The following is a 57,671-nucleotide window of genomic DNA, read 5'->3' on the forward strand; positions in this document are numbered from 1 at the left end:
AGGCAAAACTCCATTAAATTGCGAGTTTTTTCAGCATTGGAAAGCCATAACCCTGTAAAACGGGCAATAAAGCATCAGTATCCGCATCTAACGCCATGCAATAAGCCACATTATCTTCCTGAGTAGAAATGACATTCTCTTGTGAAGAAATCAGCCAGGCAGTTCTGCGGGCAATCGCAGCACCGGAATCAACCATTCGCGTCCCCTCTGGCAACACCTGCGCCAGCTCTTCAGCTAATAGAGGGAAATGAGTACAGCCTAATACCACGGTGTCCGGCGGCTCACGCATACTCAGCCACGGATTAAGGATTTTCTTTAATGCAGAAAGAGGCACTTCCCCACCGTGTAATTTGGTTTCCGCCAGTTCCACCAGCTCAGATGAACCCAACAGCTCGATTTTGCAATCAGTCGCAAAGCGCGCGATCAGATCCAGAGTATATGAACGGTGCACAGTTGCCCGAGTTGCCAATAGCCCAACGACACCATTGCGGGTTAACCGCGCCGCAGGCTTGATTGCGGGTACGACACCAACAACAGGGAAAGAGAAGCGCTCACGTAAAGCTGGGAGGGAAACGGTGCTGGCGGTATTACAGGCGATGACGACAATGGCAAGGGGATGTTGTTGCTGAACCGCAGTGACGATCTCTACTACACGCTCGACAATAAACTCTTCGGACTTCTCTCCATAAGGAAAGGCGACGTTATCGAAAGCATATATATAGTGAAGATCCGGCAGAAGCTGCCGAATCTCTTGGTACACAGACAGCCCGCCGACGCCGGAATCAAAAATCAGCGCCGTCGGACGAATGGAAGTGTCTGCCTTAGAAGTTATAGCTTCCAGTGAAGTAGTATTCGCGTCCTGGGGTTTGGTAGCCATAAACCGTCTCATAATCTTTATCAAACAGGTTGGCGATTCTACCACGAACCGTAAGATGAGAGGTGACTGGATATGACACAGCAAGATCCCACAAGCTTACACCACCGAGTTTTACCGTTCTTTCAGGGTAAACACTGTAGTCTTTGTCATAACGCTGCCCAAGATACTGATAGGTTATAGACCAATCCAAATCAGCAACTTGCCAGTCCAACTGGTATTTAACCTGTTGTTTAGCACGACGAGTCAGAACTTCATTAGTTTCCGCATTGCGTGGATCCAGATATTCCAAAGTAAGCTGATGCGATAACGGTCCGGTATCGAATGAACCTGTCCATTCCACGCCCTTAATGGTGGCTTGATTGACGTTGAAATAGCTACTGGTCAGATTGCTGTAATCAATAAGTTGTTCAATATCATTACGGTAAGCGGACAAGCGCCAGTTTAACGCCCCGGTCAGCCCTTCGATACCCCCTTCCCATTGCTTGCTTTCTTCTGGCTTGAGATTGGCATTACCACCGAAAGCACTATATAGCTGCATCAGGTTAGGGGCTTTATAGGCCGTTCCATAGGAACCGATAAGCCGATAGCCCTCAACAAACTCCCAACCAGCACTGGTTTGCCATGTGGAATGCCAGCCAAATTGGGAATTATCGTCGCTTCGCACTGAGCCTTCCAAGGTAACGTCACTAACTTGCTGCTGCCCTGTCAGATAAATACCGGTATTACGCTGTGTAAAATCAGAGGTGGTATTCGAATTGCTACTCTTACGCTCGGTTTTCTGCTCCTGCCAATCAGCTCCAGCGGCGATCGTGCCATTCGCCACCTGGAAAGTATTACCCCACTGTAGGTTATATTGCTCAGCATCGTCTAAAGAGGCGGTAATATCATGGGGGCCAAAGAGTGGGCTGTAATTATAATCTTTGGTGCGGTTATAGCTGGCTATCAGCTGAGAGGCATAAATACCGTTTTTATAGCGTAGCCCCGTATCATAGGTGCGACTAGACAATTTACGCGTATCTATCAGTGCTAATGGGTTACTGAAATTAGCATAGCCGTCATAGTCACTGCGGTTATCGAAACCGTATACACGGGCAAAACCATTAAACTGCTCGTTAAATTGATGCTCTAATCCTGCCCACAGCATTTTTCCCATAAAACCATCGCGGTCAGGCTGACGTGGGCCACCAGCTTCCGGCATCCCCGCTACAATGTCATATCCTTTGGTGTAGGTATAATTACCAGCCAAAGTGATTGTAGTGTCTTCACCCAACTTTTGCTGTGTTGAACCATCGTAGGTTTGATAACCGTGAGAACCCAGCCCTGCAGATAAAGTTGTGCCCGGGTTCTCACGCGCGGTAAGAATGTTAACAACCCCGCCAATCGCATCAGAGCCATATACCGCAGAGCGTGGCCCACGAATATATTCAATACGTTGTACCAACGAAATCGGAATTTGGCTGAGATCCGATGCGCCAGTGATCCCGGCCTGATTTAATCGAACACCGTCGATCAAAACCAGCACATGCCGGGATTCGGTGCCACGGATAAACAACGAGCTACGCTGCCCCATACCACCGTCTTGCGCAATATCAACACCCGGTAAACGGCGTAAAACATCATTAATACTGGTCGCCTGCCAGCGCACAATATCCTCACGGGTTACGATATTCATTGGCGCTAATACGCTGGATATTGGCTGAGGGAAGCGGTTTGCAGTGACCACCATTTGGTCTCTAGTGTCAGAAGAGGTGTTGGAACTGTCTTGCGCCCAGCCAGAAAAGGCTGTCACAGATAGAGCCGTGAACAGCGTATATTTTTTAATTGTCATGAAAAGCATCCAAACTTAATTGGCGGATGCCGCAGAACCATGGCCGGTAGCACGCGACGGCCACAAATATTGCGACGTAATACCGGCAGGTTTTCGGGCTTGGGATTTATTGCCTCAACCTCCTTATTAAAGTGCGAACTCTTAATAGATGAGGTAAAGCAATACCGGGCGATGACTTCCCATCCGCTATGGACAGTGTCTGTTAATAAACTATCGCCGTGACTTCCCCTTACCGCTGCGCGTCAGCTCTGGATTCACACCAGATTCCCATTTCACTCTCAGCTGGAGGCCGGACGGCAATGCTACGATCAACATAAATAGATGTCTAGACTGCTATGATTGTAACGAGGAATAAACACGACAAAACTGGACTTCATAGTCACATCCCCTACAATCCCGCAGGAATAACCATCCTTTTTACTGCCAGACGAGACGAAACATGACCCCCGACATCCTGCCTACTGAAAATTACGATCACCAATTGGCGGAGAAAATTGCCTCTCTCAAAGAGATGATGTCGCCGTTCAAGGCACCTGAACCGGAGGTTTTTCGTTCTCCGGCAGAACATTACCGTATGAGAGCCGAGTTTCGCGTTTGGCATGATGAAGATGAGCTGTACCACATCATGTTTGATCAGCACACCAAGCAGCGTATTCGCGTTGAACAATTCCCTGTCGCCAGCGTACTGATCAACCGTCTGATGAGCGCGCTAATGACCGCTATCCGCGCGCAGCCTATTTTGCGTCGCAAACTGTTCCAGATTGATTACCTATCAACACGCAGCGGCAAAATCATTGCTTCTTTACTGTATCACCGTCAATTGGACGAAGAATGGCAACAGCACGCCATGGCATTGCGGGATCAGCTGCGTGCTGAAGGCTTTGATTTACAATTGATTGGTCGCGCCGCTAAAACCAAAATCATGTTAGATCATGACTATGTCGATGAAATTCTACCGGTCGCTGGCCGCGATATGATTTATCGTCAGGTAGAAAACAGCTTTACCCAACCAAACGCCGCGGTAAATATTCACATGCTGGAGTGGGCGCTGGACGTCACTCAAGGTGCTAGCGGCGATCTGTTAGAGCTGTATTGCGGTAACGGTAATTTCTCTTTGGCATTGGCGCGAAATTTTGATCGGGTACTGGCTACCGAGATTGCTAAACCTTCCGTTGCAGCGGCACAATTTAATATTGCGGCTAACCATATTGATAACGTGCAGATTATTCGTATGTCGGCGGAAGAGTTTACTCAGGCCATGCAGGGCGTACGTGAGTTCAATCGCCTGAAAGGTATTGATCTGAAAAGCTATAACTGCGAAACCATTTTTGTCGATCCTCCACGCAGTGGCCTGGATGACGAAACCATCAAGATGGTGCAAGAATATCCACGTATTCTCTATATTTCCTGTAACCCGGAAACGCTGCGAGCTAATCTAGAACAACTACAACACACTCATAAAATCAGTCGGCTGGCGCTATTCGACCAATTCCCTTATACCCATCATATGGAATGCGGTGTGTGGCTGGAAAAACGCGACTAATCAGACAGCAAAAAGGGCAACATAGCGTTGCCCTTCTGATTTCAGCCTAATGGATTCCCACTCAATATTTCATGCCATAAGCGGGTATATCACTGTGATTCTGTTGCTGCTGCTTTACGCGCCTTCAGTTTGAAGAAAATCCAGAATACCAATATCACACACAGGATAGACGGCAAAAAATTCGAGCCTATCTGCGGATACTCGACCCGAATAATGGCACTGTAGGCCAGAATACCCAGCAGGAAACACGCCGAAGCCAGTTTAGGCAGCCCCAACGGCATTGGGTAGTTAAGATAACGCTGATGCAGACAGTAAACGGCCAGAACCAAAGCCAGCAACGGGAATAGCGAAAAAGAAACGAATGAGCTAAACAATGCGGCAAAAGAACCGTTTACTGCAAGCCCGGCAATCAACGCCAATATAAGGGTGCCATTTTCACGGCGAGGTTGTTCCATCATCTTCTTCCTTACTTTACTTTTCTTCAACACGGGATACAGCAAGCCTTTCCTGTTCACGGCGATACCAATAATAAGCGCCCTTGGAAATCATCCGTAACTGCAAGACTAACCGCTCCTCTAACTGTCGCCGTTGTTCAATATCAACGTCCAGCACTTCCGCACCGGCACTGAACACAATTGTGACCATGGCCTCAGCCTGCGCTTCGGTGAAGCTGCGCGGCATATGATTTTCCAATTCGAGATAGTCGGCCAGTTCTGCAATAAAATGCTGAATTTCGCGGGCTACAGCGGCACGGAAAGCCGCCGAGGTACCGGAACGCTCCCGTAGTAGCAAACGGAAGGCATTCGGATTGTTTCCAATAAACTCCATAAAGGTTGAGACCGAGGTGCGGATAACGCTACCGCCTTTGGCTATGCGTTGGCGAGCCTGGCGCATCAGTTGACGCAACATCAGGCCACTTTCATCCACCATAGTCAGGCCCAGTTCATCTACATCGCGGAAGTGGCGGTAAAATGAAGTAGGCGCAATACCGGCTTCGCGGGAAACTTCCCGCAGACTCAAGCTAGCGAAACTCCGCTCCGCACTCAGTTGGCTGAACGCCGCTTCGATCAGGGAACGACGCGTTCGCTCTTTTTGTTGTGCTCTGACGCCCATAATCGTACCCAAAAGATATCCATTTTCTTTAGCTAAGCCATATAGTAAGCAATATACCAAACTTTATAGTAACAACGACTATACAAACACATCATCCTTATCCGCGTAAGAACGAATTTACAGCAGGAGCCAAAGCCAACTGCCTAATGATGATTGGGTTATTTATAGGATGATGTTAATGTATCGTTGTAATTTTGTATAAAAATAGGTCTCTCCTACATGCAACAGCACTTCCATTTTGATGCCATCGTTATTGGCTCGGGCCCTGGCGGTGAAGGTGCCGCTATGGGATTGGTGAAACAAGGGGCTCGCGTTGCCGTGATTGAACGGTATAACAATGTGGGCGGTGGATGTACCCACTGGGGTACCATTCCTTCCAAAGCCCTGCGCCATGCCGTTAGCCGTATTATTGAATTCAACCAGAACCCACTTTACAGCGACAACTCGCGTGCCATCAGCTCCTCTTTCTCCGATATTTTGCGCCACGCCGATCGGGTCATTAACCAGCAAACCCGCATGCGACAAGGTTTTTACGATCGTAACCATTGTCAGATGTTTTCCGGTGATGCCAGCTTTGTCGACGCCAAAACCCTTAACGTACGTTACGCCGACGGCACGTCCGATCGCCTGACGGCCGATAACATCGTTATCGCGACCGGTTCGCGGCCTTATCGCCCGGAGAACGTTGATTTTACCCACGAGCGTATTTACGACAGCGACACTATTTTGCAGCTCAGCCACGAGCCACAGCACGTCATTATTTACGGTGCGGGAGTGATTGGCTGTGAATATGCATCGATCTTCCGGGGATTGAGCGTCAAAGTTGATTTAATCAACACCCGTGATCGTCTGCTGGCATTTCTCGATCAGGAAATGTCCGATGCGCTCTCCTATCACTTCTGGAATAACGGCGTGGTTATCCGCCACAACGAAGAGTTTGAGCAGATTGAAGGCACTCCTGATGGCGTTATCGTCCACCTGAAGTCCGGCAAGAAAGTGAAAGCCGATTGCCTGCTGTATGCCAACGGGCGTACCGGCAACACCAGCGGACTCGGTTTGGAAAATATCGGTCTGGAAGCGGACAGTCGTGGTCTGCTGAAGGTCAATAGCATGTACCAAACCGCGTTGCCTCATGTCTATGCCGTAGGAGATGTGATTGGCTATCCAAGTCTGGCATCCGCCGCTTACGATCAGGGCCGAATTGCTGCGCAGGCCATGATTCAAGGGGAAGCGCAGGTTCATCTGATTGATGATATTCCTACCGGAATTTATACCATTCCTGAAATCAGCTCCGTCGGGAAAACTGAGCAGGAACTGACAGCGATGAAAGTGCCTTATGAAGTTGGCCGGGCGCAGTTTAAGCATTTGGCTCGGGCGCAGATCGTCGGTATGGATGTTGGTAGCCTGAAAATTTTATTCCATCGGGAAACCAAACAGATTTTGGGTATTCATTGCTTTGGCGAACGCGCCGCAGAGATTATTCATATCGGTCAGGCCATTATGGAACAAAAAGGTGAAGGTAATACCCTGGAGTATTTCGTGAATACTACCTTCAACTATCCAACCATGGCCGAAGCCTATCGCGTTGCGGCTCTCAATGGCTTAAACCGCCTGTTCTAACGGCGCGCTCATGCGAATTTGCATGTGATCGCGTATCGCCTCGGCTAGTTGCTCATAGCGGCCACGCAATGGGGAGCCGGGGCGATAAACCAGAGCAATAGTGCGCTTCGGCTCCGGTTTGTAGCATTCCAGATAGCAGACACCGTCGCGCTCTTTTTCTTTTGGTACCGCCAGTGATGGCAATAAGGTGATGCCGCTGCCCGCCGCGACCATATTGCGCAGAGTTTCTAAACTGGTCGCGCGAAAATGGGTATCTTCCTCAGCACCCGCCTGGAAGCAAAAACCCATTGCCTGATCGCGCAAGCAGTGACCATCTTCCAGCATCAATAATTTTTCTCCTGCTAATTCATGCATTTGCACGCGGTCACGCTTCGCCCATGGATGGTCGGAATAAACCGCCAGATTCATTGGCTCATCAAATAACGGCACTTCGATAAAAGCTTCGGTCTCTTTGACCAACGCTAAAATAGCGCAATCCAGTTTACCGCTGTCCAGCTGTGCCAACAGATTATGAGTCTGCGCCTCGTGTAGATACATCTCCAGCTTTGGAAAAGCCTGATGCAGCATCGGAATAATTTGAGGTAATAAATATGGCCCGACAGTGGGAATCAAACCAATATGTAGCGGCCCGGACATACTCTCGCCCTGCAAACTGGCCATCTCTTTGAGCACTTTTACTTCCCGCAATACGGTTCTGGCCTGATCCACCAACAGCAAGCCAGCCTGGGTAAACAGCACCTTACGGCTGGTTCGCTCCAGCAGCATCACACCCAGTTCATCTTCCAACTTACGAATCTGGCCGCTTAAGGTCGGCTGGCTGACATGGCAGGAATCCGCAGCACGTCGGAAATGACGAAACTCGGCCAAAGCCACCAGATACTCGAGATCGCGAATGTTCATCTGCTCTCCACTTTATGATAGTCAATAACGATAGGTAAGATAGCAACCAGTGATTAGATCTATCAAGAGATAAAGTAAATAATGTGTCTCAAGAAAGAAAAGCCTAACTAAATGAAAAATTATGTTTTCTAATTAAGGAGTTACACATGTTTACCAGCCAAGAAGGTAAAAAAGTCCCACAGGTTACTTTCCATACCCGTCAGGGCGACCAGTGGGTTGACGTAACGACTGATGACCTGTTTAAAGATAAAACCGTTATCGTATTTTCACTGCCGGGCGCGTTCACCCCGACCTGTTCTTCCAGCCATTTACCGCGCTACAACGAGTTATCCGGCGTGTTCAAACAGCATGGCGTAGACAGCATTCTGTGCATTTCGGTCAACGACACTTTCGTAATGAACGCCTGGAAAGCCGACCAACATGCCGAAAATATTACTTTCGTGCCAGACGGCAACGGTGAATTCACCAAAGGCATGAACATGCTGGTAGAGAAGGCCGACCTTGGCTTTGGCCCACGCTCATGGCGTTACTCCATGCTGGTACGCAACGGCGTGGTAGAAAAAATGTTCGTTGAACCAAACAAACCGGGCGATCCGTTTGAAGTGTCCGACGCTGACACCATGCTGAAATATTTAGCGCCAGAATACAAAGTGCAGGAATCCGTGGCTATTTTCACCAAACCGGGCTGCCCATTCTGTGCTAAAGCGAAACAAATGTTGCAGGATCGCGGTATACAATATGAAGAAATCGTACTGGGTAAAGACGCAACTACCGTGAGTCTGCGCGCCGTCAGCGGCCGTTCAACTGTACCGCAAGTGTTTATCGGTGGCCGTCATATTGGTGGCAGCGACGATTTAGAAACCTATCTGCCAGCCTGATTACATCAATAAAAAAGAAGCCAACGTGAAGTATTTTGGTAGGCCTCGGCCTACCCTTTTTTCCTGTTAGGAGCGGATATGAAAACCTTAAACGTAGATGTCGCCGTAATCGGTGGCGGCACCGCCGGTCTGGGCGCTTATCGCGCAGCTAAACTTTCCACCCCCAGCGTGGTAATGATTGAAGGCGGCGAATACGGCACAACCTGTGCCCGCGTAGGCTGTATGCCTTCCAAGTTATTGATTGCAGCCGCCGAAGCGGTGCATGAAATTGAAAAGGCGCCCGGCTTTGGGATCTATCCGCAGGGAAAAACGCTGATTAATGGACGCGAAGTCATGGATCGCGTGAAACGTGAACGTGACCGTTTCGTAGGCTTCGTATTGGAAGGTGTCGAGAGCATCCCTGCCGTGGATAAAATTCAGGGCTACGCTCGCTTTATTGATGACAACACCCTGCAAGTGGACGATCACACCCGTATCGTAGCGCAACGTATTGTTATCGCAACGGGTTCTCGTCCGAGCTGGCCTGCACCCTGGAACGATTTGGGCGATCGCCTTATCGTGAACGACGATGTATTCAGCTGGGATGACTTACCTGAATCCGTCGCCGTGTTCGGCCCTGGCGTGATTGGCCTCGAATTAGGCCAAGCCCTACACCGCTTGGGCGTAAAAGTAAAAATGTTTGGCGTGGGTGGAGCCGTTGGCCCGCTAACTGATAGCGTAGTACGCGAATACGCCGCCAACACGCTAGGCGATGAGTTCTATCTCGATCCTGATGTAAAAGTCGAATTGATTCAGCGAGAAGGCGATAAAGTCTTTATTCGCTATCAAAATCTGGATGGAGAAATGCAGGAAATCATGGTGGACTACGTATTGGCCGCCACCGGTCGCCGTCCGAACGTCGATAAATTAGGGCTGGAAAATACCGGTCTGGAGCTAGATGAGCGCGGTGTACCTAAAGCCGACCGATTAACCATGCAAACCAGCGTACCGCATATTTTTATCGCCGGCGATGCCAGTAATCAGCTTCCTTTATTACATGAAGCCAGCGATCAGGCACGCATTGCCGGTGCAAATGCCGGTAGTTTCCCGGAAGTGTTGCCCGGTTTACGCCGAAGCCCGATTTCCGTCGTATTTTCCGATCCGCAAATCGCAATGGTAGGTTCGACTTTCCGTCAATTGAGCCAGAAATTCAGCGTCTGCGGCTGTTTTGAAATCGGTGAAGTTTCTTTCGAGAATCAGGGGCGTTCACGAGTTATGCTGCGTAATAAAGGCATACTGCGGGTTTACGGCGAGCAGGGTACAGGGCGCTTCCTCGGAGCCGAAATGATAGGACCAAGCGCTGAGCATATTGCTCACTTGCTGGCTTGGGCACATCAGCAGCAAATGACCATCGACCAGATGCTGGATATGCCGTTCTATCACCCGGTGATTGAAGAGGGTTTACGTACCGCACTGCGTGACCTGCAATCCAAGCTGAAACTTGGAACCGACGAGGCAGAACGCTGCCTACGTTGTCCGGGCGAGTAATTCGCCTCTCTATTACCTTTCTCTCAGCAAAACCGGGGTCTTGCCCGGTTTTTGCTTTCTACATTCTTTTTCTCCGCGCCGAATTTAAATTATTTCTGCGGGACGCCTCCCTGAAAAGCTCCGCCCTGATTGCCCCGCTGCAAAAAATTCCCCACTGTACTTTTCTCACCGCGAATAACAGAGATGTACTTGAAACAGTATCAATAACAGTACTGCATTGGAATTGGAGGCGTAATGAAAGGCATGGAAAGCCGGATTGCTCGTATCAAAGCGAACCCATCGGGAGTGAAGTTCAGTGAACTGGCAAAAATTTGCAGTTATTACTTAGGACCACCTCGACACAACTCAGGCAATCATCATGTCTACAGCATGCCTTGGCAAGGCGACCCACGAATTAACATTCAACTCGGCAATAACGGAATGTCGAAGTTTTATCAAGTGAAACAAGTAATTACATCTCTAGGAAAGTTAGAGGAGATGATCCATGGTTAATATTGAACACTACACCTACCGCATTACCTGGTCGGCAGAGGACGCGGAATTTATTGGTTTATGCGCCGAATTCCCCAGCGTGTCATGGTTAGCGCCTACCAGAGTACAGGCGCTGGATGGAATAACGGTAGTAGTGGCAGATATTCTGGCCAAAATGGTTCGCTCCGGTGAAACACCGCCGATACCGTTATCAGAGAAGCACTTCAGCGGGAAATTAGTGCTGCGTATGCCTCCCGACCAACATCGGCGTTTAGCCATCAATGCGACAGGAGAAGGGATTAGCTTAAATCGTTATTTATGCTCACGTTTGGCCTGTTAGTCACAGAAATCGTCTCGTTAGAGTCTGCTCGCCAATGGGCTTGCTGTGTGCAACAAAACTAACCGACTGAGCTTGTATTCGCAAAGCTGGAAACTCGTTTAGGCAGTTGGTGAATGCGTGATGAGCGCCGAAAGTACATATTTATCTGGCGGCTTCGGCTCTCTGTTTTATCTCGAAATCTACCGGCAGCGAGATAATCACCTGCCCACCAGATAACAATTCAGTCGGCGGAAAAGGTAGGGGCTGGGCACGTTTTAAAATAGCTAATGCCTCACGATCTAATAAAAGAGTGCCGCTGCTACTGGTCAAAGTAGCGGATAGCACTCGCCCTTTGCTATCAACGATAAATTTAACGATCGCGGTGCCCTGCCGCTTTTGCTTTCTGGCTCCGGGAGGGTAGCGCTTGAAGTTAGCTAAATGGCTTTGTAAAACGCCAGCCCAGTTTGCTCGTGCCTGAACATGTTGTAATGAGTGACTATTATTAGGTGCCGATACGCGCTGGGCTGTCCCTGATAACGGCGAACTCTTGCTCATCACAGTCGACAGTCTTTCATTATTTTCTTGATTTATAACGGTTTTAGATTTAAGCGCGTTAGCCTTTTCACTTGGCTTTTTTGCTATTTTCGGTTTTAGTTTCAAGGCGGGTAATACGGAATCAAGGGAAGGCTCTTCTGCCAAAAAGTTATTATTTTCAATATGTTGTTCTGTCTGCGATTCACCGACGGGTAAAGTTGGCTCTTGTTCAACGCCTACCTGAATTTTTTCAAGGCTTGGTGCAAATTCTGCTTCCGCTGACAGCGTTAGCACTACGGCGGACAGGGAATCTGGCGGTAACGGAGAAACAGATCGCTCTGCCAAAAACCACAGCCCGGTCAAATGCAACGCAAAAGATAACAACCCGCCGCACCACAAAGATATCGCCGAGGAGCCACGACAAACTGAAGAGTGAGTATTTTCCACGGATAAAATCATCACATTCCTTTGTTATTCAATTAATAGCGTAACTTTCATTAGGTAAGAGCAGCCGTTTACTCTTCTGCCAACGCGGCATACAGACGATCGGCCAAGGGTTTCAGTAAATAGCTCAGTAGTGAACGCTCTCCGGTGCGAATAAAAATATCGACGGACATACCTGACTGGATTTTTTCTGTGTGAGTTTGCTGTGCTTCATCCGTATTGATCGACACAGTTAATGGATAATAGGGCTGTAAGCTGCTTGGGTTATTCAATCGGTCAGCGCCTATATGCAGAACGCTTCCCTGCAATCGAGGAGAATGGCTTTGGTTGAAAGCGGAAAAAATAAGTTCTACAGGTAAATCTACCGCAACTTTATCGATCAATTCGATGGGTAGCTGAGCTTCAATCAACAGTGGGCGCCCGCTAGGAACAATTTCCATCAGTTGCTGCCCAAAGCCGATAACGCCCCCCACGGTGTGCTGTGCCAAGGCGATAATGATGCCGCTTTCTGGTGCATAAATGCGCATATTGGCCAGATCATATTCCGCTACGCGAATTTGCTGATCTAAATCCTGCAACCGTCGCTGAGTTTTAGCTAACTGCTCATGAATATCTGCCTGATATTGCTCAACCTGCTGTAATAATCGTTGCTCATTCGCCTTAATTTGCTGACAAGTTTCACTAATATGGCCACGGTGCTGATCCACCAAAGCCTTCAATGCAATAGCCTGGCTTTCCATATCAAGCTGGTGTTTAAGCGCCACATAGCCGCTTTTTGCCAGCGTACGCACACCTTTTAACTGTTGCTGAATTAAATCGGACTGAAGTTGGTTATTTGCTCGTTGTCTATGCAACCCGGCATGGCGAGCGCGTAAAAGAGCTATTTCCGCTGACAAACGCGCTATTTCCGCTTGTTGAGCCTGATATCGGTGGTAGAAAAGTTGCTGTTGTAAAACCATGAGCTCAGCAATATGGGGCTTCTCACGCTGCGTTAATAATGCGACTGGAAAGCGGATCTCCGCCTCATGATTTTTCTCAGCAATTAAACGCGCCTCTAGCGAGAGTAAGGAAAAATACTGCTGCTGTAGATTATCTCGCTGACTCCGTTCCGTTGTATCATCCAGCGAAATCAGCAATTGTCCCTTTTCTACCCATTTACCTTCGGCAATATGTAGCTGACTGATTCGCCCGCTTTGCGAAGACTGAACCACCTTTCTATTTTCTGTGACCACCACAACTCCGGCGACAGCGACGCCTTTATCTAGTGGCGCAAAACCGGCCCAAATAAAAAAACCAATAAACCAAATCAACACCAGCAGCCCGCCAATATAAAGATAGCGTCCGCTATTAATTTGCAGCGGTTCCTGAGCGGTGGCAAACGGCATGATTTCGCCCCTTTCCGTGGCTTTTGGATTAGTCACCTTGTGATGTTCTCCCGGCGGGAACAAACCGATAATTCGCCACGTTACCCCAGACATTTTTTTTATCTGCTTTTCGCGTCGAAGCGATATTATCTTTGGCGTAAAAACTGCTGAGCACTGCCGCAGTGCGATCAAACAGCTGTTGTTGCCCGTTTTTTAGAAGCAATAAAAAATCACTGCCAGACAATAATTCAGGCTTATGAGTGATCATAACCACCGTACTACCCTGCCGTTTTAGCTGTTCAATGCTCGCTAATAACGCCTTTTCTCCGCCTTCATCTAGGCTGGCATTCGGTTCATCCAACACAATCAGCCGCGGCATCCCGTACATAGCCCGCGCCAGCGCAATTCTCTGGCTCTGTCCTCCGGACAGTCCTTCCCCACCATCACCCAGCTGAGTGTCATAACCCTTTGGCAAATGTAGAATCAAATCATGCACATCCGCCATCTTTGCAGCAGCCACAATCTGGGATGAATCCAGCACGCCAAAACGAGCAATATTTTCAGCCACCGACCCTTGGAATAACTGCACATCTTGTGGCAGATAGCCGATGAATTTTCCCAGTAAGGATTTGTTCCAATGAGAAATTTCTGCTCCATCTAGTCGTATTGATCCACTGAATGCTGTCTGACTAGCAACCAGTAACCTCGCCAGCGTGGATTTACCGCTTCCTGATGGCCCCAAAACGCCAAGAACCTCCCCCGGTTGCAGGGTAAAATTGACGGAATGCAGGATAGGAACCGAAGTGCCAGCTCGGCAGGCGAGTAATTGAGTGACGGTTAACTGACCCAGAGGGTCAGGCAAAACTATTTCTGTCGTCAATGAGGATTGCTGATTAGCCAGCAAATCAGTTAAACGCTGATAAGCCAGACGGGCATGGCTCCAGTGTTTCCAGACTGCAATCAATTGATCGATCGGCCCCAATACTCGCCCGATCAATATTGATCCCGCAATCATCACTCCAGCCGTAATTTCTCCTCGAATAACCAGCAATGATCCTAATCCCAGCATCATTGATTGCAGCGTTAACTTGCTGGACTTGGCTAACGCACTAATGCGGCTGCTTCTGTCACTGGCAATATTTTGCAGATAAAGGAAGCGGCAATGCTGAGTTAGCCATCGTTCCCGCAAAGCTTTTAGCATCCCCATCGCCGCGATGGTATCGGCATTACGTAAATGGGCGTTTGCCTGCAAAGTTGCCCGCGAAGTGATTTCAGAGGCCTGTTTTAATGGTTTTTTACATGCCCAGTGATTAGTGCAAGCCAGTAGAATCAGCACGCCTGCCCCAATGGTTGCCATCGCTCCAAGCCAAGGGTGCAGCAGATAAATCACCAATAAATAGAAGGGAAACCAGGGCGCATCAAAAATGGCAAACAACGCATTGCCGGTGGCGAACTGGCGTAGCGTCGTCAGATCGTTAAGTGCCTGCGCGGCCTGAATTTTGTTACCTTGCAAAATTGATTGGAAGGTCGAGTTAAACACCTGCTGATTCAACTGCATATCGGCTCTGGTGCCTAAACGAATAACGACGGCTCCTCTCACCCATTCTAATAAGCCAATCAAAGCAAAAGCGCCCAAAACTAATAAAGTCAGCATCAGTAACGTCATGGTGTTTGCTGAGGCCAAGACGCGCTCGTAGACCTGTAACATATATATTGCGGGAGCCAACATCAGCAAATTGATAATTGCGGTGAATATCCCTATTCCCCATAGACTGGTTTTATCACAGATTAAAACCGCTAAAATCGGAGGTAAGGTCGTTTGAGAGGTATTAGCTAATGGCATGGGTCCGTTTCCACACTGTAATCACACTTTTAATTCGCACCGCAGCTACCATTCCAAAAGAGCAGTACAACTCGTAAAAATGCTTGAACAATGTATATCAAAATCACCACCGCACCTTATTTCCCTATTGGCACGGCGGTGACATTTTCATTCAGTCAAAGGGGTATTTCCCAGCAGCGCTTTATCAGGCGGCTAACAACATTTCGTTGTACTCTGCCACACCAATTGCTTCGATAAATGGTGCGTCATCCATCACGTCGCCAGAATTATACTGGCTAGCTATAGATAACGTGTTGAAGGCGCTGTCAACATCCACCCCACTCGTTTTGAGAATTTCCAGCATCGGATCAGGGTCTCCTTTCATTAAACCGTATAACGTTTTGTGCAAATCGCTCTGATGATTTTGTTCCTCAGTGAGCGCAGGATCATATTGCCCAGTGATAGCCAGACCACTAAAGGTGACCTCCGTTTTTACGATGTGTCTTCCCCCGCCGACGCTAGGTTCTAGCCCTTCACCAAACTGCACCTCATCAATATTGCCATGGAGCGTATGCTGAGGATAAAAGGTGTAATGTAAGTTACCCTTCGCTATCAGGCTGGTTTCCGTATTATGCGAACTGCCAATAGTAAATTGATGGCCATTAAAACCATCCGATCCCCCGTAAAATTGCCCACGATCTTTAACCGGAGCCAGTTCGATATTACCGAACCCCGCAGCCCACGCTTTTAGGTAAGATGAAACACTAAATTCGGCAAATTCTTCTTGGTATTTAATTGTTATACTCATAAATAATTTCCTTTTAGTAAATGGGATATAACTTAGAATATGATTATTAATATAACCATACATACCAACAGGGGTTAATTAACACACCTGAAGACTTTAAAATTTGTATTCAAATCCACCCTGAATAGTTCGGCCACGGCTAGCAGAAAATGACAGTGAATCGCCATAATTAACCAGATAAGCACGATTACTGATATTTTCTATTGAAGTACGTAATATCAAATTATTTGTTATTTTATAGCTGGCATATAAATCAAACACTATGTATTTCGGCCAGTCAGCAACATAAGCCGTACCTGGATAGCCATAACCATTAAGCACTGATAAATCTTGATACCCACGGTTATAACGGATTACGGTACCAAAATCTAACAGTTTATTTAATGCTCTTCCCCCCAACGTTAAACTGCCACGATCGCCCGGTAAATAAGCTGATGATCCGAATACCGCCCCATGTCTACAGAGAATGAAATCATTAAGATGGTTACCATCGACACCATACATTCCTATCCCTTTTGTATTTTTAACCGATTGAATACCGCCCAACCAGGCTGGTTTTGAGCAAGTATCGTTATGACCTATCATTCGGGTATAATTCAGACTGGTATAAAAAAAACCGGCATCGTAACTTAATTGATATTCCAATCCGCGAAAGCGACTTTTAAGTAAATTATTAACGTAAGCAGCATAGGCAAATGATTGGCTTCCGCGCAGAGGTAATGCTCGCTCTAATTCCAAGTTGATATAGTTCGTCACCCGGGTATCAAAGTAGGCCATTTTTGCGCCAAATTTATCGCCGCTAATGAATAAATCTTCCTGTTGAATATTCAACCCAGATTCCCAGGTGCGGGAGCGCTCTATGGCCAGATTAGGATTTGGGAACAAAAAACCCGAACCGTGGGCACTGCCGGTAGCCAGAGTTTCTGTTATACCCGGTGGCCGCCATGATTGACCGTAGTTGCCAAAAAACTCCAGCCATTGCACTCCTGGCTTCACCCCAATGCCCAAGGTTGGCAATATTTGCTGCTCATGGCGATCAACATCCCAGGTCATTGTCACAGGGACTTTTTTACAGGTATTTCTTTTTCCCCCGCCATGTTGGGGGTTACATGGGTTTTGCCGTGTATAAGGCATTTTTGATGTGTATAGCCAGGTATGCCCTTGTAATCGAGAATGTTCGAAACGCAGCCCGCCATCCAGCCGTAACCAGTCATCGTAGTGGTAATCAAACTGAGTGAAAACGCTAGTCAGACTGCGCTGGCCAGACGGAGTCACACCCTGCATGAGATCTTTGTTCGTGTGGCCGCTGGAACGATCGCTAAACCAATCCATACCATATTGAAGGCTCAATAAATGGTTATCCGGCAGCATGAAACGTTGAGTATTTTGTAGCTGGAGACCGCGCGTAGTTAAACGCGTGCGAGTGGTATATTTCCGACAGAAAATAGGATCAGAACACAAAGTATTGGTTTTATCATCGGTATCAACGTAATAGGCTTTTGCCTTGGCATCCAACCAGGGTAGATGCTCGGGCTGTAAGCTGTAATCCAATCCGAAATTCTGCGTTATGACATCGCTAATACTGCTGGTTTTCCAGCCGACGCCGCTTTTATTCGGTGAGTTTTTTACACTTACCAGAAAGCCGCCGTTAGGGCTGCTTACCTGAGTTTGCAGGTAACTGGCAACCAAACGCTGCTCCGCAGGCAAGTTCCAGCCCACTTTAGCCAGTCGGGTATGCATTTGGTAGCCGGAATTGAGCACTTTCATGTGCTTTAACTCATCACCGATTGAGTTTTTCCCCTTATTTCCATATCCAAAACGTAGCTCGCCCAGACTACCGATGTTTCCCGGCCAATAATCACCAAAGTTCCGCTCACTTATGGCTATCAATAAATCTCCGGTTTCATGACCAAATGCCAATGTTCCGCCACCTATAAATCGGGTACCGTTATCGCCCGTTGTGGCTCGCAGATTACCGCCAAGCTCTTTTCCTGGCTCAAGAAAATCCGCCGCGTTTATCGTATTAAAAGTAGCAATACCGCCAATTACGCCGGCGCTACCGATACCGCTGGTCGGCCCTTTTTCAATCACCACATTGCTAAGAATATCCGGATCAATAAACATCACGCCGTTACGTCCGCCGTGGCCACTTTTCATAAAGTTTTGCCGCATACCGTCAATATTCATATTTATACGACCAAAATCTTGAATACCGCGAATATTGACCGATAAAGCAGGATCTTGTTGGTCTACGGCAGAATAGACGCCCGCAGTCTGCTCCAATATATCAGCCGCATGGCGGGCAGGACGGTTATCTAATTGTTCTTTAGTTATTTCACTAACAGAGCGAGGTTCATCATATATCCAATCGTCAGAATATTGCAGACCGCCACCTTCTATTTTTAGCGGTTCTAATACCACATTATTATCATCTATCTTTGAAGAGGGGATATTAACATCAAGCTGTTCCGAGTAACTTTTATCACTAAATAAATAAAAAATAAAAAAAAGAATGATACTGATTAAACCATTAGGCTTAATTTTATTCACATAATTATTATGCATATTTTTGCTTCATCCTTGGAAAAATAATGCGACAGCCAACTTAGTTATTTCACTAAATCAACAGTTTAAAAATAAAGTCTTACATTAGCGCTTTATTTATATTTCAACAATTGAGAATGATTATCATAATCACTTAATGAAATAAACTCAACTTCCTACAGGAAGAAATAAAGAAATAGCGCCAATGAATGACAGTAAATGTGAATACTCGCCCTAATGCTAAAGGAATGAATGGTTAATTATCGCAGATGAACCCAATATATTAATTAAAGGGATGTTTAATTACGACTGACAGTTAGCCTATAGCTAACATATTCACAGGGAAGGGAATATTTGGCAATAAAGCGGATGGTAAGCGTGCCATCCGCAATGCGTAAGGAATTAATTAAAACAAACGCTCTTTAGCTTCAGCAATGGCTGATGCCACCTGCCGTGGCGATACGCCGCCCTTGGCCACACGTTTATCCAGACAGGATTGTAAAGCCAGTATTGGGTACACGTCGTCGCTAATAATGGCGCTGAATTTTCGCAAATCCTGCAACGGCAACGCTTCCAGTGCTTTACCCTGACGAATGGCTTCAACCACCGCTTCGCCGACAATATGATGCGCTTCACGGAAAGGCACGCCTTTCGCTACCAGATAATCCGCCAATTCGGTCGCATTCGCATAACCCTGCTCGGCAGCTTCTTTGCAACGCGGACGTTTCACCTGAATACCATCCAATACCAGCGCCGCCATATGCAGGCAATCCAGCCAGGTATCCAATGCGTCAAACAGCCCTTCTTTATCTTCCTGCATATCTTTGTTGTAAGCCAAAGGCAGGCCTTTCAATGTCATCATCATCCCGGTCAATGCGCCTTGTACACGGCCACATTTACCCCGAATCAGTTCCAACGCATCCGGGTTTTTCTTCTGCGGCATCAGGGAAGAACCTGAAGTGACGCGGTCAGATAAATCGACAAAGGCCGCTTCGCCACTGTTGAAGAAAATCAAATCTTCGGCAAAACGAGAGAGATGAACCATACCAATGCTGGCATTTGACAGTAATTCCAGCACATGGTCGCGATCGGAAACACTATCCAGACTGTTGCGGGTCGCAGAAGCAAAACCCAGCCAATCGGCCAGCTGTTCGCGATCGATGGCGTAAGCTGTTCCCGCCAGCGCTCCACAGCCCAATGGGCTCACGTCCAAACGCTTTAAAGTGTCTTGCAACCGACTTTCATCACGAGCCAGCATTTCGCTATAAGCCAAACACCAGTGAGCAAAGGTCACCGGCTGAGCGCGTTGCAGATGGGTATAACCCGGCATGACCGCGTCCTGATTGGCTTCCGCAGTGATAACCAACGCCTGTTGCAGCTGGCGTACCGCCGATTGCAGCTCCGTCACTTGGAATTTGCACCATAGTTTTAAATCGGTAGCGACCTGATCGTTACGGCTACGTCCGGTATGCAGCTTTTTACCTAAATCGCCGACTTTGGCAATCAGTTTGGTTTCTACCCAGCTATGAATATCTTCCGCATCGCTGGTCAGAATGGCTTGTGGATCGGCCTGAACCTCTTCCAATAATACGGTCAACGCCTGTTCGAGTTGTAATTGCTCTTCGGCGCTCAACACGCCTACGGTAACCAGCGCTTTTGACCAGGCAACAGAGCCGAAAATATCCTGTTCTGCCAATCGGTAATCAAACCGCAGAGAATCGTTAAATTGCTTAAACCGCTGATCTGCTGCCTGACTGAACCGTCCGCCCCACAATGCCATAACTTGATTTCCTTAAACTGATAAACCGATAATCCTGATAAACGATGCTAAAACAGTGAGATGCGAGCGCAAGCAGAGCTGCACTCGCAAAGGTCACCGCATTACTTCTTCGCGTTCAGCGCACGAATACGGGAAGACAGCGAGAACAGACGGATAAAGCCGCCGGCGTGGCTGTGATCGTAAACTTCATCTTCACCGAAAGTAGCAAACTCTTCGGAATACAGGCTGTTAGAAGACGTTTTCTGAATTGCAGTCACCTGACCTTTATACAGTTTTAGAACCACTTCACCGTTAACTTCCTGCGCCAATACTTCGGCCGCAGCCTGCAAGGATTGACGCAACGGGGCGAACCAACGGCCATCGTAAACCACGTAGGACATTTCCAGACCTAACTGCTCACGCCATTTAAAGCTATCGCGATCCAGCACCAGTTGCTCAACGCCACGCAGCGCAGCCATCATGATGGTGCCCCCCGGCGTTTCGTAACAGCCACGGGATTTAATGCCAACCAGACGGTTTTCCACGATATCGATACGGCCAATACCGTGTTTAGCGCCCAGCGTATTCAATGCATCCAGACATTGGAACGGGCTCATCGCTTTGCCATTAACCGCAACCACTTTGCCTTTTTCAACGGCAACGGTGACCAGCTCAGGTTCGTCCGGCGCGTCTTCTGGCGCTACGGTCCAAACCCAGCAATCTTTGTTTGAAGCATTAGCCGGGCTTTCCAACACGCCGCCTTCAGTAGAGATATGCCACGCATTCTCGTCACGGCTATAGATTTTTTCCAAGGATGCCGTAGTCGGAATATCACGCTCTTTCAGGTAATCCAGCAGCGCTTCACGGGAACGCAGATCCCACTCACGCCAAGGCGCAACCACTTTCAGTTGTGGCGCCAGCGCGGTATAGGTGCTTTCGAAACGCACCTGATCGTTACCTTTACCGGTCGCACCGTGGGCTACCGCATCAGCACCCAGTTTCAACGCTAGCTCAACCTGCGCTTTAGCAATTAACGGACGCGCCATTGAAGTGCCCAGCAGGTAAGTACCTTCGTACAGAGCGCCCGTTTGCAGCACTGGATACACGTAATCTTTGATAAATTCTTCACGCAGGTCAGCCACATAGCAGGCTGAGGCACCCGTTCGCAGCGCTTTTTGTTCAATCCCTTCCAGATCGGCACGTTCCTGCCCGATATCCGCAACGAAGGCGATCACTTCGCAGTTATCATAGTTTTCTTTCAGCCATGGAATGATTGCCGAAGTATCTAAGCCGCCGGAATAAGCCAGAACAATTTTGCTGATGCCTTTAGTTTGCATTTTCATTTCCTTGAATCTCAATTCAGATAAAACAATAGAAGAAGAATCTGTAATCACCGGAGCGACGAGGCTCAGGCCAGAATACGTGTACCTATCGGTACCCCGTTAAACAGAGCAGGAAGCTGGTCAGCATGACGCCAGCTGGCAATATCCACCGGACGCCCCAGTGAACGGGCTGCATCCAACGCCGCGTTCACTTTCACCACCATACCATCAGTAATAATGCCCTGAGCAATCAGTTGCTCTGCTTTTTGCGCCGTCATTTCGGCAATGCGTTGCCCTTTGCCATCCAGAATGCCGCTAACATCAGACAACAGGATTAAATCCGCGCCTAAGGTTGCCGCCAGCGCGGTTGCCGCCTGATCCGCATTCACATTCATTAGCTCGCCAGAGGCGGTAATGCCGATAGAACTAATGATCGGCATGTAGTTAGCAGCCAGTAGGGTTTGTACTAACGTCGGTGAACCCGGTTGAGCACCTCCAACGTGACCCAACTCCGCATCTAGCGGCGTTACTGTGACCGTATTACCATCGCCCAAACACAGGCCAACGGCGGCGATATGATGTTTCACCGCCCAGGCTAACAGGGTTTTATTGGCAGTCCCCGCCAGTGCACCGGTGATGATGTCGATCTGGTCGGCCGGCGTCACCCGCAGGCCATTTTTCTTCACGACAGGCAGAGCCAGTTTTTTCATCAAGTCGTCTACCAGACAGCCGCCGCCATGCATAATGACCAGCGGACGCTGATGCTTTTCGCGGTAGATCACCAAGGCATTAAACAGGCGCTCCAACGCCTCTTCGCTGTCCAATAACACCCCACCTAATTTAATGACTAACGGATTCATCATGGTCTGCGCCTCAATTGCGTCTTGAAAATATAGGGGTGAGCGAGAATACGTTGCGGGAGAATTTCGCTACCGTCCCTGATTAAAGCAAAGCCTGAGTTTCCGGGAAACCAAAGCGTATATTCATGCACTGAACAGCCTGAGCTGCCGCGCCTTTCAGTAAGTTATCTTCCGTCGCGACCACAATCAGATGTTCGCCCTGAACCGAAAAGCCGATATCGCAAAACGGTAACCCAACCACGGCTTTCAGTGCGGGAACGCCCTGCTGATACAAACGCACCAGAGGTTTATCCTGATAGGCGTTGTGATAGGCCTCGGCGATATCCTGTGCGGTGACGCCAGCGTTTAGGCGACAGGTAATGGTAGCCAGAATGCCGCGGGCAAAATTCCCCAGATGCGGAGTGAAAATGACCGGCGTACCCAAATGAGCCACAATTTCAGGCTGATGACGATGAGTAAACAAGCCGTAAGGCTGCAAACTGACTTCGCAGAAGCTGTTGCCGACGCTGGCTTTACGCCCCGCGCCGCTCACGCCGCTTACTGCATTAATCACTGGCCACTGTTCCTGATTTAGCAAACCGTTTTCTACCAGAGGCTTTAACGCCAACTGGGATGCCGTGGGATAACAACCCGGCACGGCAATCAACTGAGCTTGTTTAATTTTATCCGCCTGCCATTCCGCCAGGCCGTAAACTGCCTGCTCCAGCCATTCGGCATGCTGATGTTCAAAACCGTAATAAGTGGTATAAAAATCAGGGTCCTGTACGCGATACGCACCGGACAAATCGAATACTACGCAGCCCGCCGCTAGAAATTGCGGAGCCAAATCGTGGCTAACTTCATGAGCGGTTGCCAGAAACACCACATCCACGTTTTTCGCAGCTTGAGCCACATCAACCAAGGGTTGCAGCGGTAAATCGATGATGCCTTTTAACTGCGGGTGCAGATCGGAAAGCAATTTTCCTGCATCTGCACTTTGCGCTGAAACCGTTAAACCGGTTATGTTCATATGTGGGTGACGATTCAGGTAAGCCGTAAGTTCAGCTCCGGCATAACCGCTGGCACCAACAATCAGCGTATTCAACATGGATTCAGTTCACCTTCTGACTAACTGTACATAAGTACGCAAAACGAGTTGCAGGGTTTATCAGCAAGTTTTTACTGTTTCCCTACGCGATTGAGCATTGACATTTTCGTAAATTCAAGGGCGTTTCTGGTTCCCTTACGCTCATGCTTGCTGTATTTTCATTCAAATAGTTATTCACAATAACTGCATGAATATTGATACTACCCTAACCAAAGGCTGTCAACAGTGAAGATGAAATTACCTCCATTTATTGAGCTGTACCGGGCGTTAATCGCAACGCCCTCTATTAGCGCAACCGATAGCGCTCTGGATCAAAGTAATGAAGCGTTAATCAACTTGTTGGCCGAATGGTTTAGCGAACTAGGTTTTCGCGTGGAAATCCAACCAGTGCCGGAATCCCGCAACAAATTCAACCTGCTGGCCAGCATTGGTGAAGGCAGCGGCGGGCTGCTGCTGGCGGGTCATACCGATACAGTACCTTACGATGAAGGCCGCTGGACGCGCGATCCGTTCACTTTGAGCGAACATGACAACAAGCTGTACGGTTTAGGTACTGCGGATATGAAAGGCTTCTTTGCCTTTATTCTGGATGCGGTGCGCGATATCGACGCCAGTAAACTGACCAAACCGCTGTATATTCTGGCTACCGCGGATGAAGAAACGACTATGGCCGGAGCGCGTTATTTTGCGGCTTCCACCCAACTACGCCCCGATTTTGCCATTATCGGCGAGCCAACCTCGCTGAAACCGGTGCGTGCCCATAAAGGCCATATTTCTAGCGCTATTCGCATCGTGGGTCAGTCCGGTCACTCCAGCGATCCGGCGCGCGGCGTCAACGCCATAGATCTGATGCATGAATCCATCACCCATTTGATGGCGCTACGCAACACATTGCAGGAGCGTTACAACAATCCGGCCTTCAATATTCCCTATCCCACCATGAACTTTGGCCACATCTCCGGCGGTGACGCGGCAAACCGTATTTGTGCCTGCTGTGAATTACATATGGATATTCGCCCGCTACCGGGGCTGACGTTGAGCGATTTAAGCGAATTGATGAATGAAGCGCTGGCACCGGTGAGCCAACGCTGGCCGGGTCGCTTGACCATCGACGAGCTACACCCGCCGATTCCGGGTTACGAATGCCCAACCGATCACGCTATGGTGGCGGTGATTGAGAAACTGCTGGGCAGCCGTACCGAGGTGGTGAATTACTGCACCGAAGCACCGTTTATTCAGCAGGTATGCCCTACACTGGTGCTTGGCCCTGGCTCGATTAATCAGGCACATCAGCCAGATGAATATATAGACACCGCTTTTATTGAACCGACCCGCGAGCTGATTTCCCAGTTGGTCGATCACTTCTGCCAGCAGTAAGCAAGCTACCCGAACGCATGTGTTATCGGGTAAGCACGTGTTATCAGATAAAAAAGTGGATGGGAGATCGCTACCCATCCACAGATAGCCCATTTCGATCAATATCGATGATTAGCCAGACTGATAACCTGCGACCAGTAATTAAATTTCAGAAATACCCCCAATTTTGATGTTTTTTTGCTAAAAATAGTGTCAATTGGGTTATTGGAATTGAACGCGGCGAGATTCGTAATCAGTCTCAGCCTCTTGGGTGAAATTAATTTACAAAAAGAAACCATAAAAGGTTATACCTCTAATTATGAGGGTTATAGGCAAGCGGCCAACAAACGCATCCGATGAGCTTACTCTGGTCAGCCATTCACATGAGCGAGCGTAACCAACATGTCTGTAACCTCAAATACGCAGGGTATATATGGGTCAGGGGTCATATGAACGAACAATATTCCGCAATGCGAAGTAACGTCAGTATGCTCGGCACACTACTCGGAGACACAATTAAGGAAGCGCTGGGCGAGCACATCCTTGACCGGGTAGAAACCATTCGTAAGTTATCTAAATCTTCGCGAGCCGGTAATGAAGCGCACCGTCAGGAGCTGCTTTCGACGCTGCAAAACCTTTCTAACGACGAGTTATTGCCCGTCGCTCGTGCGTTTAGCCAGTTTCTTAATCTGACGAACACCGCTGAGCAATACCACAGCATTTCGCCGCATGGTGAAGCGGCAAGTAATCCAGAAGCCTTGGCCCAGCTGTTTAATCGTCTGAAAGATAAGAATCTAAGCAATAAGGATATGTGCAAAGCGGTGGATGAACTGTCCATCGAACTAGTTCTTACTGCACATCCAACCGAAATTACCCGCCGTACTCTGATTCATAAACTGGTTGAAGTGAATACTTGCCTGAGCCAGTTGGATCACAATGATTTAGCCGATTACGAACGCAACAAGATCATGCGTCGTTTGCGGCAGTTAGTTGCACAATCTTGGCATACCGACGAAATTCGCAAACTGCGGCCGTCACCTATCGACGAGGCCAAATGGGGTTTTGCCGTTGTTGAAAACAGTCTGTGGGAAGGGGTTCCGGCTTTCCTGCGTGAATTCAATGAGCAGTTGGAAAATTCTCTCGATTACCGACTGCCGGTAGAAGCGGTGCCGATTCGCTTTACCTCGTGGATGGGCGGCGACCGCGACGGCAACCCGAACGTTACCGCCGAAGTCACCCGCCACGTTCTGCTACTCAGCCGCTGGAAAGCGACCGATCTGTTCTTGCGCGATATTCAGGTGCTGGTTTCCGAACTGTCGATGTCGGAATGTACACCGGAACTACGCAAACTGGCCGGTGGCAAAGAGGTGCTGGAACCTTATCGCGAATTGATGAAACGAATTCGTACCCAGCTAATCAACACCCAAACTTATCTGGAAGGCCGCCTGAAAGGCGATCGCGTATTACCTCCGGAAGATCTGTTGATCAGCAATGAACAACTGTGGGAACCGTTGTATGCCAGCTATCAATCGCTAAAAGCCTGTGGGATGGAAATTATCGCCAACGGCCAGTTGCTGGATACGCTGCGCCGCGTGCGCTGCTTCGGCGTGCCGCTGGTGCGTATCGACGTTCGTCAAGAAAGTACCCGTCACACCGATGCTATTGCCGAACTGACTCGCTATTTGGGTCTGGGTGATTATGAAAGCTGGTCAGAATCAGATAAACAAGCGTTCCTGATTCGCGAACTTAACTCCAAGCGCCCGCTGGTACCATTAAAGTGGGAGCCCAGCGCCGAGACTCAGGAAGTGCTGGAAACCTGCCGGGTTATCGCCGAAGCGCCGGAAGGCTCCATCGCCGCTTACGTGATTTCCATGGCGAAAGTCCCTTCTGACGTACTGGCCGTGCATTTACTGCTCAAAGAAGCCGGTTGTCCATTCACTCTGCCCGTTGCGCCGCTGTTTGAAACTCTCGACGATCTGAATAACGCCGATGACGTGATGAAACAGTTGCTAAGCATTGACTGGTATCGCGGCCTGATTCAGGGCAAACAGATGGTTATGATCGGTTATTCCGATTCAGCCAAAGACGCGGGTGTCATGGCCGCTTCGTGGGCGCAGTATCGTGCTCAGGATGCCTTAATTAAAACCTGTGAGAAAGCCGGTGTCGCTTTGACGCTGTTCCACGGTCGCGGCGGTTCTATCGGTCGCGGTGGCGCACCTGCTCATGCGGCGCTGCTCTCCCAGCCTCCGGGTAGCCTGAAAGGTGGCCTGCGCGTCACCGAGCAAGGCGAAATGATTCGCTTTAAATTCGGTTTACCTGAAGTCACTATCAGCAGTCTGGCGCTGTACGCCGGGGCGATTCTGGAAGCCAATCTATTGCCACCGCCGGAACCGAAGAAAGAGTGGGTCGAAGTCATGGATCTACTGTCTGAGGCATCCTGTGATATGTATCGCGGCTATATTCGTGAAAATCCTGACTTTGTGCCTTATTTCCGTGCGGCAACGCCGGAACTGGAATTGGGCAAATTGCCGTTGGGTTCTCGCCCGGCGAAACGCCGCCCGAACGGTGGTGTGGAAAGTCTGCGCGCTATTCCGTGGATTTTCGCCTGGACGCAAAACCGCCTGATGCTGCCCGCTTGGCTGGGTGCCGGGGCCGGTTTGCAAAAAGCCATTGATGCAGGAAAACAGGATGAGCTGGCAACCATGTGCCGCGATTGGCCATTCTTCTCCACTCGCATCGGCATGCTGGAAATGGTCTTCGCTAAAGCCGATCTGTGGCTGGCTGAATATTACGATCAGCGTTTGGTCGACAAAAAGCTCTGGCCGTTAGGTAAGCAATTGCGCGATCAGCTCGCCGCCGATATTAAAGTGGTGTTAACCATCGCCAATGACGATCATTTGATGGCCGATCTACCGTGGATTGCCGAATCTATCGCGTTACGCAACGTTTATACCGATCCATTGAACGTGCTTCAGGCGGAATTACTGCACCGTTCCCGTCAGCAGGAACATCCGGATGCCCGCGTTGAACAGGCGTTGATGGTGACTATTGCTGGCGTCGCCGCAGGTATGCGTAATACCGGCTAGTTTCTGATGGGGGAGCAATCCCCCAAATGATGAAATCGCAAAATCGTTATTGTAAGGACGACAAAGGGGCTAATTAGCCCCTTTTGCATATTGAAATCTATAATGTCGACAATAAGTTAAGGCCTAACACCCAAAGTATGGCAAATGGCGTAGCTCATTTCTGCCCGATTCAGGGTATAGAAATGGAAATCCTTTACTCCTTCGCGGCTCAGAATTTTCACCATATCCATAGCGATAGAAGCGCCCAGCATTTTGCGCGTCTCAGGGTCGTTATCCAGCCCTTCAAATACGCTGGTCATCCAATGAGGAACGCGCACGTTGGTCATGGTGGCAAAGCGCTGTAGCTGCTTAAAGTTGGATACCGGCAAAATTCCCGGCACGATTTCTACGTCAATTCCCGTCGCCACACAGCGATCGCGAAAACGCAGGTAACTTTCTACGTCGAAGAAAAACTGAGTAATGGCACGGTTAGCACCGGCATCAATCTTACGCTTAAGATTAATCAAATCCGCCTGAGCGCTCTTAGCCTCAGGATGTACTTCCGGATAAGCCGCCACGGAAATATCAAAATCGCCGACGTCTTTCAGCAAAGCAACCAGATCGGTTGCATACATTTCCGGCTTACCGCTGCCCTCCGGCAAATCACCGCGTAACGCCACAATATGACGAATGCCATTGCGCCAGTAATCCTGCGCAATCTCACGCAGCTCACCCGCCGAGGCGTCAATGCAGGTCAAATGCGGTGCAGCATCCAGACCGGTACGCTCTTTAATGTCTTTAATAATGCTGTGAGTACGGTCGCGCTCACCGGAGTTAGCCCCGTAAGTCACTGAAACAAACTTAGGTTTCAGTGTGCTTAAACGGTCAATCGAGCTCCACAGGGTGTCTTCCATCTCGCTGGTACGCGGCGGGAAAAACTCGAAAGAGACGTTAATCTGACCCTGCAACTCTGCCAGACTCTGATTCAGCGCTTCCCGCTGGTTTGCGTGAAAAAAACTCATACCCTGTCTACCTCGTCACCCATCGTTATCGATATCGCGGTTTAGTTTCTCCGCATTTACCATTCTAAGCGTCCATACGTTTAGACGTCTAGATAGAAAATGACCGATCTTATCGCTGGAGTCAACGCTTATATTAGTTTAGCCCGATGATTAATCTTCACTCAGTACACGCAGGAAATTCATGTGTATAAAAACGGGCAAACATGCTCGAAATGAGCCGCGGTAGACAGGGGAAATAACAGAATATTGATATGAATAACAGGCCGCTAGCCAGATAGAAACTCTGAATAGCGACCTGCCAGAAGTACGATTACAACAGCTGAGACAAACGGTTCAAATCGGACTGGATAGCGCCGGCGGTTACGTCTCGCCCCGCTCCCGGCCCGCGAATCACTAATGGGTTATCACGATACCAACGACTTTCAATGGCAAACACATTATCGCATGGCAATAACGAGGCCAGCGGATGTTCAGGACGAACGGCTTCCACGCCAACCCGCGCTTTACCATTGGCATCAAAACGCGCGACGTAACGTAATACCAGCCCCATTTCGTTGGCCGCCTCCAGACGCTGAATCATTTGCTGATTTAACGCTTCGCCATTTTCGAAGAATTGATCGACAGAACCTGTCTCAGTACCCGCAGGCACCAGGGACTCGACCCGCACTTGATTAGGTTCGATGTCGTAACCCGCTTCGCGAGCCAGAATCACCAGTTTGCGCATGACATCCTGTCCGGAAAGATCGACGCGCGGATCGGGTTCGGTTAATCCTTGCTGCCACGCCTGATCCACCAGCTCGGTGAAAGGTACTGTGCCGTCAAACTGTAGGAACAACCAGGATAAAGTACCGGAGAAAATGCCGCTAATTGCCAGAATGCTGTCACCGCTGTCGCGCAGATCCCGCACCGTATGGTTGACCGGCAAACCGGCACCCACGGTGGCGTTGTACAACCAATGGCGACCCGTTTTGGCGAAAGCATCGCGAATCTGTCGATAAGTATTGCTGCTGGATGCGCCCGCCAGCTTATTGGCGCTAATCACGTGGAAACCATAGCTGGCAAAGTCCAGATATTGCTCCGCCAGCGACTGACTGGCCGTGACATCCAATACCACCAAATCATCGAATGGATGCGCACGCATCCACAGGAAAAGTGATTCTTCATCCTGCTCTTTGGCTTCATCATCGTAGAAAGCCAAGGTGCGGCTGGCGTCCAGCCCGTCGTAACTCAGCAAGCTGCGGCGGCTATCAACCACACCTGCCAGTACAAATTCGAATCCGCTGCGAGCCGAAATGTTTTTTTGTTCGCGGGCAAAGAGCTCCAGCCAGCGAGCACCAATATTACCTTTGCCGAACAGCATCAGCCCGATACGTTTTTCCGCCCGGAACAGAGTCTGGTGTAGGCCTTGAATCAAATGTTGGGTCGGCCCCAGACGCAGTACCGCAACGATGCTGATACCGTCTTCGGCCTGCCAGATAAACTCAACCGGCTGATCTTTAAGCTGTTGATAGAAACGATGGCTGTGCAACGGATTCTTGCAAACGCCTGCGCCTACTAATGCCACCAGTGCCAAGCCTTCCCGTAGCGATAATTTCCCCGGCAGCGTGGCATCTTCCAACACCCGCAGGGCGCTATTGACGACTTCAGAGGTATAGCAAAGCTGCAATAGGTTACGATCGGGATGAATCCCCGTCGCTAACGGTTTGATTTGTGAGCGTTTCAGCAGCAGGTCTATCTCTTTTTGCGCCAGCGAGAAATCGTGGTGACGGGCTATCTGCAATTCAATCAGGCAGACATCATCATGACTGGTCACTATTTTTGCACCGGTGCCTGATGCCAGCACGCGTTCGATGCGAGTAGAGCCTTGCTCCGGCTGGTAGCTACAGCGCAGCTGCAAATCGATATCACTGCCAGAAACCGGCTGCAAAGTACGCGTATGCAATACCGGCGCAGCCAGACGCGCCAGCTCGCTAGCTTCATCCAAACGCAGCAACGGCAACAAACAGGCATCTTTAACTTTGCGCGGATCGGCGCTATATACGCCAGCGACGTCACTCCAGATGGTTACCCGCTCGGCGGCGGCCAATGCCCCAACCTGAGTTGCCGAATAGTCACTGCCATTACGACCAAGCAGTACGGTTTCACCTGCATCGTTACGCGAGATAAAACCGGTGACCACTAAACGTTGATGAGGATGTTGCGCCAATAGCTGTTGCAGCAGCGGATAAGATCGCCCTTCGTCGATCTGTGGCTGTGCTGCCCGCTCTGCCCGCAGGAAGCTGCGCGCATCCAGCCAGGTGGCATCCATATCCTGCTTTTGCAGTACCGCCGCCATCAGGCGCGCTGACCAGATTTCTCCATGGCCAACCACTTCGGCATAAATAGCATCGTCAACGCGGTTATCCAATAATCCAGCCAGACGCTCCAGATCCTGAATAAAGGCTGCAATCAACGGCTCGGCGGCCTCCGGTGGCAATAATCCATTAATCAAATCCTGCTGATAGCGGCGCAGCGCTTGCTGCACCTGATGCGCAGACAAACGATCGCTTTGGCTTAGTTTTAGCCAGTTTATCAATTGGTTGGTCGTACTGCCTGCGGCAGATACCACCATTAAATCACCCGGTTTACTGTAGTTGGCCATAATTTCGGCCACTCGCAGGTAACACTTCACGTCAGCAAGGCTGCTACCACCAAATTTATGCAGTTGACGCCCAGTGACCGCCCCTGCTATCGCTATTGCATTCATGCTTACCTCGTTACCGCCAACCGGAAGGCATTTTCCAGATCGGCAATCAAATCTTCGCTGTCTTCAATACCCACGGAAATGCGTAACAAGCTGTCGGTGATACCCGCAGCAGTCCTTGCTTCCGCCGCCATACCCGCGTGAGTCATGGTAGCAGCATGGGAAATCAGGCTTTCCACGCCGCCTAATGACTCTGCCAATGTGAATAATTCCAAAGCAGAAAGGAAGCGGCGCAGCACCTGTTCATCTCCATCCAGTTCAAAACTGAGCATCGCACCGAAGCCAGACTGTTGGCGACAGGCAATTTCGTGGCCGGGATGTTGTGGCAGAGAAGGATGATACAGCTTTTTTACTAAAGGCTGCTGTTGTAAATAACCAACAATGTCATCCGCGTTGCGCTGCTGTTGAGCCATTCGCGGTGAAAGCGTTCGCAGGCCACGTAATAACAAATAGCTGTCGAAAGCCGCGCCGGTCACGCCAATATTATTCGCCCACCACGCCAGCTCTACCGCCAGCGCTGGGTCTTTGGCAATCACCGCGCCGGCAACCACGTCCGAGTGACCGTTGAGATATTTGGTGCAGGAATGGATCACCAAATCGGCACCCAGCGCCAGCGGTTGCTGCAATACCGGGCTGAGGAAGGTATTATCCACCACGGTCAGCGCGCCCACGGCCTGCGCCGCCTGGCAGATGGCTGCAATATCTACCACCCGCAATAATGGGTTGCTTGGGGTCTCAATCAGTACCAGCTTGGGTTTTTCCGCCAGCGCACGTTTTAACGCCGCTTCATCCCCTTGATCGACAAACAGCACCCGATAGGCACCGCGCTTACTCAGACTATCAAACAGACGATAGCTACCGCCGTAGCAGTCATGGGGCGCAACCAGTAAATCACCCGGCTGCAATAGCGTAGTGCAAACCAAATGAATCGCAGACATACCGGAGCTGGTCATTACCGCTCCCGCACCGCCTTCCAGCTCAGCCAGAGCACGTTGTACCACGTCGCGCGTCGGGTTGCCGCGTCGGGAATAATCGTGCGTTCTGGGCTGATTAAAATCGATAAAGTTATAGGTACTGGAGAGGTGAATCGGCGGAACAACACAGCCATATTGCTCGTCATCATTCAACCCGCTACGGACTGCTATTGTTGCCTGTTTACGTGTCATATTGGTTTCTGCCTGCCGGGACGCTAAAAATGTTACGTCAGATTAGACGCACAAAGAATGGACGTCAATACATCTGGACATCTAAACTTCTTTGCGTATAGATTGAGCAATGGAATAATACCCGCTAAAATTATAGCGGCTTTAAGTATCATTATGATGTCACGCTGATTTCAGCTATGCCCCGTGCAACAATCAGGGTATTAAGCAACAGGTTGAGTCTATTAATCACGGGCAAATTGCGTCCTTTCAGTGACTCTGGTCGAGTAAAACCGACATTTATTTAGTGAGAACACGGAAGATCGGGCATAATTGGCCGGTTTTCAGAATTTTGTATTTTTCCGACAAATTTAAGGTGTCCCATGGCTGAGTGGAACGGCGAGTATGTCAGCCCTTACGCTGAACACGGCAAGAAGAGCGAACAAGTCAAAAAAATTACGGTATCCATTCCTCTGAAGGTATTAAAAATCCTCACCGATGAGCGGACCCGACGCCAGGTGAATAACCTGCGCCATGCGACCAACAGTGAATTACTGTGCGAAGCATTTCTGCATGCCTTTACCGGGCAGCCGTTGCCGAATGATGAAGATCTGCGTAAAGAACGCAGTGATGAAATTCCTGAAGCAGCGAAGATTATTATGCGTGAGCTGGGTGTTGATCCCGACACTTGGGAATATTGATTTCGCAGTAATACCCAAAACAGCGGGTAACATGCTATCGAGACAATCTATCGACCTATCGACTCGACGAAGTCGCCTTCTGTCCACAGTAGGCGGCTTTATCCTACGTCAGGACATGATTTATATGGAATGACTGATTGGCAGACCTGGATCCTGCGATATACACAGTATTTAGGCAGATTGATGATGATTGAGAAGCAGAAATGAAAAAAGGCGCTAAAAGCGCCTTTTTCGTCTGACGGGCAGAGATTACTTCTTGGCACCCGGCACGCTGAAACGCTTGTTGAAGCGGTCAACACGGCCACCGGTAGCAACGTCACGCTGCTTGCCAGTGTAGAACGGATGGCATTCACCACACACGTCCAGATTCAGGTCATGACCAACAGTAGAGTTGATCTTGATTACGTTACCGCAAGAACAAGATGCAGTAACCAATTCGTATTTAGGGTGGATACCTTTTTGCATGGGAAACCTCTAATTTAGGCCGTGTCGCTATCCAGCCCTGTTCCGCCAGACACCACACGTAGTTAATAATAGGATTTGATATCGGATTATATCAAAGGCGGCGAATCATACAGAATTTGAGCAGCCCTCGCAATCGAATCCGCACATTGTGAATCACACAGTGTAAACTGTTCAATCTTTTTTTATCCAGGATGGTGTCATGTCCGTTGTTCAAGTTGCATTGCCGGTACCGCTTGCACGCTCATTCGACTACCGCTTAGGCAGTAATATGAGCAGCCCGGCGATCGGCGGGCGCGTTAGCGTCACCTTCGGCAAACGCAAAGCTATCGGAATCGTGGTGGGTCTTAGCGAAACCAGCGATTTCCCTCTTGAGCAGCTCAAACCTATTGAAGAAGTTCTGGATCAGGAAAGTTTATTCCCACCAAGCCTGTGGCGTATTTTGCGCTGGGCTGCGGATTATTATCACTATCCCATTGGAGAAGTGCTGTTTCACGCCCTGCCAATATTGCTACGACAGGGGAAACCGGCTCAATCCGCACCGCTTTGGCAATGGTTTGCAACCGAACAAGGCCGGGCTACGCCGCCGGAAAGCCTGAAGCGCGCCCCTAAGCAACAGCAGGCTCTGGCCGCGCTACTACAAAAACCTGTTTATCGTCATCAGGTTAATGAACTCGCCCTGACAGAAAGCGCCTTGCAGGCGTTACGCTCCAAAGGATTAATCGACCTCCGGGCGCAGGAACCGGCAACCACCGACTGGCGTACTCATTTCGAAGTGCTGGGCGACCGGCTGCGCCTCAATACCGAGCAGGCCACCGCCGTGGGTGCGATTCGCAGCGAAGATACTCAGTTTGCCGCCTGGCTGCTGGCTGGCGTCACCGGTTCAGGTAAAACCGAAGTTTACCTGAGCGTACTGGAAAATATTCTGGCGCAAGGGCGTCAAGCATTGATTCTGGTGCCAGAGATTGGCCTGACGCCGCAAACCATCGCCAGATTCCGCGAACGCTTTAATGCACCGGTGGAAGTCCTGCATTCCGGCTTGAACGATAGCGAACGTTTATCGGTTTGGCTGCGGGCGCGTAACGGCGAAGCGGCCATCGTTATCGGCACGCGTTCTGCGCTGTTTACGCCGTTTTCTCGCCTTGGCGTCATTATTATCGATGAAGAGCACGACAGTTCCTATAAGCAACAGGACGGCTGGCGCTATCATGCGCGGGATTTAGCCGTGTTTCGCGCTCGCGAAGAAAATATTCCCATTGTGATGGGGTCTGCCACGCCCGCGCTAGAAACCCTGCATAACGTGCAACTGGGTAAGTATCGTCAGTTAACCCTGACTAAGCGTGCCGGGAATGCCAAACCGGCGGCGCAGCATTTACTGGATTTAAAGGGTCTGCCGCTCAAAGTGGGCCTATCCCAGCCGTTATTACAGCGCATGAAAGATCATCTTAAAGCTGATAATCAGGTAATTCTGTTTCTTAACCGCCGCGGTTATGCTCCAGCGTTGCTGTGCCACGAATGCGGTTGGATCGCCGAATGCCAGCGTTGCGATCACTATTACACTTTGCATCAGAATCAGCGCCAGCTGCGGTGTCACCATTGTGACAGCCAGCGTCCGGTGCCTCATCAGTGCCCTCACTGCGGCTCTACCCATATGGTTTCCGTTGGCGTAGGAACCGAACAGTTGGAAAATGAGTTGGCACCGCTGTTCCCAGATGTACCGATCACCCGAATCGACCGCGATACCACTAGCCGTAAAGGCTCATTGGAACAGGCTTTGGCCGAGGTACATCAGGGTGGCGCGCGCATTCTGATCGGTACGCAAATGCTGGCTAAGGGTCACCATTTTCCCGATGTCACACTGGTGGCATTACTTGATGTGGACGGCGCGCTGTTCTCCGCCGATTTCCGCTCAGCCGAACGTTTTGCTCAACTGTATACGCAGGTTTCTGGCCGAGCCGGACGAGCAGGCAAAAAAGGCGAAGTGATCCTGCAAACCCATCATCCGGAGCACCCCTTGCTGCAAACCCTGCTGCAACGCGGCTACGATGATTTTGCCAAACAGGCTCTGGCAGAGCGCCAAAGCGTTTTTCTGCCGCCTTACACCAGCCATATTATTGTACGCAGCGAAGATCACGATAATCGACAGTCAGCGCTATTCCTGCAACAGCTACGCAATCTGCTGGAAGCCAGTCCGATGAAAGATGATGCTCTGTGGATCATGGGGCCAGTACCGGCGCTACAGGCCAAACGCGGTGGGCGTTTCCGCTGGCAACTCCTGCTCCAGCATCCATCCCGTCAGTTTCTACAAAAATTGATAAAAAGCAGCCAACCGCTAATCAACACTTTGCCTCAGGCAAGGAAAGTTAAGTGGACTTTAGACGTCGATCCCATAGACAGTTAGTCTTTAGCTTGTTAATTAATAGATACAGGTAGGGTTACAAGGCAAACGTTTACGGTGTGATCTGCGAGGCATATCGAAAAAAACTACTTATGTCACATTTTTCATGCAAATTAGGTAACAAATTGACCTCACTATCTGTATAGAATGACGTAAGGCATTAATTTTACCGAGACCACTCGGCTTGGAACGAACATCACCTCGCCGATCGGGAATCCCATTCGCGTGCGATAAAACATTAATATTCCGTGCTATTGGTAACAAACTATCTCAAAGCGTTGGTGCTGGCTCGGAGCCAGAGCAAGGAGAAAGGCGTTGGAACATAAGAAAGAATTCAGTATGGCGACCATGAAAGACGTTGCTGAAATGGCCGGTGTTTCAACCGCGACGGTTTCTCGGGCATTAATGAATCCGGAAAAAGTCTCGACCATGACGCGACAAAAAGTAGAGCAAGCCGTCCTCGCCGTGGGTTATTCCCCCCATGCCTTATCCCGAAATATCAAACGCAACGAGTCGCGTACTATTCTGGTCATTGTGCCGGACATCAGCGATCCCTTTTTTGCCGACATTGTTCAGGGTATTGAGCAAACCGCCGCCCAACAAGGCTATTTGGTGTTAATTGGCGACTGCGCGCAGCAAACCCAGCAGGAACGCACTTTCGTCAATTTGATTATTACCAAACAGATTGATGGGATGCTGTTACTCGGTTCCAACCTGCCGTTTGATGCCAGTAAAGAAGAACAACGCAACCTTCCACCGATGGTGATGGCTAACGAATTCGCGCCAGAGCTGGAGCTGCCGACGGTTCATATCGATAACTTAACCGCCGCTTTTGAAGCCGTACATTATCTGCATCAGTTGGGTCATACGCGCATTGCCACCATCGCCGGGCCAGAGACAATGCCGCTGAGCCATTATCGCTTACAGGGTTACGTACAAGCGCTGCGCCGTAATGGGATTGCCATTGAGCAAACTTATATTTTGCGGGGCAATTTCAGCTATGAAGCCGGTGCAGAAGCCTTTGCCGAACTGATGTCACTGCCGAAACCGCCAACGGCGATTTTCTGCCACAACGACGTCATGGCGATCGGCGCTATCTGGCAAGCGAAGAAGATGGGGATTCGTATTCCCGAAGATGTATCACTGGTTGGTTTTGACGATCTCAAACTGTCGCAATACTGCGATCCGCCATTGACCACGGTAGCGCAACCTCGCTACCAAATTGGTCAGCAAGCCATGTTACTATTACTGGAACAGCTACAAGGGAATAACGTTCAAAGCGGTTCTCGACTGTTAGATAGCGAATTAATCATTCGAAACAGTACCTGTAAGCCTAAAAGCTAGGCAAATATTATAGGGTTAAGTAACATGACTGACTTACTCCAACATCAAAACGCAGCGAAACGATAGTGGCACAAAGAGATTATGTAAGCCGAGGGCGCTCAGGAGCGCGGCGCAAGAGCACCAGCAAGAAGAAAAGCAGTGCTCCAAGAATATCGAAAACCCTTGTGGCGCTAGCCGGCGCCTTGTTGGTGGTATTCGTTGGTGGCCTCTATTTCATTACTCATAACAAACCGGGTGAACTCCCGCTGTTACCCAGTCATGATCCGCGCACGGGCAATGGATTACCGCCTAAGCCGGAAGAACGCTGGCGGTATATCAAAGAACTAGAAAATCGTCAGATTGGTGTAACGACGCCAACCGAACCTTCTGCTGGCGGCGGCATCGATGCAAAAACCCAGTTAACCAACGAACAGCGCCAATTATTAGAACAAATGCAGGCCGATATGCGGCAACAACCGACACAACTGTCGGAAGTGCCTTATAACGATGCCACTCAGGTTCCTCGTTCTCAGGTAACAATCAAGCCGCCAGTGAATGTTCAGCCACAGATTCAGCAACCGGTTAGCCAACCGCGCCAAACCGCGCCGGTAACAGCGCCATCAGCGCAGCAGCGGATGTTGCCGTCTAATCCGGCTCCGGTTACTCCGGCGGTAACGCCACCGAAGCCGGAAAAAGAGAAGGAAAAAGAAAAAACCCAGCGCTGGATGTTGCAGTGTGGTTCCTTCAAAGCAATGGATCAGGCCGAATCAGTGCGCGCGCAGCTGGCATTTGAAGGTATTGAGAGCCGGATTACTACCGGTGGCGGTTGGAATCGCGTGGTTCTGGGGCCTTATAGCACCCGCCCTGCGGCAGATAAAATGCAGCAACGATTGAAAGGCGCAGGTGTATCCAGCTGTATTCCCCTCTCTATTGGGGGTTGAAAAGTATCAATCCCCCCCCATTTATAATCTCAATATGCCTCGCGTTGTGTTGAACGATACAACGCGGGGGCTCATTCCGTCTGCAACGAGGGTTCGCTCGTGACAACAATTGTAAGTGTACGCCGAAATGGCCATGTAGTAATTGGTGGTGATGGTCAGGTCACTCTGGGCAATACCGTGATGAAAGGGAACGCTAAAAAAGTTCGCCGCCTATATAACAATAAGGTCATTGCCGGTTTTGCAGGTGGCACCGCTGACGCTTTCACTTTATTTGAACTCTTTGAGCGCAAACTGGAAATGCATCAGGGTCATTTGACCAAGGCCGCCGTTGAGTTAGCCAAAGACTGGCGAACCGACCGCATGCTGCGCAAACTCGAAGCGCTGCTGGCAGTCGCGGATGAAACCGCTTCGCTTATCATCACCGGTAACGGTGACGTCGTGCAGCCAGAAGATGATTTGATCGCTATCGGCTCCGGTGGGCCATACGCTCAATCCGCCGCGCGCGCGCTGCTGGAAAACACAGAATTAGGTGCTCGGGATATCGTTGAGAAATCACTGAGTATTGCGGGGGATATTTGTATCTATACCAACCGCTTCCAAACTATTGAAGAATTAACTTACAAGGCGTAAGGATAGAATATATGTCTGAGATGACCCCACGCGAAATCGTCAGTGAGCTTGATAGCTACATCATTGGCCAGGACAAAGCTAAGCGCGCAGTGGCGATCGCCCTGCGTAACCGCTGGCGTCGTATGCAGCTTAACGAAGAGCTGCGCCATGAAGTGACCCCGAAAAACATTCTGATGATCGGCCCAACCGGCGTCGGTAAAACCGAAATTGCCCGCCGTCTTGCAAAACTGGCGAACGCGCCGTTTATCAAAGTTGAAGCCACTAAATTCACCGAAGTTGGCTATGTTGGTAAAGAAGTGGACTCTATTATCCGCGATCTGACCGACGCCGCCGTGAAAATGGTCCGTCATCAGTCCATTGAAAAAAACCGTTACCGCGCTGAAGAACTGGCGGAAGAACGTATTCTGGATGTGCTGATTCCACCGGCTAAAAACAACTGGGGCCAGGTTGACGAATCTCAGGAGCCTTCCGCTACCCGTCAGGCATTCCGCAAAAAACTGCGTGAAGGCCAGTTGGACGATAAAGAAATCGAAATCGATCTGGCTGCCGCACCGATGGGCGTTGAAATCATGGCGCCTCCTGGTATGGAAGAAATGACCAACCAGTTGCAATCCATGTTCCAGAACATTGCTGGTCAGAAACAAAAACCGCGTAAAATCAAAATCAAAGAAGCATTCAAGCTGTTGATTGAAGAAGAAGCGGCCAAACTGGTTAATCCGGAAGAGCTGAAACAGCAGGCTATCGATGCCGTTGAACAGCACGGTATCGTGTTCGTGGACGAGATCGATAAAATCTGTAAGCGCGGCGAAACCTCCGGCCCGGATGTCTCCCGCGAAGGTGTGCAGCGCGACCTGTTGCCGCTGGTTGAAGGCTGTACCGTTTCGACCAAGCACGGCATGGTGAAAACCGATCACATTCTGTTCATCGCTTCAGGCGCTTTCCAGGTTGCCAGCCCGTCGGATTTGATTCCTGAGCTTCAGGGTCGTCTGCCAATCCGCGTAGAGCTACAGGCACTGACCACCGAAGATTTTGAACGCATTCTGACCGAGCCTAGCGCTTCCTTGACCGAGCAATACAAAGCACTGATGGCAACCGAAGGCGTTACCATCGATTTTACTGCAGAAGGTATTCGTCGCATCGCAGAAGCCGCATGGCAGGTTAATGAGTGTACCGAAAATATCGGTGCCCGCCGTCTGCATACCGTTCTGGAACGTTTGATGGAAGATATTTCCTTCGATGCCAGCGAAAGTAACGGTTCATCCGTGACTATTGATGCTGAATACGTTGGGAATCATCTGGATGAGCTCGTAGCAGATGAAGATCTGAGTCGATTTATTCTATAATTTGGTTCTATTAGCGTCCGCTGGATAGATAAAAGTGGGAGGCTTGGCCTCCCCTTTTTGTCTCTGGCTGACATGGACTCACACAGACCGAAGCGAATTATGAGCTCATCAACTTCTACCAGCCAAGCTCAAGCCTGGCTAGAAAGCCTGCGGCCACGGACTTTACCACTGGCTTTTGCCTCTATTGTTACCGGCTCCGCCCTGGCTTATTGGCTCGACAGTTTTAAACCTGCGGTAGCGCTACTGGCCTTGATTACTGCCGGTATGCTGCAAATTTTATCTAATCTGGCCAATGACTACGGCGACGCGGTGAAAGGTAGTGATACCGAAGAACGCATCGGGCCACTGCGCGGAATGCAAAAAGGCATCATAACCCGCGAGCAGATGAAGAAAGCGCTGATTCTCACCGTTATTCTCACCATTATTTCCGGCGTAGCGCTGATTGCCGTTGCCTGTGAAAAACCGAGCGATATTCTGGGCTTTCTGGTACTCGGCTTGATGGCGATTGTCGCCGCCATCACCTACACCATTGGTAGTAAACCTTACGGTTATATGGGTTTGGGGGACATTTCGGTACTAATGTTCTTCGGCTGGCTAAGCGTGGCCGGTACCTATTATCTGCAATCGGGCCATTTTGACAGTCTGGTGATGCTACCGGCTACCGCCTGCGGTTTATTGGCCACTGCGGTGTTAAACATTAATAATCTGCGCGATATCGAAAGCGATGCGGCCAACGGCAAAAATACCCTCGCCGTGCGTTTGGGCCCACAGCGCGCCCGTTATTATCACGCCGTATTAATCACCGCCGCGATTGCCTGTCTGGCGTTGTTTAGCCTGCTTTATCTGCACCGCTGGACCGGCTGGATCTTTGTTCTGGCTATTCCGCTACTGGTAAAACACGCGATTTATGTACTGCGCGAGCCAACCGCCGCAGGCATGCGTCCGATGCTGGAACATATGGTAAAAGCTGCGCTGCTCACCAATATCCTGTTTGCCGTTGGTCTGGTATTTAACTAACGCGCCTTTTTCTGCCAATTCCCAGAAAACCCTGCGGATTGGCAGAATTTAACAATTGATGATTTTGCCAACAGTAGCCAGAAAGGGATATACTGACTATCCCAGCCGCAACCAGACATTAATCCTATGAAATATGATACTTCCGAACTCTGTGACATCTATCATGAAGAGATAAATGTGGTAGAACCTCTGTTCTCCAATTTTGGCGGACGTACTTCATTTGGTGGCCAAATCACGACCGTAAAATGCTTCGAAGACAACGGGTTACTCTTTGACCTACTTGAGGAGAACGGGCGTGGACGCGTGCTGGTCGTTGACGGAGGTGGTTCAGTGCGCCGAGCGCTGGTCAACGCAGAATTGGCTAGCTTGGCGGCCGCGAATGAATGGGAAGGCATTGTGGTTTACGGTGCCGTCCGTCAGGTAGACGATCTGGCCGAACTGGACATTGGCATTCAGGCTATGGCTGCTATTCCGGTAGGTGCTGCTAGCGAAGGCATCGGCGAAAGCGATATTCGCGTGAACTTCGGCGGCGTAACTTTCTTCTCCGGCGATCATCTGTATGCTGATAATACAGGGATTATTCTGTCGGAAGATCCGCTGGATATCGAATAACACCGACTCGGTTATACCAAACGAATTCTATAAGAAAGGGCGATATAAATATCGCCCTTTTGCTTTTGCGCTTAATCGGTTGCCAGCGCTATGGATGCCGAGAATAACCTCAGACCTCTTCCATTTTACCCAGCAGTGCGCGCAGACGATCCTGCCATACGTGCTGTTCTTGCTTTAGCTGCTCATTTTCACGCACTAACGCTTCACGGTTACCCGCTGCGTCCTGAACCTCTTGGGACAGGGTGTTGTTTTTTTCTTTCAGCTCTTCAATTTCCATCTGCAACAAAGTGATGGTATCAATCGCCTGCTGAACTTTACCTTCCAGTTTCTCAAATACTTCAAATGACATTCTTTAGTCCCCTCATGATCGCAAGGCGTACATCTATTGGTAGCGGTCGCATTTTGAAGATGCAACCACTGCGAATATCCATCGCGCTATATATTCATCGAACTCGGTAACAAGCGCTGTATTTTAACGCGCCCCCGTAAACAGCGGCGCAGCTTGATTAAAACGATTGTATGTAGCCTGTCTCCCCCTGTCTAGCGACATACCGGCACAAAGCACAGTCTCTCGCAATTTACCTAGCGCCACTATCAGCAAATGCTGAAAACCTGCGGCCTGTTATCGCGTCATATTTTACATATTTACAACAATGGAAAGTAAAAGCACTGGTCTGATCACACTTTCAGAAAGCACTAACACCCACGCGTTACGCGAATTCGCTCATTTTTATGACAAGGCACACAGATTTCGATTTCGCTATTTCTCGTTTGTGCTCGTTAACGATAAATTCACATAAACCCCAAGGATGAATTTGGGGAAAAAACAATAAATACCCTATAACTCTCTGTCTGTAGGACATCACTATGAGCCAAACATCAAGTCCGACCCTAAAAGGCCAGTGCATTGCGGAATTTCTTGGCACCGCTTTGCTGATATTTTTTGGCGTTGGCTGTGTTGCCGCATTAAAATTAGCCGGTGCAAGTTTCGGCCAATGGGAAATCAGTATTATCTGGGGTCTAGGCGTCGCCATGGCCATTTATCTAACGGCAGCCATTTCAGGGGCGCACCTTAACCCCGCCGTCACTATCGCTCTGTGGCTGTTTGCCTGTTTTGATCGCAAAAAAGTCCTTCCTTATATTGTGGCTCAGGTTGTTGGCGCATTCTGCGGCGCGGCTCTGGTCTACGGCCTGTACTACGGCCTGTTTGTTGATTTCGAACAAACCCACCAAGTGGTACGCGGCAGTAGCGAAAGCCTGAATCTGGCAGGAATTTTCTCTACTTACCCAAATGCCCACATCACCGTTTTCCAAGCTTTCCTGGTTGAAACCGTGATTACCGCCATTCTGATGTGCCTGATTCTGGCGTTGACCGACGACGGTAACGGCATTCCACGCGGCCCGCTGGCTCCCCTGCTGATTGGTATCCTGATTGCGGTTATTGGTGCCTCGATGGGGCCATTGACTGGCTTTGCGTTGAACCCGGCTCGTGATTTCGGCCCTAAGGTATTTGCTTATCTGGCTGGCTGGGGCGATATCGCCTTCACGGGCGGGCGTGATATTCCTTACTTCCTGGTACCGATTTTCGGACCTATAGTAGGCGCATTATTAGGTGCATTCGGCTACCGCGCACTGATTGGCCGCCATTTGCCATGTGACGTCTGCGTTGTGGAAGAAGATGCTTCCACCAGCACCACCGAACGTAAAGCGTAATCCAGACACTGGAATAAACGGTAACTAAAGCAGGCTTATTATTATGACAACAGAAAATAATACTGAAAAAAAATACATCGTTGCTCTCGACCAAGGCACCACCAGCTCCCGCGCCGTTGTGCTGGATCATGACGCCAACATCGTGAGCGTTTCCCAACGGGAATTTACCCAAATTTATCCAAAAGCCGGCTGGGTTGAACACGACCCAATGGAAATCTGGGCTACGCAAAGCTCAACTCTGGTAGAAGTGCTGGCAAAAGCCGATATTCGCTCCGATCAAATCGCCGGTATCGGTATCACCAACCAGCGTGAAACCACCATCGTATGGGAAAAAGAAACCGGTAAGCCAATTTATAACGCCATTGTCTGGCAGTGTCGTCGCACCGCAGAAATCTGCGAAAAACTGAAAAAAGACGGGCTGGAAGAGTATATCCGCCACAATACCGGCCTGGTGGTTGATCCCTATTTCTCCGGCACTAAGGTGAAATGGATTCTGGATCACGTGGAAGGCGCTCGTGAACGCGCCAAACGCGGCGAACTATTATTCGGTACCGTGGACACATGGTTAGTGTGGAAGATGACCCAAGGACGGGTACACGTCACGGATTTCACCAACGCATCTCGTACCATGATGTTCAACATTCATCAGTTGGATTGGGATGAGCGCATGCTGGAAGTGCTGGATATTCCGCGCGCCATGCTGCCAAAAGTGCGTTCTTCTTCTGAGATTTATGGGCAAACCAACATCGGTGGTAAAGGCGGTACTCGTATTCCAATCGCCGGTATCGCGGGTGATCAGCAGGCCGCGCTGTATGGCCAGCTGTGCGTTCAACCTGGTATGGCGAAGAATACCTATGGTACCGGCTGCTTCTTGCTGATGAACACCGGCAAAGAGGCGGTACGCTCCAATCACGGCCTGTTAACCACTATCGCCTGCGGCCCACGCGGCGAAGTGAACTATGCGTTAGAAGGGGCGGTGTTTATCGGCGGGGCTTCCATTCAATGGCTGCGTGACGAATTGAAACTGATCAGCGATGCCGCCGATTCCGAATACTTCGCTACCAAAGTGAAAGACAGCAACGGCGTTTACGTCGTGCCAGCCTTCACTGGACTGGGCGCGCCTTACTGGGATCCGTATGCCCGTGGCGCAATCTTCGGTCTGACTCGCGGCGCGAACAGCAACCACATTATTCGCGCAACGCTGGAATCCATCGCTTATCAAACTCGCGACGTGCTGGATGCGATGCAGGCCGATGCCAATACACGCCTACAATCCCTGCGCGTAGACGGCGGTGCGGTAGCCAATAACTTCCTGATGCAGTTCCAGGCAGATATTCTGGGCACTCGCGTTGAACGTCCTGCCGTACGTGAAAGCACCGCATTGGGTGCCGCTTTCCTCGCTGGTTTAGCCATCGGTTTCTGGAACGATCTGGACGAAGTTAAGAGCAAAGCAACCATTGAGCGGGAATTCCGCCCAAGCATCGAAACGACGGAACGTAACTACCGTTACAGCGGTTGGAAAAAAGCCGTGGCCCGTGCTCAAGCCTGGGAAGAACACGACTAATATTGTCAACTTTCGCATCGCAGCAGCCAGAGCTGTAATTTGAAAGAGTACATGCATGACCCATCACGCGCTGTCGCTCCCCCCGGCAGCGCGTTTTTTATCCCTTCGCCCCTGCCGCCACGCCCCAGTGTGATAGAATTCCCGCTCTATATCCGTTTTCCCATTCTGCAATTAACAGGTCGAGCCATGAAACGTGAATTAGCCATCGAATTCTCCCGCGTAACCGAAGCCGCCGCCTTGGCGGGCTACAAATGGTTAGGTCGGGGTGACAAAAATGCCGCCGACGGCGCTGCCGTACGAGCTATGCGCATTATGCTCAACAAGGTCAATATCGATGGCCGGATCGTGATCGGCGAAGGGGAAATTGATGAAGCCCCGATGCTGTTTATCGGCGAAAATGTCGGGACTGGCGAAGGAGATACGGTAGATATCGCCGTTGACCCTATTGAAGGCACCCGCATGACCGCAATGGGCCAATCTAACGCTCTGGCTGTTTTGGCGGTTGGTGATAAGGGCACCTTCCTACATGCGCCTGATATGTATATGGAAAAACTGGTGGTCGGCCCGGGAGCCAAAGGCGCAATTGATCTCAATTTACCGTTGGCTGATAACCTGAAAAATATCGCCCATAAACTCAATAAACCGTTATCAGAACTGACGGTTATTACGCTGGCTAAGCCACGCCACGACGGTGTGATTGCCCAAATGCAGCAAATGGGCGTCAAAGTGTTTGCCATTCCTGACGGTGACGTCGCGGCCTCTATCCTAACCTGTATGCCGGAAAGCGAAGTGGATGTGATGTACTGCGTCGGCGGCGCGCCGGAAGGGGTTATTTCCGCAGCGGTCATTCGCGCACTGGACGGCGATATGCAAGGGCGTTTGTTGCCGCGTCATGAAGTCAAAGGGGACAACGAAGAAAACCGTCGTTTAGGAGAGCAAGAGCTGGAGCGCTGTCTGAGCATGGGCATCGAGGCGGGTAAAGTACTGCGTCTGGACGATATTGCTCGTAACGATAACGTGATCTTCTCAGCGACCGGTATTACCAAAGGGGATTTGCTGGAAGGTATTTATCGTAAAGGGAATATGGCCACCACGGAAACCCTGTTGATTCGCGGTAAATCCCGCACCATACGCCGCATTCGCTCTACTCACTTCCTCGATCGTAAAGACGAAGCCTTGCACGAATATCTGCTGTAATTCATCCGACTAAGCAAAAAAATGATAAGGGCACCGAATCACAAGTGCCCTTAACGTCACTAAACCATATGTTCCTGGCGCTGCATCCGATGAGATAGCGGCCACCAGCACAGCAAAATCAACAACGCCATAGCAAACATCAGCAACCCAAGACTAAACTGCCCGGTCTGCGGTAACATCGCCGATAGCCAGGTTGTCAGGCCGGAGCCGATATTCTGCAAGCCTCCCACCAAAGCACCTGCGGCACCCGCCAGGTATGGGAAAGGTTCCATCGCCCCGGTCGTTGCCAGCGGGAATAACATACCCGCGCCAAAGAAGAACAAAGCGGCAGGAATGATCAGCGTCCAGATATTCATGATGCCAAACCAACCGGGAATCCACATCATCAGCCCCGCCAGCAGGCAGCTAATCACTGAGTGCCACATTAAATTATGGAAAGTTCGCCCTTCCCGCCCCGCATACCAAGCCCCGAAAAATGCCGCCGGTATTGGCAGGATAAATAGAATACTGACCGTCAGGCCGCTGAGACCCAATACGCCGCCCATTAATACGCCGGAGCTGGCTTCAAACACCGCAATCCCAGCCAGAGCGCCAATCAGCATCACCAGATAACAGCTAAAAGAACGATCAGATAACAAGGTATAGAAACTGGCCAGCATGCGCGGTTTCTCCGCTCGTTCAGGGCGCGTTTCTGGCAGCCAGCGGAACATGCAAAAAGCCACGCCGCTGCACAATAAGAGTAAAAAAGCGTAGCAGGCGCGCCAGCCAAACCAGCTTGCCAACACGCCACCAATAATGGGTGCCAATAGCGGGCTGACCAAAATCCCCATATTCAACATACTGTTGGCATAACGTAGCGAAGTACCGGCGTATAAATCACGCGGCATGGTACGCGCCATCACACCTGCGACACCGGTGCCCATGCCTTGCAAAGCGCTGGCCGCCACCAATATCGGTAAATTATTAGAGAACAAAGCGCCTAACGCACCGAGCATAAATATCGTCATCCCCGCCAGAATAACTGGACGGCGACCAATGCGGTCAGATAAAGGCCCGTAAATCAACTGCGAAGCACCATAGGTTAACAGATATGCAGCCATAACCCGCTGTACGGCTCCGGGGCGTACGGCAAGATCCTGAGCGATTTCAGCAATCACCGGGACATAAATGGTCTGGGCCATCTGGCCGACAGCAACCAGAATGATTAACATCAGCAGCAGGTGAAAATTCTCTATTTTTCTCATGGTCTTAAGTAATATCTCAATGCAGATTACATGCTTTTTCCTGCGAAAATTTCGGGCAAATCGCAGTACACCTTTAGTTATGGCGCATAAGCTATCAAATTCATAACTTATATCCAGCTAGAGTAAGATTTTGGCAAATAGTACTTTGGCAGTAAAAACGACCGCAACGTAAATTAATCTGTACATCATCAACTGGATTTTAATAAAAATACCCACACTTTATGCTGATAACATTTAATCGATAATGGTTTCGAGCCAAATCCCATAAAATGCCTCCATCGCTATTTACATCATGAGCACATCTGAATAACGGGAGTTGTAAGCATGGCTGAATGGGTCAGTGGTAAAATCACGCACGTTGAACATTGGACGAACGCCTTGTTCAGCATTCAGGTTGACGCGCCAATAGATACCTTTACTGCCGGTCAGTACGCCAAACTGGCACTGGATGTCCACGGTGAACGGGTACAGCGAGCCTATTCCTACGTTAATGCTCCCAGTGATAACAAGCTTGAATTCTATTTGGTCAACGTTCCGGAAGGGAAACTCAGCCCTCGCCTACGTCAGCTTCGGGTCAACGATGAAATTATGGTGACCAAACAAGCCGCAGGTTTCTTCGTTCTGGAAGAAATCCCTGACTGCAACACCCTGTGGATGTTAGCGACGGGTACCGCCATTGGCCCTTATCTGTCGATTTTGCAGGAAGGTCGCGATTTGGAACGTTTCAACAATCTGGTACTGGTTCACGCCGCACGCTTTGCTCAGGATCTCAGTTACCTGCCGCTAATGCAGCAACTGGAGCAACGCTACAATGGCAAACTGAGAATTCAAACCGTGGTCAGTCGTGAAGAGTCCCCCGGTTCTCTGACCGGACGCGTACCTGCGCTGATTGAACATGGCCTGCTGGAAGCGGCGGTAGGTTTGAAGATTGATAGCGAACGCGATCACATCATGCTGTGCGGCAACCCGCAGATGGTCCGCGATACGCAACAGACGTTGAAAGATCAGCGTCAAATGAAAAAACACCTGCGTCGCAAACCCGGCCATATCACCAGCGAACATTACTGGTAACTCGAATCAGCCGTTAAATTTGGTCGAAAAAAAGGGCGCTAAGCGCCCTTTTTCATCTAAATAGCCCGTTATTGTTTTTTCTCAGGCAAAAACTTCACCGGATCTGGTTCCGGGCCAAAACGATTATCGCCTTCGTGACCCAGAAATGCGCCGCAATCAATCAGCATCATGACAATAATCAGCGTGGGAATGAAACGCCCAACGCCCCACTGCCAGATCGGCGCCAACATTTGCCAGTTTCCAGCCATCAGCATCCAGGCCAGCACCACCAACAGCGCCCACCAACCGACTTTATTGCGATCGTGCAGGCGTTTTACCACAACTGCCGCCGTTGGCCACAGCAGAAAAACAATCGCAAAGGCGGCGGTTTGCATCGGCAATATCTCTTGCCCGGCAAGCGTAAAAATAGTCGCCATGGCCAGTAGCCACAGGCCGATCCAAATCCAAAAATCACGACGGCCAATCCGGCCTTTAAACGAAAAACACCATTGCTGAATGGTCATAGAGATTCGATTCCATTTCTTCGAAATTATTGCGCCAAAGTGTACCCTAACGCCGAGCTTAACGAATAATCTTTGCGGGGATTTTTGACAACGGCTACCGAATACCGTTTTAATCTTCCACACACTCCCTTAACTACGGCGTAAGTCATGAGAAATACCATAGCCGCTGTGCTCGCCATTTTAGTGCTAATGGCCACGGTTAGCCGCACAGCTCATGCTGACCCAACGGATAATAGCGGCGCTCCGGTGCCGAACAACCAACCCACTGCGCCCTATCTGCTATCAGGGGCACCGACTTTTGATTTAACCCTGGTAAAATTTCGCGAAAGCTACAACCAGGCCAATCCATCATTACCTATTAATGAATTTCGGGCCATTAGCGCTAAAGATGAGGGCAGCAATCTGACCCGTGCTGCCAGCAAGATTAATGAAAATCTTTATGCCTCAACGGCGCTGGAAAAAGGCACCGGTAAAATTAAAACTCTGCAAATTACTTATTTACCGATTAAAGGTGATGAAGAGAAAGCTGCAAGGCTGGTCGCTATCAGCTATATGGCAGCGTTGATGCGTCAGTTTGAACCCACCTTATCGCTACAGCAAAGTCTGGATAACGTACTCAAACTGCTAGCGCAGGGAAAAGGCTCCCATTTCCATAGCCATGCTGTCGGTGCGATCCGCTATGTAGTGGCAGATAACGGCGAAAAAGGGCTAACTTTCGCTATTGAACCGATTAAGCTGGCACTATCCGAGCCATAATCTCGGCGTAATTAATGACAAAAAGCAAAGCCATTGCCATTAATCATCTCTATACTGTTGGGCAGGTAAACTGCCGGTCCGGCAGTCATTATTATTGACCCTCGCGTCCCTGGTTGGAGGAAGAAACATGCGTCATCCATTAGTTATGGGTAACTGGAAACTGAACGGTAGTACTCACATGGTTAACGAGCTGATCGCTGGCCTGCGTAAAGAACTGAGCAATGTTGACGGCTGTGGCGTTGCCATTGCTCCACCAGCAATCTATCTGAGCCAGGCTAAACACCATCTTTCCGGTAGCCGTATTGCTCTGGGCGCTCAGAACGTCGATGTTAATCTTTCCGGCGCATTTACCGGCGAAACTTCAGCAGAAATGCTGAAAGATATCGGTGCTAAATACATCATTATCGGTCACTCCGAGCGTCGTACTTATCACCACGAAAGTGATGAGTTCATCGCCAAAAAATTCGGCGTACTGAAAGACGCTGGCCTGATCCCAGTACTGTGCATCGGTGAATCTGACGCAGAGAACGAAGCGGGTCAAACTGAAGCCGTTTGCGCTAAGCAACTGGACGCAGTGCTGAACACTTTGGGTGCAAAAGCATTCGAAGGCGCGGTTATCGCTTACGAACCAATCTGGGCCATCGGTACCGGCAAATCAGCCACCCCAGCGCAGGCGCAGGCTGTTCACAAATTCATTCGTGACCATATCGCCAAACAAGATGCTGCAGTAGCTGAACAAGTTATTATTCAGTACGGCGGTTCTGTTAACGATAAAAACGCTGCAGAACTGTTCGCTCAGCCGGACATCGACGGCGCATTGGTTGGCGGCGCATCTCTGAAAGCTGACGCTTTCGCAGTTATCGTTAAAGCCGCAGCTAAAGCGAAAAAAGCATAATTCACGTTTAAATACGTAAAAATGCAAAAACCCCGGTAACGGGGTTTTTTTATGTCTGAATCTCAATGCCGTTTAGCGCTTATTGATCTCGTCAAATACGCCGCCGGTAGCAAAATGCACCTGTTGGGCTTTGGTCCACCCGCCGAAAACCTCATCTATGGTAAATAATTTCAATGTTGGGAATTCGCTGGAAAATTTGGCCGCTACTGTCGCATCACGCGGACGATAGAAGTTTTTCGCCGCAATGGTCTGGCCTTCTGGCGAATACAGATACTTCAGGTAAGCATCGGCGACTTCACGGGTTCCACGTTTATCGACGACTTTGTCCACTACCGAAACCGTCGGCTCAGCCAGAATGGAAACGCTCGGCGTCACAATATCAAACTGGTCTTTGCCCAATTCATTCACCGCCAATAGGGCTTCATTCTCCCAGGCAATCAATACGTCGCCAATACCGCGCTCAACGAAGGTATTTGTCGCGCCACGCGCACCGGAGTCCAGCACTTCAACATTTTTATACAGCGTTTTGACGAATTCCTGCGCCTTCGCCTGATCGTTATTGTTGTGCTCCAGAGCGTAGCCCCAGGCCGCCAGATAGTTCCAGCGAGCGCCACCGGAAGTTTTCGGATTCGGCGTAATCACGGAAATCCCCGGTTTTACCAAATCTGACCAATCGTGAATTTGCTTGGGATTACCTTTACGCACCAGAAAAACGATGGTTGAAGTATAAGGAGCAGAATTATCCGGCAGGCGCTTAATCCAGTTCTTATCAATCCGACCACGTTCAGCGATTGCGTCCACATCGTAGGCCAAAGCTAGCGTCACGACATCGGCTTCAATACCATTGATAACTGAGGTTGCCTGCTTACCAGAGCCGCCGTGCGACTGACGTACCGTGACTTTATCCCCAGTTTGCTGCTGCCAGTGTTTACTGAAAGCCTGATTATATTCCTGATAGAATTCCCGCGTTGGGTCGTAAGAAACATTCAACAACTGAATATCTTTTGCCACGGCACCTGATGCCACCAGCATTAATGTTAAACCTACACCCCATTTGCGCATCGCCCGCTCCCCAGAATTTATATAATCAACCCCAATAGGTTGGATAAGATAAAGCCTGCCAGAAACTAAGCTAACGATTAAAGAATAAAAAATACCCTATTATATCTTTAAGAAATATACGTTCCGTAAAATGCAAAAAACCCCCGCGAGCGGAGGCTTTTTTCAGACCTGGAACGTGGATTAGAACAGTTTTTTCGCTGTGTCGTACCAGTCTTCTTTGAATTTGCTTTTCTTGTTCTTCGGATCGATACACACAGAAATCAGGTCGTTAACCATTTTCTCATTCTGTACGCCGACGCAAAGACCGCCTTTGCTCTGATCAACATTTTTCATCAGCAGTTCAACCGCATAAGCACCCATACGGGAAGCCAGAATTCGGTCATAAGCTACCGGTGAACCACCGCGCTGAATGTGGCCCAGTACGGTTGCACGGGTTTCACGGCCAGTTTCTTTCTCGATATATTTAGCCAACTCATCGATATCACAGAGTTTTTCGGTGATAGCCACGATGGCATGTTTTTTACCTTTGGCGATACCGGCTTTGATCTCACAAACCAGATCGTCCGGATTGAAAGGCACTTCCGGAATCGCGATAAACTCACAACCACCGGCGATAGCTGCAGCCAGAGTCAAATCGCCACAGTAGCGTCCCATCACTTCAACGATAGAAATACGTTGATGAGAAGAAGAGGTGTCACGTAAACGGTCAATGGCCTCAACCACAGTATCCAACGCAGTGAAGAAACCGATGGTGTAGTCAGTACCCGCCACATCGTTATCAATGGTGCCCGGCAGGCCAACGCAGGAAATACCGCCTTCCGCCTGCAGTAAATCAGCACCGGCATAAGAACCATCGCCGCCGATAACAACCAATCCATCGATACCGCGCGCTTTCATGTTCTCAATGGCTTTTGCACGAATGGCCGGATCGCGGAACTCAGGGAAACGCGCAGAACCCAGGAAAGTACCGCCCCGGTTGATCATGTCTGAAACGCTGTAGCGATCCAGCTGTTCCATGCGATCTTCATACAAGCCGAGGTAACCATCATAAATACCGAAAACTTCCAGCCCTTCAGACAAAGCAGCGCGAACCACCCCACGAATTGCCGCGTTCATACCTGGCGCGTCACCGCCGCTTGTTAGCACACCGATTTTCTTTACCATGACTACCTCTGAACTTGTAGATGCGATTTTTTGAGAATTCTTTATTAGCCGATTATGCCATGAGCACGATACTAGTACATAAAATCAACGCTACGACCATGATATTGGATATTATAGCAAAAACACTATGCTGAATTGATTCAAGTCACACGAAGTAACGGTAAATATTTCCATCATTCTGTAACACAGTTTCAAGAATCAACGCAAAATTACAGCTCCCAATGAGCATGGCGCTCTTTTGGCACTACCGAGCAAGGATCTTGATGGATAAGCACATCAGCACCCGGAAAACGGTGTAACAACGCGCGTTCAACCTGTTCAGCTAAAATATGCGCCTGCATCAACGGTAGATCGTCTTCCATCTCCAGATGCAGCTGGATAAAACGAGTCGGCCCGGATTGCCGCGTACGTAGATCATGAGCGCCAATCACTCCCGGCCAGGAAGTCACAGTATCAATAATGGCCTGCCGTTCTTCATCAGGTAAGGCCCTATCAAGCAATGACTGTACCGCTTCATAGCCCATACGCAGGGCGCTATATAAAATATAAACGCCTATACCCAGCGCAAATAACGCATCGGCGCGGTGAAAACCGTACCAACTTAAAGCCAATGCTATAAGAATAGCACCATTCATCATCACGTCTGATTGATAATGTAGCATGTCGGCCCGTATCGCCTGGCTTTGGGTTTTACGCACCACCCAGCGCTGAAATGTGACTAAAATCAGGGTACTGAATAACGCGACTAACGTAACGCCGACGCCTATACCGGGATCTTGTAAGGGTTCCGGCGAGGCGAGATGCTGGAAGCCGGTTAAAAACAGGAATAAAGCGGAGCCAGAAATAAACATACTTTGAGCCAAAGCGGCCAAAGACTCGGCTTTGCCATGACCAAAGGTATGCTCTTCGTCCGCTGGTTGCAGGGAGTAACGCACCACAAACAGATTAGTGAGAGAGGCAGCCAGATCCACCAGTGAATCGACCAAAGCCGCCAATACGCTGACAGAACCGGTCGCCCACCAGGCAAATATTTTAATTAACAGTAGAATTGATGCTAGTGCAGTAGCCGATAAGGCCGCAGCTTTAACCAGCCGCGCATATTGCAGATCCATAACTTGTCCCAAATTGAATCTTAGGGGGGCAAGTATAACGGATACCGGCAAAAAAAAGCCCTCCATCATGGAGGGCTAAAAGACAGGGATGGTGATGCTTTTTTATCACTATCAACATGAAATAAAAGGATTTGTTTCATTCAATGTCCACACATTGGCCACATCGAAAAAAAGCCCCACATTTTGGGGCTTTATCGTTTTTGTTACATCCAGAGCGTTTGTTGACCGTTTCGCGCCGGGTGTGGCATGGCGGGAATAACTTCGCCGGGCAGCATGATCGAGCTTTCGAATGTCTCCATTGTCTTGAATGTATGGCCGCAGTTTATATTTTGGCACTGATGATAACGTTCCTTTGTGTTCTCGCTCAGGTAGCGACTGGAACGAGCATGGGCGGCTTCTCGACATAGTGGACAATGAAACATTTTAATCACCTCAACTGGCTATGTTTGATGTAACGATTTTAGTTTATTTGTCCTTTTAAAACAATGAATTATGATTATATCACCATCTTACTTCTCTTCTTCATACTCTACATCAGAGAGCTTAACCTCAAGCTCTAGCGCCGTCGTGTAGCCACTTTCGCCGAGGGTGTGTGTCACTTTAGTGATAGTCCACGCCTGCTGATCTATGACGCTCTTAAACCCTCGTACTGTGACCGGGGTTTCCGGGTATAAATCTGCTCGCCCCATTGCTAGGTTTATCGAAAACTCCGCTACGCCGCGTTGCAATTTGTCCCACTTGGCCTGTGCGGCGCGCATCGCCTGAGCCTTGGTGGCGTAAATCGTGGTTAAGGCCAGCACGTTATCAGCTTCCCCGGCCAGATATTCGCCCTGTTTTTCCTCCTGCGGCTTGATTGTTTTGGCTTTGATCGGTTTGGCTTTCGGATGCTGCAAAGCGCGCAAGTGCTGAGTTTTAACTTTGCGCTGGAGTTTAACTTTTTGCTTTTTGGGCTTAGGGTCTTTGGTATGCAACCAGCTTGCGGTCACGCCGGTGTAAGCATTGCGGTCGGCAATGGCAAACTGATGCCGGTCGCCGTCGGCGCGTTCGATGGTCATTGTTGGAATTGGCTTCCCACTGGCCGTCACGCTGTTCCCCGCTTTGAGAAATAGCAGCTTACCGGCTTTGACCGAAACCTCGGCACCATTTCGCTCGGCCAGCCGGGTGAGAAACTTAATATCGGACTCTTGCGATTGGTCGATATGAGGGATTTTAATCTCAGCAAGACCTTTCGCCAGCGCAGCTGTGAGCTTGTTACGTTCAGCAATTTGCGTCACCACTGCGCCGAGGGTGGTGTCGTGATAAGAAGCTTCGCGGCGCGAATTGAGCGAACCGCGAAAATCAGCGCTCCGGGCGCGAACTGTTAACGTATCCGGCGCACCACGATGCTCAATTTCATCGACGGTAAATTGGCCTTTACCAATCAGCGCCGAACCTTTCCAGCCAAGAAACAGCGACAATATGGCACCGCGTGCAGGCATCACCACCTGACCGTCGCTATCATCCAGTTCAATATCCAATTGGTCAGCCTCAAAGCCTCGGTTGTCAGTCATGGTCAGCGAAATTAAGCGGTTGCTAAGATTGGCGCTAATATCTTTGCCGCCGAGTGTGAGCATAAACGCCGGGGCAATATCCGCACCGGCGGCGATAGGCATTCCGATCATCATCAGAATAAACCTCCGAGCTTACTCTGTGCCTGTTGCAGCATATCGCTGGCTTGCTGTTGCAAATCGCCAAACATCGCATTCAGTGATTCATCCACCCGGTTGAGCGTCATGCTGAACTCAATACGCCGTGCTCGACCATCATCAAAAAATACGCTGTGAGTTTGCGAGATACTGGCGACAGCATACATGCCATAAATCGCACCATCCCCACCGAGCAACGGCCACGCTTTGCCCTGTTCGGCCATCGTTTTCAGCGTCAGCAATGACAACACGCCACCGGTAATTTCCGGTAACAACACGCCGGAAAGCGTGATTTTGTCCTCACCGATCCCCAAAAACTGATAGGCCGGTCGCTGACCTACGCGGCTGTTGGACGGCCAGCGATAATCAAGGCTTTGCTGTAGCGATTGATAGGGCAAGGTCTGGAGCTGAAACACAAACAGCCCGAGGGTTAACATCATGTTTGTGGCTCCTTAATCAGTGTTCATACGCGAGCGAGCAGTAGCGCGGCGTTGGCGTTCTTTCTCCTCCAACACTTCGCGGATCATGTTTTTGGCATCCTCCCGGTTTTGCCCCGGAGGCACATTAATGTCGAGCTGATAATGGTTCTGGCTTTGGTCGGTGTAACCGCCAGCATTTGCCGTGACCGGCGCATAGTTGGCTGTTAACAGTCCACCGCTAGGGGAATAACCGCGCCCGTTTGAAGCGGTAGCGTACTGGTTTACCTTGCTAGCGTTGATATCAATATCAGCCGATTCACTTTTAATCAGACCGAGCTTTTCCAATAGCCAATCAACGCCCTCGCGCAGCTTGTTGAATAGTTGAAGCGGCGCGGTGAGCACATCAGCCAATGCCTGACCAAACAGCACTCCGGCATTACGGCAGCTATCTAGGGATTCCTGGGTCGATTTGACCGGTGCAATCAGGTCACTAAACCATTTCCATACCGCCTGTAGCTTTTCCCCCAGCCAGTCAAAAACCGGCTTTAAGGGAGAAAATAACTCGGCCACCGGCGAAAAGGCGGCTTTTAGGCCTTCCACTACGCCAGCAAAAAAGGCGCTGATCGGTTCCCAATATTTACGGATAAGTAACGCCCCGGCGACAATAGCCACCGCGATAGCCACTATTGGCCATGTCACCGCTCCGAGCGCCGTCATAATGCCGCCAGCTACCGCGGTGAAAACCGTACCAAGCAAACTCGCCCCGGCAATAATGGCATTAATCCCCATCACCACCGGCCACGCCACCAGACCAATCGCGCCGAGCATACCAATCACCGCCATACCCACGCCGACAACCTTAAGAATGGTCTCGGATAATCCTTTATTTTTCTGTATCCACTGGTCGAGCT

The 57,671-nt window shown here is 49.8% G+C and carries 50 protein-coding genes and 1 riboswitch (1 of these 51 running past the window's edge); of the genes, 22 read left to right on the forward strand and 28 right to left on the reverse strand.

Annotated elements, in window-relative coordinates:
• Window positions 1-13: 13 nt before the first annotated feature.
• The gene (gene murI / locus ACQ4OC_RS11780) at window positions 14-877 is read right to left on the reverse strand and encodes a glutamate racemase (protein ID WP_064514496.1); all 864 of its coding nucleotides are present in this window, start codon (window positions 875-877) and stop codon (window positions 14-16) included.
• Entirely contained in the window at window positions 822-2,705 is a 1,884-nt protein-coding gene (gene btuB / locus ACQ4OC_RS11785) for a TonB-dependent vitamin B12 receptor BtuB (protein WP_064514498.1), read from the reverse strand. The genes murI and btuB overlap by 56 nt, the downstream gene beginning before the upstream one ends.
• Before the next feature lie 67 nt (window positions 2,706-2,772).
• Window positions 2,773-3,014, reverse strand: a riboswitch (cobalamin riboswitch).
• Window positions 3,015-3,144: 130 nt separating this feature from the next.
• On the opposite strand from btuB, the gene trmA reads away from it, so the two are divergent.
• Window positions 3,145-4,248, forward strand: a complete 1,104-nt coding sequence (gene trmA / locus ACQ4OC_RS11790; RefSeq protein ID WP_064514500.1) for a tRNA (uridine(54)-C5)-methyltransferase TrmA — start codon at window positions 3,145-3,147, stop codon at window positions 4,246-4,248.
• 89 nt (window positions 4,249-4,337) lie between these two features.
• Here trmA and ACQ4OC_RS11795 read toward each other — a convergent pair whose 3' ends face one another.
• Together ACQ4OC_RS11795 and fabR are read right to left on the reverse strand one after the other, a co-directional pair.
• On the reverse strand, window positions 4,338-4,703 hold the full coding sequence (locus ACQ4OC_RS11795; RefSeq protein ID WP_064514501.1) for a YijD family membrane protein: 366 nt from the start codon (window positions 4,701-4,703) through the stop codon (window positions 4,338-4,340).
• A 16-nt stretch (window positions 4,704-4,719) separates the two neighbouring features.
• Window positions 4,720-5,361: an HTH-type transcriptional repressor FabR gene (fabR, locus tag ACQ4OC_RS11800; protein WP_049601644.1), complete on the reverse strand. Its 642-nt coding sequence runs from the start codon at window positions 5,359-5,361 to the stop codon at window positions 4,720-4,722.
• Between the two features lie 219 nt (window positions 5,362-5,580).
• Here fabR and sthA point away from each other — a divergent pair, with 219 nt between their 5' ends.
• Window positions 5,581-6,981, forward strand: a complete 1,401-nt coding sequence (sthA, locus tag ACQ4OC_RS11805; RefSeq protein WP_049601641.1) for a Si-specific NAD(P)(+) transhydrogenase — start codon at window positions 5,581-5,583, stop codon at window positions 6,979-6,981.
• On the opposite strand, the gene oxyR is transcribed toward sthA, so the two are convergent.
• Window positions 6,964-7,881 (reverse strand): DNA-binding transcriptional regulator OxyR, encoded by a 918-nt coding sequence (gene oxyR, locus ACQ4OC_RS11810; RefSeq protein WP_064514503.1) that lies wholly within the window; start codon window positions 7,879-7,881, stop codon window positions 6,964-6,966. The genes sthA and oxyR overlap by 18 nt on opposite strands.
• Before the next feature lie 146 nt (window positions 7,882-8,027).
• Between oxyR and ACQ4OC_RS11815 the strand changes: the two genes are divergently transcribed.
• The 4 genes from ACQ4OC_RS11815 to ACQ4OC_RS11830 all read left to right on the forward strand — a co-directional run bounded on the left by ACQ4OC_RS11815 (window position 8,028) and on the right by ACQ4OC_RS11830 (window position 11,097).
• The gene (locus ACQ4OC_RS11815) at window positions 8,028-8,759 is read left to right on the forward strand and encodes a glutathione peroxidase (RefSeq protein WP_064514505.1); all 732 of its coding nucleotides are present in this window, start codon (window positions 8,028-8,030) and stop codon (window positions 8,757-8,759) included.
• A 78-nt stretch (window positions 8,760-8,837) separates the two neighbouring features.
• Entirely contained in the window at window positions 8,838-10,286 is a 1,449-nt protein-coding gene (locus ACQ4OC_RS11820) for a dihydrolipoyl dehydrogenase (protein WP_064514507.1), read from the forward strand.
• 234 nt (window positions 10,287-10,520) lie between these two features.
• A complete protein-coding gene (locus ACQ4OC_RS11825) occupies window positions 10,521-10,778 on the forward strand; it encodes a hypothetical protein (protein WP_064514509.1) in 258 nt (85 codons plus the stop codon).
• Window positions 10,771-11,097: a type II toxin-antitoxin system HicB family antitoxin gene (locus ACQ4OC_RS11830; protein WP_064514513.1), complete on the forward strand. Its 327-nt coding sequence runs from the start codon at window positions 10,771-10,773 to the stop codon at window positions 11,095-11,097. Before ACQ4OC_RS11825 ends, ACQ4OC_RS11830 begins: the two co-directional genes overlap by 8 nt.
• Before the next feature lie 141 nt (window positions 11,098-11,238).
• Here ACQ4OC_RS11830 and ACQ4OC_RS11835 read toward each other — a convergent pair whose 3' ends face one another.
• The 9 genes from ACQ4OC_RS11835 to argC all read right to left on the reverse strand — a co-directional run bounded on the left by ACQ4OC_RS11835 (window position 11,239) and on the right by argC (window position 23,620).
• Window positions 11,239-11,904 (reverse strand): energy transducer TonB, encoded by a 666-nt coding sequence (locus ACQ4OC_RS11835; RefSeq protein WP_158513760.1) that lies wholly within the window; start codon window positions 11,902-11,904, stop codon window positions 11,239-11,241.
• A gap of 221 nt (window positions 11,905-12,125) precedes the next feature.
• The gene (locus ACQ4OC_RS11840; protein ID WP_064514517.1) at window positions 12,126-13,439 is read right to left on the reverse strand and encodes an HlyD family type I secretion periplasmic adaptor subunit; all 1,314 of its coding nucleotides are present in this window, start codon (window positions 13,437-13,439) and stop codon (window positions 12,126-12,128) included.
• A gap of 28 nt (window positions 13,440-13,467) precedes the next feature.
• Entirely contained in the window at window positions 13,468-15,261 is a 1,794-nt protein-coding gene (locus ACQ4OC_RS11845) for a type I secretion system permease/ATPase (RefSeq protein ID WP_064514519.1), read from the reverse strand.
• A gap of 184 nt (window positions 15,262-15,445) precedes the next feature.
• Window positions 15,446-16,048: a heme acquisition protein HasA gene (locus tag ACQ4OC_RS11850; protein WP_120806882.1), complete on the reverse strand. Its 603-nt coding sequence runs from the start codon at window positions 16,046-16,048 to the stop codon at window positions 15,446-15,448.
• A gap of 96 nt (window positions 16,049-16,144) precedes the next feature.
• Window positions 16,145-18,613: a TonB-dependent hemoglobin/transferrin/lactoferrin family receptor gene (locus tag ACQ4OC_RS11855; RefSeq protein ID WP_064514523.1), complete on the reverse strand. Its 2,469-nt coding sequence runs from the start codon at window positions 18,611-18,613 to the stop codon at window positions 16,145-16,147.
• A gap of 385 nt (window positions 18,614-18,998) precedes the next feature.
• The gene (gene argH / locus ACQ4OC_RS11860) at window positions 18,999-20,372 is read right to left on the reverse strand and encodes an argininosuccinate lyase (protein WP_430971190.1); all 1,374 of its coding nucleotides are present in this window, start codon (window positions 20,370-20,372) and stop codon (window positions 18,999-19,001) included.
• 101 nt (window positions 20,373-20,473) lie between these two features.
• Window positions 20,474-21,688 carry an argininosuccinate synthase gene (locus ACQ4OC_RS11865; RefSeq protein ID WP_049601613.1) on the reverse strand — a complete coding sequence of 405 codons (1,215 nt, stop codon included), beginning with the start codon at window positions 21,686-21,688 and terminating at the stop codon, window positions 20,474-20,476.
• 71 nt (window positions 21,689-21,759) lie between these two features.
• Entirely contained in the window at window positions 21,760-22,536 is a 777-nt protein-coding gene (gene argB, locus ACQ4OC_RS11870) for an acetylglutamate kinase (protein WP_179207947.1), read from the reverse strand.
• Between the two features lie 79 nt (window positions 22,537-22,615).
• Window positions 22,616-23,620 carry an N-acetyl-gamma-glutamyl-phosphate reductase gene (argC, locus tag ACQ4OC_RS11875; RefSeq protein WP_064514527.1) on the reverse strand — a complete coding sequence of 335 codons (1,005 nt, stop codon included), beginning with the start codon at window positions 23,618-23,620 and terminating at the stop codon, window positions 22,616-22,618.
• A 231-nt stretch (window positions 23,621-23,851) separates the two neighbouring features.
• On the opposite strand from argC, the gene argE reads away from it, so the two are divergent.
• Complete coding sequence (gene argE / locus ACQ4OC_RS11880; RefSeq protein WP_064514529.1) at window positions 23,852-24,997, forward strand: acetylornithine deacetylase; 1,146 nt, start codon at window positions 23,852-23,854, stop codon at window positions 24,995-24,997.
• 428 nt (window positions 24,998-25,425) lie between these two features.
• Entirely contained in the window at window positions 25,426-28,062 is a 2,637-nt protein-coding gene (gene ppc / locus ACQ4OC_RS11885) for a phosphoenolpyruvate carboxylase (protein WP_064514531.1), read from the forward strand.
• A gap of 116 nt (window positions 28,063-28,178) precedes the next feature.
• Here the strand turns inward: ppc and metF are convergent, their stop codons facing one another.
• The 3 genes from metF to metB form a co-directional block, all read right to left on the reverse strand.
• The gene (gene metF, locus ACQ4OC_RS11890; protein ID WP_049601603.1) at window positions 28,179-29,063 is read right to left on the reverse strand and encodes a methylenetetrahydrofolate reductase; all 885 of its coding nucleotides are present in this window, start codon (window positions 29,061-29,063) and stop codon (window positions 28,179-28,181) included.
• A gap of 310 nt (window positions 29,064-29,373) precedes the next feature.
• Window positions 29,374-31,809, reverse strand: a complete 2,436-nt coding sequence (locus tag ACQ4OC_RS11895) for a bifunctional aspartate kinase/homoserine dehydrogenase II (protein ID WP_064514532.1) — start codon at window positions 31,807-31,809, stop codon at window positions 29,374-29,376.
• Window positions 31,810-31,811: 2 nt separating this feature from the next.
• Window positions 31,812-32,972, reverse strand: coding sequence for a cystathionine gamma-synthase (metB, locus tag ACQ4OC_RS11900; protein ID WP_064514534.1), 1,161 nt, complete (start codon window positions 32,970-32,972; stop codon window positions 31,812-31,814).
• A 359-nt stretch (window positions 32,973-33,331) separates the two neighbouring features.
• Here metB and metJ point away from each other — a divergent pair, with 359 nt between their 5' ends.
• Window positions 33,332-33,649 (forward strand): met regulon transcriptional regulator MetJ, encoded by a 318-nt coding sequence (metJ, locus tag ACQ4OC_RS11905; protein ID WP_049601594.1) that lies wholly within the window; start codon window positions 33,332-33,334, stop codon window positions 33,647-33,649.
• A gap of 249 nt (window positions 33,650-33,898) precedes the next feature.
• On the opposite strand, the gene rpmE is transcribed toward metJ, so the two are convergent.
• Window positions 33,899-34,114, reverse strand: coding sequence for a 50S ribosomal protein L31 (gene rpmE / locus ACQ4OC_RS11910; RefSeq protein ID WP_049601591.1), 216 nt, complete (start codon window positions 34,112-34,114; stop codon window positions 33,899-33,901).
• A 199-nt stretch (window positions 34,115-34,313) separates the two neighbouring features.
• Here rpmE and priA point away from each other — a divergent pair, with 199 nt between their 5' ends.
• The 7 genes from priA (at window position 34,314) to rraA (ending at window position 42,375) form a co-directional block, all read left to right on the forward strand.
• Window positions 34,314-36,512: a primosomal protein N' gene (gene priA, locus ACQ4OC_RS11915; RefSeq protein ID WP_064514536.1), complete on the forward strand. Its 2,199-nt coding sequence runs from the start codon at window positions 34,314-34,316 to the stop codon at window positions 36,510-36,512.
• Window positions 36,513-36,824: 312 nt separating this feature from the next.
• Entirely contained in the window at window positions 36,825-37,853 is a 1,029-nt protein-coding gene (gene cytR, locus ACQ4OC_RS11920; RefSeq protein WP_064514539.1) for a DNA-binding transcriptional regulator CytR, read from the forward strand.
• 65 nt (window positions 37,854-37,918) lie between these two features.
• Window positions 37,919-38,773, forward strand: a complete 855-nt coding sequence (gene ftsN / locus ACQ4OC_RS11925; protein ID WP_064514541.1) for a cell division protein FtsN — start codon at window positions 37,919-37,921, stop codon at window positions 38,771-38,773.
• Between the two features lie 99 nt (window positions 38,774-38,872).
• Window positions 38,873-39,403, forward strand: coding sequence for an ATP-dependent protease subunit HslV (hslV, locus tag ACQ4OC_RS11930; RefSeq protein WP_004719528.1), 531 nt, complete (start codon window positions 38,873-38,875; stop codon window positions 39,401-39,403).
• Window positions 39,404-39,414: 11 nt separating this feature from the next.
• Window positions 39,415-40,746 (forward strand): HslU--HslV peptidase ATPase subunit, encoded by a 1,332-nt coding sequence (hslU, locus tag ACQ4OC_RS11935; RefSeq protein WP_430971191.1) that lies wholly within the window; start codon window positions 39,415-39,417, stop codon window positions 40,744-40,746.
• Window positions 40,747-40,845: 99 nt separating this feature from the next.
• Window positions 40,846-41,763 (forward strand): 1,4-dihydroxy-2-naphthoate polyprenyltransferase, encoded by a 918-nt coding sequence (locus ACQ4OC_RS11940; protein ID WP_064514545.1) that lies wholly within the window; start codon window positions 40,846-40,848, stop codon window positions 41,761-41,763.
• Between the two features lie 126 nt (window positions 41,764-41,889).
• On the forward strand, window positions 41,890-42,375 hold the full coding sequence (gene rraA / locus ACQ4OC_RS11945; RefSeq protein ID WP_064514546.1) for a ribonuclease E activity regulator RraA: 486 nt from the start codon (window positions 41,890-41,892) through the stop codon (window positions 42,373-42,375).
• Window positions 42,376-42,484: 109 nt separating this feature from the next.
• Here the strand turns inward: rraA and zapB are convergent, their stop codons facing one another.
• Window positions 42,485-42,724, reverse strand: a complete 240-nt coding sequence (gene zapB / locus ACQ4OC_RS11950) for a septal ring assembly protein ZapB (protein ID WP_049601572.1) — start codon at window positions 42,722-42,724, stop codon at window positions 42,485-42,487.
• Window positions 42,725-43,242: 518 nt separating this feature from the next.
• Between zapB and ACQ4OC_RS11955 the strand changes: the two genes are divergently transcribed.
• The 3 genes from ACQ4OC_RS11955 to glpX all read left to right on the forward strand — a co-directional run bounded on the left by ACQ4OC_RS11955 (window position 43,243) and on the right by glpX (window position 46,849).
• The gene (locus ACQ4OC_RS11955) at window positions 43,243-44,088 is read left to right on the forward strand and encodes an MIP/aquaporin family protein (protein WP_120806884.1); all 846 of its coding nucleotides are present in this window, start codon (window positions 43,243-43,245) and stop codon (window positions 44,086-44,088) included.
• Window positions 44,089-44,131: 43 nt separating this feature from the next.
• Complete coding sequence (gene glpK / locus ACQ4OC_RS11960) at window positions 44,132-45,652, forward strand: glycerol kinase GlpK (protein ID WP_049601565.1); 1,521 nt, start codon at window positions 44,132-44,134, stop codon at window positions 45,650-45,652.
• 186 nt (window positions 45,653-45,838) lie between these two features.
• The gene (gene glpX, locus ACQ4OC_RS11965; RefSeq protein ID WP_120806894.1) at window positions 45,839-46,849 is read left to right on the forward strand and encodes a class II fructose-bisphosphatase; all 1,011 of its coding nucleotides are present in this window, start codon (window positions 45,839-45,841) and stop codon (window positions 46,847-46,849) included.
• A gap of 59 nt (window positions 46,850-46,908) precedes the next feature.
• Here glpX and emrD read toward each other — a convergent pair whose 3' ends face one another.
• The gene (emrD, locus tag ACQ4OC_RS11970) at window positions 46,909-48,093 is read right to left on the reverse strand and encodes a multidrug efflux MFS transporter EmrD (RefSeq protein WP_430971192.1); all 1,185 of its coding nucleotides are present in this window, start codon (window positions 48,091-48,093) and stop codon (window positions 46,909-46,911) included.
• Window positions 48,094-48,417: 324 nt separating this feature from the next.
• Here emrD and fpr point away from each other — a divergent pair, with 324 nt between their 5' ends.
• Window positions 48,418-49,164, forward strand: a complete 747-nt coding sequence (gene fpr / locus ACQ4OC_RS11975) for a ferredoxin--NADP(+) reductase (RefSeq protein ID WP_064514552.1) — start codon at window positions 48,418-48,420, stop codon at window positions 49,162-49,164.
• A gap of 68 nt (window positions 49,165-49,232) precedes the next feature.
• Here fpr and ACQ4OC_RS11980 read toward each other — a convergent pair whose 3' ends face one another.
• Complete coding sequence (locus ACQ4OC_RS11980) at window positions 49,233-49,667, reverse strand: DUF805 domain-containing protein (RefSeq protein WP_064514554.1); 435 nt, start codon at window positions 49,665-49,667, stop codon at window positions 49,233-49,235.
• 147 nt (window positions 49,668-49,814) lie between these two features.
• Here ACQ4OC_RS11980 and ACQ4OC_RS11985 point away from each other — a divergent pair, with 147 nt between their 5' ends.
• Together ACQ4OC_RS11985 and tpiA are read left to right on the forward strand one after the other, a co-directional pair.
• Complete coding sequence (locus ACQ4OC_RS11985) at window positions 49,815-50,423, forward strand: DUF1454 family protein (protein WP_064514559.1); 609 nt, start codon at window positions 49,815-49,817, stop codon at window positions 50,421-50,423.
• Between the two features lie 127 nt (window positions 50,424-50,550).
• A complete protein-coding gene (gene tpiA / locus ACQ4OC_RS11990; protein ID WP_064514561.1) occupies window positions 50,551-51,318 on the forward strand; it encodes a triose-phosphate isomerase in 768 nt (255 codons plus the stop codon).
• 72 nt (window positions 51,319-51,390) lie between these two features.
• On the opposite strand, the gene ACQ4OC_RS11995 is transcribed toward tpiA, so the two are convergent.
• The 7 genes from ACQ4OC_RS11995 to ACQ4OC_RS12025 form a co-directional block, all read right to left on the reverse strand.
• Window positions 51,391-52,380 carry a sulfate ABC transporter substrate-binding protein gene (locus ACQ4OC_RS11995; RefSeq protein ID WP_064514563.1) on the reverse strand — a complete coding sequence of 330 codons (990 nt, stop codon included), beginning with the start codon at window positions 52,378-52,380 and terminating at the stop codon, window positions 51,391-51,393.
• 180 nt (window positions 52,381-52,560) lie between these two features.
• Window positions 52,561-53,544 (reverse strand): 6-phosphofructokinase, encoded by a 984-nt coding sequence (pfkA, locus tag ACQ4OC_RS12000; protein WP_064514565.1) that lies wholly within the window; start codon window positions 53,542-53,544, stop codon window positions 52,561-52,563.
• A gap of 209 nt (window positions 53,545-53,753) precedes the next feature.
• Entirely contained in the window at window positions 53,754-54,656 is a 903-nt protein-coding gene (fieF, locus tag ACQ4OC_RS12005) for a CDF family cation-efflux transporter FieF (RefSeq protein WP_064514568.1), read from the reverse strand.
• A gap of 203 nt (window positions 54,657-54,859) precedes the next feature.
• Window positions 54,860-55,078, reverse strand: coding sequence for a DNA-binding transcriptional regulator (locus ACQ4OC_RS12010; protein WP_071840401.1), 219 nt, complete (start codon window positions 55,076-55,078; stop codon window positions 54,860-54,862).
• 87 nt (window positions 55,079-55,165) lie between these two features.
• Entirely contained in the window at window positions 55,166-56,320 is a 1,155-nt protein-coding gene (locus ACQ4OC_RS12015; protein ID WP_120806887.1) for a phage late control D family protein, read from the reverse strand.
• On the reverse strand, window positions 56,320-56,781 hold the full coding sequence (locus ACQ4OC_RS12020; protein ID WP_120806888.1) for a phage tail protein: 462 nt from the start codon (window positions 56,779-56,781) through the stop codon (window positions 56,320-56,322). Before ACQ4OC_RS12020 ends, ACQ4OC_RS12015 begins: the two co-directional genes overlap by 1 nt.
• Before the next feature lie 12 nt (window positions 56,782-56,793).
• Window positions 56,794-57,671: the end of a phage tail tape measure protein gene (locus ACQ4OC_RS12025; protein ID WP_120806889.1), read on the reverse strand. 1,567 nt of this gene lie beyond the right edge of the window; the window shows 878 of its 2,445 coding nt (coding positions 1,568-2,445); the start codon falls outside the window, past its right edge — the gene reads right to left on this strand; its stop codon occupies window positions 56,794-56,796.

It is taken from the genome of Yersinia sp. J1 (assembly GCF_050586585.1).
Classification (GTDB): Bacteria; Pseudomonadota; Gammaproteobacteria; order Enterobacterales; family Enterobacteriaceae; genus Yersinia; species Yersinia entomophaga.

Excerpts from the sequence above, each read along its gene's own strand:
- murI (WP_064514496.1), bottom strand. The coding sequence starts at position 877 with ATGGCTACCAAACCCCAGGACGCGAATACTACTTCACTGGAAGCTATA.
- btuB (WP_064514498.1), bottom strand. The coding sequence starts at position 2,705 with ATGACAATTAAAAAATATACGCTGTTCACGGCTCTATCTGTGACAGCC.
- trmA (WP_064514500.1), top strand. The coding sequence starts at position 3,145 with ATGACCCCCGACATCCTGCCTACTGAAAATTACGATCACCAATTGGCG.
- ACQ4OC_RS11795 (WP_064514501.1), bottom strand. The coding sequence starts at position 4,703 with ATGGAACAACCTCGCCGTGAAAATGGCACCCTTATATTGGCGTTGATT.
- fabR (WP_049601644.1), bottom strand. The coding sequence starts at position 5,361 with ATGGGCGTCAGAGCACAACAAAAAGAGCGAACGCGTCGTTCCCTGATC.
- sthA (WP_049601641.1), top strand. The coding sequence starts at position 5,581 with ATGCAACAGCACTTCCATTTTGATGCCATCGTTATTGGCTCGGGCCCT.
- oxyR (WP_064514503.1), bottom strand. The coding sequence starts at position 7,881 with ATGAACATTCGCGATCTCGAGTATCTGGTGGCTTTGGCCGAGTTTCGT.
- ACQ4OC_RS11815 (WP_064514505.1), top strand. The coding sequence starts at position 8,028 with ATGTTTACCAGCCAAGAAGGTAAAAAAGTCCCACAGGTTACTTTCCAT.
- ACQ4OC_RS11820 (WP_064514507.1), top strand. The coding sequence starts at position 8,838 with ATGAAAACCTTAAACGTAGATGTCGCCGTAATCGGTGGCGGCACCGCC.
- ACQ4OC_RS11825 (WP_064514509.1), top strand. The coding sequence starts at position 10,521 with ATGAAAGGCATGGAAAGCCGGATTGCTCGTATCAAAGCGAACCCATCG.
- ACQ4OC_RS11830 (WP_064514513.1), top strand. The coding sequence starts at position 10,771 with ATGGTTAATATTGAACACTACACCTACCGCATTACCTGGTCGGCAGAG.
- ACQ4OC_RS11840 (WP_064514517.1), bottom strand. The coding sequence starts at position 13,439 with ATGCCGTTTGCCACCGCTCAGGAACCGCTGCAAATTAATAGCGGACGC.
- ACQ4OC_RS11845 (WP_064514519.1), bottom strand. The coding sequence starts at position 15,261 with ATGCCATTAGCTAATACCTCTCAAACGACCTTACCTCCGATTTTAGCG.
- ACQ4OC_RS11850 (WP_120806882.1), bottom strand. The coding sequence starts at position 16,048 with ATGAGTATAACAATTAAATACCAAGAAGAATTTGCCGAATTTAGTGTT.
- ACQ4OC_RS11855 (WP_064514523.1), bottom strand. The coding sequence starts at position 18,613 with ATGCATAATAATTATGTGAATAAAATTAAGCCTAATGGTTTAATCAGT.
- argH (WP_430971190.1), bottom strand. The coding sequence starts at position 20,372 with ATGGCATTGTGGGGCGGACGGTTCAGTCAGGCAGCAGATCAGCGGTTT.
- ACQ4OC_RS11865 (WP_049601613.1), bottom strand. The coding sequence starts at position 21,688 with ATGCAAACTAAAGGCATCAGCAAAATTGTTCTGGCTTATTCCGGCGGC.
- argB (WP_179207947.1), bottom strand. The coding sequence starts at position 22,536 with ATGATGAATCCGTTAGTCATTAAATTAGGTGGGGTGTTATTGGACAGC.
- argC (WP_064514527.1), bottom strand. The coding sequence starts at position 23,620 with ATGTTGAATACGCTGATTGTTGGTGCCAGCGGTTATGCCGGAGCTGAA.
- argE (WP_064514529.1), top strand. The coding sequence starts at position 23,852 with ATGAAATTACCTCCATTTATTGAGCTGTACCGGGCGTTAATCGCAACG.
- ppc (WP_064514531.1), top strand. The coding sequence starts at position 25,426 with ATGAACGAACAATATTCCGCAATGCGAAGTAACGTCAGTATGCTCGGC.
- metF (WP_049601603.1), bottom strand. The coding sequence starts at position 29,063 with ATGAGTTTTTTTCACGCAAACCAGCGGGAAGCGCTGAATCAGAGTCTG.
- ACQ4OC_RS11895 (WP_064514532.1), bottom strand. The coding sequence starts at position 31,809 with ATGAATGCAATAGCGATAGCAGGGGCGGTCACTGGGCGTCAACTGCAT.
- metB (WP_064514534.1), bottom strand. The coding sequence starts at position 32,972 with ATGACACGTAAACAGGCAACAATAGCAGTCCGTAGCGGGTTGAATGAT.
- metJ (WP_049601594.1), top strand. The coding sequence starts at position 33,332 with ATGGCTGAGTGGAACGGCGAGTATGTCAGCCCTTACGCTGAACACGGC.
- rpmE (WP_049601591.1), bottom strand. The coding sequence starts at position 34,114 with ATGCAAAAAGGTATCCACCCTAAATACGAATTGGTTACTGCATCTTGT.
- priA (WP_064514536.1), top strand. The coding sequence starts at position 34,314 with ATGTCCGTTGTTCAAGTTGCATTGCCGGTACCGCTTGCACGCTCATTC.
- hslU (WP_430971191.1), top strand. The coding sequence starts at position 39,415 with ATGTCTGAGATGACCCCACGCGAAATCGTCAGTGAGCTTGATAGCTAC.
- ACQ4OC_RS11940 (WP_064514545.1), top strand. The coding sequence starts at position 40,846 with ATGAGCTCATCAACTTCTACCAGCCAAGCTCAAGCCTGGCTAGAAAGC.
- rraA (WP_064514546.1), top strand. The coding sequence starts at position 41,890 with ATGAAATATGATACTTCCGAACTCTGTGACATCTATCATGAAGAGATA.
- zapB (WP_049601572.1), bottom strand. The coding sequence starts at position 42,724 with ATGTCATTTGAAGTATTTGAGAAACTGGAAGGTAAAGTTCAGCAGGCG.
- ACQ4OC_RS11955 (WP_120806884.1), top strand. The coding sequence starts at position 43,243 with ATGAGCCAAACATCAAGTCCGACCCTAAAAGGCCAGTGCATTGCGGAA.
- glpK (WP_049601565.1), top strand. The coding sequence starts at position 44,132 with ATGACAACAGAAAATAATACTGAAAAAAAATACATCGTTGCTCTCGAC.
- glpX (WP_120806894.1), top strand. The coding sequence starts at position 45,839 with ATGAAACGTGAATTAGCCATCGAATTCTCCCGCGTAACCGAAGCCGCC.
- emrD (WP_430971192.1), bottom strand. The coding sequence starts at position 48,093 with ATGAGAAAAATAGAGAATTTTCACCTGCTGCTGATGTTAATCATTCTG.
- fpr (WP_064514552.1), top strand. The coding sequence starts at position 48,418 with ATGGCTGAATGGGTCAGTGGTAAAATCACGCACGTTGAACATTGGACG.
- ACQ4OC_RS11980 (WP_064514554.1), bottom strand. The coding sequence starts at position 49,667 with ATGACCATTCAGCAATGGTGTTTTTCGTTTAAAGGCCGGATTGGCCGT.
- ACQ4OC_RS11985 (WP_064514559.1), top strand. The coding sequence starts at position 49,815 with ATGAGAAATACCATAGCCGCTGTGCTCGCCATTTTAGTGCTAATGGCC.
- tpiA (WP_064514561.1), top strand. The coding sequence starts at position 50,551 with ATGCGTCATCCATTAGTTATGGGTAACTGGAAACTGAACGGTAGTACT.
- ACQ4OC_RS11995 (WP_064514563.1), bottom strand. The coding sequence starts at position 52,380 with ATGCGCAAATGGGGTGTAGGTTTAACATTAATGCTGGTGGCATCAGGT.
- pfkA (WP_064514565.1), bottom strand. The coding sequence starts at position 53,544 with ATGGTAAAGAAAATCGGTGTGCTAACAAGCGGCGGTGACGCGCCAGGT.
- fieF (WP_064514568.1), bottom strand. The coding sequence starts at position 54,656 with ATGGATCTGCAATATGCGCGGCTGGTTAAAGCTGCGGCCTTATCGGCT.
- ACQ4OC_RS12010 (WP_071840401.1), bottom strand. The coding sequence starts at position 55,078 with ATGTTTCATTGTCCACTATGTCGAGAAGCCGCCCATGCTCGTTCCAGT.
- ACQ4OC_RS12015 (WP_120806887.1), bottom strand. The coding sequence starts at position 56,320 with ATGATGATCGGAATGCCTATCGCCGCCGGTGCGGATATTGCCCCGGCG.
- ACQ4OC_RS12020 (WP_120806888.1), bottom strand. The coding sequence starts at position 56,781 with ATGATGTTAACCCTCGGGCTGTTTGTGTTTCAGCTCCAGACCTTGCCC.